The sequence below is a fragment of the Micromonospora sp. WMMA1949 genome, from assembly GCF_027460145.1.
GTDB lineage: Bacteria > Actinomycetota > Actinomycetes > Mycobacteriales > Micromonosporaceae > Micromonospora.
Window position 1 is genome coordinate 801,630 of the sequence record NZ_JAPZBG010000001.1, and the last position, 57,671, is coordinate 859,300.

Consider the following 57,671-nt stretch of genomic DNA (forward strand, 5'->3'; position numbering starts at 1 on the left):
GCGCCGACGGGCTCGTGCTCCTGCTCGGCGACCAACCAGGCGTACGGGCCGGCGACGTACGCCGGGTCGCGGCGGCGGCCACCCCACTCGCGGTGTGCCGGTACGCCGACGGCCTGGGGCACCCGTTCTGGTTCGCCCGCGACGTCCTGCCGGAGCTGCGTGTCCTGCACGGCGACAAGGCGGTGTGGAAGCTGCTGCACTCCGGCCGGTACCCGGTCACGGAGATAGCCGTGGACGGGCCGGTGCCGATCGACGTGGACACCCGCGCGGACTACCGGCGGCTGCTCTCGGGCGAGGCGCGGTGAAGGACCCCCTGGCCGTCCGGCGCCGGCTCGACGCCGTCGACTACCTCGCCGACGACGGCATGGCGATGGCCGTCTTCCTCGCGCTGCGACTGGGCAAGCCGCTGCTGCTCGAGGGCGAGCCCGGCGTCGGCAAGACCGCCGCGGCGAAGGCGCTGGCGCGGGCGCTGGACACGACGCTGATCCGGCTGCAGTGCTACGAGGGTCTGACCCCCGGCGAGGCGCTGTACGAATGGAACTACCAGCGGCAGTTGCTCGCCATCCGGCTGGCCGAGGCCCGGGGCGCCTCGCTCACCGACGCCGACCTGTTCGCCGCGGAGTTCCTGCAGGAGCGGCCGATCCTGCGGGCGGTACGCCACCCGGGACCGGTGCCGCCGGTGCTGCTGATCGACGAGATCGACCGGGCCGACGACGAGTTCGAGGCGCTGCTGTTCGAGTTCCTCGGCGAGTCCGGGATCACGATCCCCGAGCTGGGCACGTTCACCGCGACCACGCCGCCGGTAGTGGTGCTGACCTCCAACCGCAGCCGCGACCTGCACGACGCGCTGCGCCGCCGCTGCCTGTACCACTGGATCGAGTTCCCGGAGCCGGGCCGCGCCACCGAGATCGTCCGACGGGCCGTGCCGGGCGCGACGGAGCGGCTGATCCGCACGGCGACCGCCTTCGTCGGCGACGTACGCGCCCTCGGCCTGGACAAGGCGCCCGGCATGGCCGAGGCCATCGACTGGGTCGCCGCGCTCTCCGTGCTCGGCGCCGCCGACCTCGCCGCTGACGACGTCGTCCGGACCATCGGCACCATCGCCAAGACCCCCGACGACCGCGCCGCCGTCGCCGCCGCGCTCGGCGCACACCAGGAGAGGCCGGCATGAAGATCACCAACGAGTTCACCGTCGACGTCCCGATCGCGCAGGCCTGGACGGTCCTGACGGACCTGGAGGGCATCGCGCCGTGCCTGCCGGGCGCCCAGCTGACCGGCGTCGACGGCGACCTCCACCAGGGCACGGTGAAGGTCAAGGTCGGGCCGGTCGTCTCCGAGTTCGCCGGCACCGCACGCTTCGTCGAGAAGGACGAGGAGCGGTACCGGGGGGTGATCGAGGCGAAGGGCCGCGACCGGCGGTCGGCGGCCAACGCGTCCGCTCTGGTCACCGCCGAACTGCGGCCGGACGATCAGCGCACAGTCGTCAGCGTGGACACCGATCTGAAGATCTCGGGGCGGCTGGCCCAGTTCGGCAGCGGCATGATCAAGGAGGTGTCCGGCAAGCTGCTCGCCCAGTTCGTCGCCAACCTGGAGGCGAAGCTGGCGGCCGAGGAGACCGCTGAGAGCACCCCGCCTCCGGCCAGCGCGCCGGACGCATCCGAGCCCGCGCCGGCCGTCGCCCCGACGCCCGAGCGCGCCACGTCCGCCGCGACCGAGCCCGACGCCTCCACGGCCAGGCCCCGTACCCTCGCGGCCGACGCGGACGCCGCCTCGCCCGCCGCATCCCGGTCCGCCACCGCGGCCGGCACCCCCGTGGCGACGTCGGCGTCCACCGGTCGACCGTCGACCGGGGCCGCCGCCGAGCCGGAGACGCTGGACCTGCTCGACATCGCCGGTGGTGCCGTCGTCAAGCGCCTCGTGCCGGTGCTCGTCGGGATCGTCGTCATCGGCGCGGTGATCGCCTGGCGGGTCGCACGCCGGTGAGCGCCGGTCTGCTGCGCGGCGTCGACCGCGCGGCGTTCGCGACGGCCTTCGCCGGCCGGTTGCGGCGGGCCGGCGTGCACGCCGGGCTCACCGAGGCCGGTGACTTCGTCCGGGCGCTCGCCGTGTGGACGCCCGGGGACACGGGTGCGCTCTACTGGGCCGCCCGGATCAGCTTCGTGCGGCGGCACGCCGACCTCGCCGCCTTCGACCGTGTCTTCGCCGCTGTCTTCGTCGACGCGCCACCGCTACCGCTCACCCGGTCCGCGGCTCCGCCGGGGACCCGGGACGACGTGCACCTGCCGGTGCCCGCGGACACCGACGCCACCGGCGACGGCGGCGGCCTGCCGTGGGCGACGTTGCCGGCGCCCGTCGCCGAGGCGGAGCCCTCCGACACCGGGGTGCGGCTGCCCGAGCGGCGACCCAGCGCCCTCGCCGGGCTCGCCGACCGGCCGTTCGAGGACCTCGACGGCGCCCAACTCGAACTGCTCGGCGAGGCCCTGCGCGAGGCCGTCGCCCGCTGGCCGTCCCGGCGCACCAGGCGGCACGCCGTAGGCCCGGCCGGGCGGCGGGTCGCGCTGCGCCCGACGATCGCCCGGGCCCGTCGCACCGCCTGGGAGCCCGTCGAGGTCGTCCGCGAGCGACCGGTACGCCGACCGCGCCGGGTGGTGCTGCTGTGCGACCTCAGCGAGTCGATGCGGGCCCAGGCCCACGCCTACCTGCACCTGCTGCGGGCCTTCGCGGTGGTCACCGACGCGGAGGTGTTCGCCTTCGCCACGACGCTCACCCGGCTCACCGTCGCGCTGCGCCACACGTCGGCGTCCGCGGCGATCGCGCACGCCAGCGCCGCCGTGACCGACCGGTTCGGGGGTACGCGCATCGCGACGAACCTGCGGGCGCTGCTCGCCTCCCCGCACGGCGACGCGGTTCGCGGTGCCGTGGTGCTGATCGGCTCGGACGGCTGGGACAGCGACCCGCCGGACGAACTCGCCGCCGTGATGGCGCGGCTGAGCCGCCGTGCCCACCGGATCGTCTGGCTGAACCCGCGCGCCGGTGCCCCCGGCTTCGCTCCCCTGGTGGCGGGCATGGCCGCGGCCCTGCCCTACTGTGACCGGCTGCTGCCGGCCGCGACGTTCCGGGACCTGCTGGACGCCGCCGATCAGCTCCAGAGCGTCACGTGCACCGAGGGCCGGAAACGGTTCACCGCGACGCCCACGCCGCGCATCATCGCCTGAATCGCCCGGGGCGTCGACGCGAAGCGGCACAGCTCGGCCGCCACGGAAGGTGTGCCGGGGGTGACGAGCACCAGCGAATGCCATACCGCCTCGGCCGTGGCGTGCGGCCCGGACAACGCCACCAGTTGGCCGCCGCGAAGGTCCCGCGCCACGGTGAACGACAGCGCCGGGGCGACCCCCCGGCCACGCTGCGCCTCACCCAGGGCCGCCGCGTGGCTCTGGAAGATCTGCTGCCGCTCCTCGGGCACCCCGAGCCGGCGCAGCAACGCCGGAACGGCGCCCACGGTGTTGGTGCCCGACGGGCCGAGCAGCCAGGTCTGGTCGCGCAACTGCCCCGGTGACGCCGACACACCGGCCAGCGGATGATCGGGGCCGACGACAGTCACGAGCCGGTAGTTCATCATCGGCCGGCCGGAGATCGCCGGATCAGCGGCCGGCGGCAGCGGTCCCATCGCGACGTCCGCGGCCCGGGTCAGCAGCAGCGACTCGAAGGAGCCGGGGTCGCAGACGCTCAGCTCGACGTCGAGATCGGCCGCGCGCCTGGCGAACAGCTCGATCAGTCTCGGCGCGGCGAACTCGGCGAACTCGCTGGACGCGGCGACCCGCAGCAGCCGGCGGCCGTGTGCCGCCGAACTGACCTCCAGGACCGTACGGTCCTGCAGGCCCAGCATCTCGGCCGCGCGACTGGCGAGCCGCAGCCCGCCGGGGGTGAAGGCCAGTCCCTCCGCCGTCCGCGTGAACAACTGATCGCCGAACTCTCTGCGCAACTGGCCGATGAGCAGCGAGACCGCCGGCTCGGAGACCTCCAGTTGCGCGGCGGCCTGCTTGACCGATCCCAGCCGGACGACAGCGACGTAGGCCCGTAGCTGCGTCGGAGTCATCGGCGTCGACCGCCCTTCTGCTGCGCCATGGGCTGCTGCCGGACAGCCCGCGGGTACTCCGATCATTCCTCGCCGGTTGCCCCGCCGCCAGGGGCGGTGCATCATGCAGCGACGTGCCCGGTACACCCGGTGAGCGCCTTGACGATGTTCCGTTCGGCGAGGTCCAGCATCCATTTCCGATCCGGGAAGTCGGTGTCCGCGATCCGCAGTGGCCCTTCGATCAGGGACAGCGTCTGCGCGTACCGGTAGAGCTCCAGCCGGTGGGAATCCAGGTCGACCGGACGCAGCGCCGGGTAGGCGTCACCGAAACGCATCCGCAGCCAGGCATGGTCCCACTCGACGTCGAAGTACGTCAGCCCCTCGAAATCGATCATGACGGCCTCACCGGCGGGTGTGACGAGCACGTGATCCGGCCCGAGTTCACCGTGTACCAGCCCGTACTCCTCGCGCGGGGTGACCGCGCTCCTGAGACGGCGTACGTGGGCGGTGATCCGGTGATGGGCATCGGCCAGCCGGGCGTCGCGGGCCGCTGCCGCGTCGAGGTGGCCGAGCGCGCGGTCGACGATCACGTCTTCCGTGCGCCGCGCCTGGGATGCCTCACCTCGGGCGACGGCCGCGACCTTTCCGTAGTGCGGACCGAAGGTGGTGTGCATGCGGCGCAGGGCGTCACCGAGCGCGGACAGCGGCGCTGCGGCGGTGGCCGGATCGTGTTCCAGCAACGCCTCCAGCCGCAGTGCGCCGGCATCCTCGACAAGCGCGATGTCGGCGTCGAGGTGCCGGCCGTCCCGGTCGATCATCATCAGATGCGGGACACGCACTCCTGCTTCGGTGAGCACCGCGTGGCCGGCGGCGAAGAGATCCGCGCCGGACGCGTCAGTGAACGGATCGTCCGGGACGGCCGGGGACGGCGGCCAGTAGTTCTCGCCCGCGGCCCACACGTACAGCATCACGGTCGTCCGGTCGTTCAGCCGGAGCCGGTAGACGCCCTTCTTGGTGCCGCCGGTCAGCCGGTCCAGGGCAGCGAGCCGCCGGTCGGAGCCGAACTGGTCCGACACGAGGTCGTGCAGGTCATCCGGCTGCAGGAAGGTCCGCGTCATGGCCGCCTCTCGTCAGACCGAGGCAGTCAGGCTGCCAGGCCTTGCAGCGGCACACAACCGAGTTGACGGCCGGTCGGTACTCGATTCTCCGCCGGGCGGTCCGGCCGTGACCGGACCGCCCGCCCGCCGTCAGGCGCGGGTGCGCTGCCGCTGCCGCGTCGACACGATCGCGACGACAGCCATGAGGACCGCGACGACCAGCGACGGCAGGGCGTCCGGCCGGCGCAGCAGTTCCCCCGTCATCCCGGAGTTGTCCAGCTGGTGCAGCGTGCCCAGCAGCAGGGTGGGGACGACCGCGATCAGCAGCCGCTGGTCGGCCGTCGCCACCCACAGGAAGGCGGCCACCCCGGCGACCACCATGGCGGCGGCGGCGATCCGCGGGCCCGTGTCGACCATGCGGAGGCCGCCCGCCGGGATCAGGTGCAGGGCGAGGATGCCGGCGGTGACCAGGACGGCGTTGGCCCGGGGTGCCGGCGGCACGTCCGCCGGGCGCCGCAGGCCCAGCACGATCAGCGGCGCGGCGACAACCGGCGCCCACCACTGCGGCAGGCCGTTGAGGAACAGGTACTGGGAGATCATGGTCGGCACCACCGCCGCGGCCACCGCCAGGACGGCAGCGGTACGGGCACGGCCCGCGACGAGCGCCACCAGCGCCGCGATCAGCACCACCTCGTGGACGCCCTGATTCCGCAGGACGGTCAGCGGGTCCGAGAGCCCGCCGTACCGGAGGGCCTCGAGGATGTCGTCCAGGCCGATGAGCACACCCAGTGCCAGCACCGCGACGGCACCGAGGTGGACGCCCTGCCAGAGCAGCACGGCGGTGGGCCGGGGCGCGGTGCTGCCGCCGTACACCCTCAGGCCGCCCCGGACGAGCGAGGCCGCCTCCCGGACGCTGGGCCAGCGACGGATGGTGGGCTCGTCGCCGATCAGCGTGTCGAGCAGTTCGTCGGCGCGTTCGCGGCGGTAGCCGGCCGGGTAGGCCCGCAGCAGCATCCGGTAGCGCTTCTCCAGGACATCGGAATTCATGCGGGTCTGATCCTCACGGTGGAAGGTGGGCGGGCACTTGCCTGCGATGCGACCCGGCGTGGCAGGCGGTCCATGACCACCCGGGCGGCCTGGGCGAGCCGGTCGGCCTCTTCGGTGAGTACGCGGCAGCCCTCGTCGGTGAGCCGGTAGTAGCGACGGGCACGCCCGTTGACGATCTCCTCACCGTCCGCGGTGACGAGGCCCTCGCCGAGCAGCCGGTCGATCACCGAGTACAGCGATCCGGCGGCGAGGGTCACCCGCCCGTCGGACAGCTCGGTCACCCGCTTGATCACGGCGTAACCGTGGAGCGGACCGCCGAGCAGGGCGGCGAGGACGAAGTACGACGGTTCCCGTAGCGCGGGACGCGAAGTCGATCCCATGCCGCCGAATATACAACCAACTTGAGTATCCGTCCAAGATGACTGTTCACAGTGGCGCTTGCCCAAATCATCTTAATGATTAAGGTAATTGGATGGGCATATCGACTGGCTTCTCCGTGGCGATCTCCGGCGCCGGGCTCTCCGGCCTCTGCCTCGCCCAGTACCTGACGCGCGCCGGCATCGACGTACACGTCTACGAGCGGGACCCCGGCCCCTTCGTCCGGCGGCAGGGCTACCGGATCATCCTCGACCGGTACGGGCTGGCGGCACTGCGCGAGAGCCTGCCCCGACCGCTGTACCGCCTGGCGCTGGCCACCGGCGACGAGCCCGGCGGGCACCTGCGCTTCACCGACAGACGGCTGCGGGACGCCTTCACGATCACCTTCAAGGACGACCCGCACGAGACCCGTCAGGTGGACCGGCTGACGCTGCGGTCGATCCTCCAGTCCGGGCTGGACGGGCGCATCCACTACGGCAAGGCCGCCGTCGCGGTGGACAGCGGCGGCCCGGCCGGGCTGCGGCTGCGGTTCTCCGACGGCAGCGCCGCCGCAGCGACAGTCGTGGTGGGCGCCGACGGCGTCGGCTCGGCGCTACGCGCACAGCTCATGCCGGACGCCGACCCGGCGGACACCCCGATGGCGGGCATCTACGGCCGGTCGCCGCTGCAGCGTGACGGCGTGAGCGTCATCCCCGACGCGCTGCGTACCAGCGGGGTCCTTGCCATCGCCGACCGGCCCGGCAGCGCCTTCTTCTTCACCTCCATGCGGTTCGGCGAGAGCCCACGGGAGGCGTTCACCCGCCTGGCCCCGGGCAGCTACGCCCCCACCGGCGACGACTACGTCATGTGGGCGCTGCTGCTCCGCCGGGACGAGGTGCCCGACCGCGTCCGCGGGGACCTGCGGGCGCTGTGGCACCTGGCGGCCCGGATGAGCATCGACTTCCACCCGCTCGTCCGGCGGCTGGTCGACACGGCCGAGCTGGACGCCACGGTGCTCAACCTGTTCGCCACCGGCCGGCGACCGCGCCGGTGGGCGGTGCCGCGGGCGACGATGATGGGCGACGCCGTACACGTCATGCCACCGTTCGGCGCGCACGGCGGCAACACGGCGCTGCGCGACGCCGCCCTGCTCGGCCACAAGCTGGTCGAGGCTCGGACGAAGGGCACGCCGGTGGAGGAGGCGATCGCCGCATACCAGGACGAGATGGTGCCGTACGCCTTCCGCGCCGTCGACACCGCCGGCCGGCTGATGCACCGGCTCACCGGCGGCGCCGCCGCACCGCACTGGGTGCTGACCCGCGTGCTACCTCGGCTGCACCGGGTCACCGTGCCGGAGGCATGATTGCCCCCATGTCCGACGATCCGGCCCGCGCCTCCGCGATCGCCGACCTCATGCGCGCCGGGCGGGAGACGTCGCGGCTGTCCATGGTGTTCCGGTACGCCGTCGCGGAGCGGCTGGGCCTCGCCGTGAGCGACCTGGAATGCCTGGACCACCTGGCGGACGTCGGCTCCGCCACCGCGGGGCAGATCGCCGAGCGGACCAACCTCACCACCGGTGCGGTCACCAGCATGCTCCGCCGGCTCCAGCAGGCGGGATACGTGACGACCGAACGCGATCCCGCGGACCGGCGGCGGGTCGTCGTCACGATACGCCCGGAGCGGATCGCCGACCTGGAGCGGCCGTACGAGCGTTTCGCCGAGCGGGCGGAACGGCTCGTCGAGGGCTACAGCGCCGAGGAGGTCCGGCTGCTGGTCCGGCACCACGGCCGCCTGCAGGCGATGTACCTCGCCGAGTTGGACTCCCTCCGCCACGACGACACCGGAGCGAGCCGTCCCTGAGCCGCGGGACTCCGGAGCCGGCGCGTACGCCGTAGCGTCGAGGCCATGAGAACGATGCTGGTGTCGCTCGCCGTGGCCGTGCTGGTGGCGCTCGCGCTCGTCGTCTTCGTCGCCCGGCGCGACCGGGCGCGGAGCCCGTCGGACGAGGACTCGGCCGCGGTCCGCCGGGCCGGCGCGGACCAGCACCGGCACGATGCGCAGCGTCAGGCCGCGTCGGGCATCGCCGAGCGGCACCGCAACCCGCCGAGCACATAGGGCGGTTGCGCGTACACCGGTTCGCGGGCCGGCTTTATCGGTGGCCCCGCAGCGCCCCACCGCGCATGATCACCCGGTGATCGCACCCGACACGGTTCTCTCCGACCTCCGCGAGGCGTGGCGCCGCACGCTGGCCGACCGGCTGCTGGGCCTGTACCTGCACGGCTCGTTCGTGGCAGGCGACTTCGACGTGAACCGCAGCGACCTCGACCTGCTCGCGGTCCTCACCGACGACCCGGACGAGAAGCTCCTCGACGTACTCGCCGACCTGCACTCCGGCCTCGACCGGCGGCACCCGCGGTGGGCCGGCCGGATCGAGGTGGAATACGTGTCACTGGACGCGGTGCGCGCCGTTCCCGGCCGGAACCACCTGATCGCCCGGATCAGTCCCGGAGAGTCGTTGCACCTGCTGCCCGCCACCACCCACCGCGTCGTGACCTGGGCCGCCGTGCACGACTACGGCCGTCCGCTGCTGGGACCGCCGGCCGACGAGCTGCTGCCCGCCGCCGACCCCGGCCTGGTCCGCGCGGCCCTGCTGGACCACGTCCGCGACTGGCCGGCCTGGATCCTCGAGATGACCCCACCCGGAGCCCAGTCGTACGCGGTGCTCACGCTCTGCCGGGCCTACCAACGGCTGCACAACGGCCGGCAACTGTCCAAGCGGCAGGCCGCCGAGCAGACCATCGCCGCCCTCCCGCGACGGGCGGACCTCATCGTCTGGGCACGGGACTGGTGGTACGACTCCGGCCACGACAGCGATCCCGGCCGGTTCGACGAGGTCCAGGCGTTCGTGCACGAGGTCAGCGACGCCATCCTGGCCGAGGAGCGCGGCACGGAAGCAGGCTCCCCACGATGACGGTCGAGACGGTGAGCTCGGCGATGGCTGTTCTGCCGCGGAGCATGACCGAGGCGTCGTGGACCGTCGAGTAGACCTTCACCGAGATCCGCTTGAACTACGACCTCTTCGTGCCGGACGCCGACGGCGTGCGCTGCCGGTTCGACGGCACCGACGACGAGGTGCTGGTCTGGGGCAGCCGGCTGCTGTTCGACCCGTACGACGGGGTGGACCGCCACCCCTCGGCGGACACCTGCAGTTCGACGCCCTGACGATCAGACTGCCGCACGTCCCGGTGGAGGTCCCGGACGACCCGTCTGAGATCCGCCTCTACGTGCGGCTGACGCTTCGCGCAGACGGCTTCACGCTGACCGCCGGCATCGACGTCGACCTTGTCCGGCGGTTGTTCGACCATCCGGCCGGCGGGCACACCGTCATGCGGATCATCGAGGAACTCAGCACGGTGCACGAGACAGTGGCCGCCGCCCGCCGCGCCGTCGACGATCACCACTCGCTGTTCGACGACATCGGCTTTCCCCGCCGATCGCGGACGGTTGCATCGGATCCTGTTCGCCCCTCGTAGCGGTCGAGCAGGATCGGTACTCCCGTATGCACCCACCATGGCACGTGAACGGCACCGGCTGACATACCATGGCCCGGGTCGAACTCGGGGACGTACACCACGGCTGCGGGGTCGTGCCACGATGCTGATTCGCGGTTGTCGAAGCGCTCGCCGACCACCTCCTCGATGGCATCCGTGACGAGCGTCCTCAACTCGAACCAGTCGCCCGGCAGCGGCGTGTCTGCGAAACGCGCGCGAAGTTCCCGCCACAGGTAGGCATCACCGCGCAGGGAGTACTGAGTCGGCTCGCGCTCGAACAGCGCGCCGACGGTGTCGGCGCCGACGAGTGGCGGAAGTCGAAGCAGGAGCGAAGCTCGGATCTGCCTGTATACGGCATCGTCCGACGCGACGAGCCGCACCTCGGCGACGCGAGGCCGAGCAGTGGCGAGGGTTTCGATCGCCACTGCGATGGCATCGGCACGAGGCCAGCCGTGCCTGCCCGCACCGAGCAACGGAAACGCCACGCTGCGCGCATCAACCTCATCAGCGACCTCCAACACCCGCCTGTAGCACGCTGCCAAGAGGGATGGGTCGCGTTGACCGGCGCTGTAGTTCGGACCGACCGTGTGGATGACCACCCGGGCGGGCAGATCCCCTGCCGTCGTCCAGCCGGCCTCGCCGAGGGCGATGCCGTTCGGGAACCGGAGGACGCATTCGCGCAGGATCGTCGGCCCTCCGCGGCGATGGATGGCACCGTTCACGCCGCCACTCACACGCATGGCGCTGTTCGCCGAGCTGACGACGGCGTCCACCGCCTGCGTCGTGATGTCTCCGAGGACGGCAGTGACGGCCGGCACTGTGCCATTGTGTCAGAACGACCGCTTGCCGTGCGCCCGCTCCTGCCGAGCAGAAGCGTCGACGTCTCCGATCAGTGGGTTCCGATGGCGGCACCACCGAGGACGTCACGGGAGGTTGTCGGTCGCCCGAGGGGGAGGATCAGGACTTCCGCCACATCTGTTCGAAATCGGTGAAGGCGAGCTGTTGCTGATGGTTCACGACGTTGTCTCTCACGTTGAGGATCAGGCAACGCTCGGTACCGTTGTTGCGTGGCCCACGTAGGCCGCGGCCAATCATCTGTTGGTACACGTTCGGGCTGTAAGTCGGTCGGGCCACGACAACGACGCGGGTCGCCGGCGCGTCGAACCCTTGGTGCAGTACGCCGTAATTGGTGAGGACTCTGATCCTGCCCCTGCCGAACTGTTCGATGACCTGTTGTCGCCGCTTCGTCGGAGTCTCCGAGTCCACTGAGGCGGAGCGCACACCCTTGTCGTTGAGAACGGCGGCCAGGAACCGTGCGTGGTTGACAGAGGTGGCGAAGACGAGTACCGGCCATTCCCGATCGAGGCCGAGCAGGGCGTTGATCAGGGTCCGGTTCCGTGAGTGGTCTTCGGCGAGACGCCGTTCGGCGTCGGGTGGGAGGGTGCCTCGGCCCATGGACATCATGCCGAGTTCCTGAGACGTCAGCTCGAGCTCACCACCTTCGAGGACACCGTGGTCCGTGCGGGCGAGGATGCCCATGTCCTGCAGCCTGCCGTAGGGGTTCTCGCCCAGCGCTCCCTCGTCGAGACGGTTGCTGCCGTAACGAGTGATCAGTCGTTTCGTCTCGTCGGTGCTCTTGCCGCGGAACGGGGTGGCGGTCAGCCCGATCAGCGGCCGTGACAGACGGTGGTGGGTGATGCCCATCCGTTCGAGCAGCGCGGTGTAGCCCTTGGTGGTCGATCCGTGGGCCTCGTCGACGATCACCAGCAACGGCGCGCGCAACCACTGGTACGCGGGCTGGTGCAGCCGGGCGGTCAGCTGGTCGTCGGTGGCGACAACCAGGTGCGGGTTGCCGGTGATCTGGGTCGCGTCGCGACTGTTCCAGAAACGGCTGATGCTGAGACGGGTGCCGCCGAGACCGCTCTTCTCCCAGACGTACTTCCAGCTCTGGACGGCCTGCTCGCACAGCTCGGTCGACTGGGCGATCCACAGGATCGGCCGGCCCGGACCGTCGGCACCGAACGTCTTGAGGTAGCGGATGACCGCCTCGGCAGCAACACGCGTCTTGCCGGCACCGGTGGGGAGGCTGAGCATGCCGCGCATCGGTTGCTTCTGCATCAGCAGTTGCAACATTCGGGAGGCGAGTACCTCCTGGTAGTCGTGCAGCGGGTAGTACGGAGTCGGTCCCTCGGCGGTCTCCAGCGGCGGAGGGGTCTCCTCCTTCGTACCCGCGTATCGGTCGTCGAACCCGAGGTCGGCGACCTTCTGTCGGGATCTGGTGTCTCCCGTGAACGGCAGGTTGAGACTCTCGTCGATCAGCTTCAGGTCGCCCCGGTGGTGGCGCAGAATGGCGTCACCGTGGGCGTGCAACGCGAGTTCGGCGACACGTAGATCCTCGATCACTCCGCCCCTCTGCGCCTTCTCCCAGGCGAGCAGGCCCTCCGGGAGCCCTCGTCGCAGCCGTTCGGCGCCGACGAGCAGCAGGATCTTCTCGATGTCGTCGTCCGTTGCGCGGACCCGCTTGAGAATGTCCTGGTTCCTGGCCTCCTCCCGCATGTCGAGGATCGTCTGCACCTCGGCGGGCGACAGTCGCAGGTCGAGCTCCTTCGAGACCGCCTGCAGGATCTGCCGCTCGTCGGCGGGGTGGCGCACGTACACCACCCGCTCCCGGTTCGCCGACTCGAGCGGGGTCGTCCGCATACCGGCGGGAGTGCGCTTCACCTCGTCGAGTTCGCCGCACACCACGTAGGACCAGCCGTTGGCGAGCCGGCTCCGCAGAACGGCCAGGTGCGAAAACTCGGTGACGACGGGGACCGGTTCGGTCTCCTCGGCGGTGCGGATCTCCATACTGACGGCGTCGGCATACCGCAGCATCCCCCACGTATCGACCATGTTCTCCACGTCGGCGACAGTGGGTGCCAGCAGTGCGGGGACCCTTTCCATGACGAGGGTGTCGTACTCGACGCGGTCCGCGGTGACGCAGATGTGGTCGTCCGGACGGGTGCCCCAGGTGTCCCCGATGCGGCACCGCGTCCCGCCTCCGGGCCATTCGACGCCCGAGCGCAGGACGAGTGCATAAGCCTTGCCGGGTACCGCGTCCTCCTGGGAGTTTTCGACCGTCTGCACCACGTAGCGCCACAGCGGGGCCGGGATCCGATCGACGGTGGACGGCAGCCCGAGCACGTCGGCGACGTTGCTGTCGACGCTCGCCACGGGCAACACGTCGGCGTAGTCCTGCATACCTGGATTGACCGTCATGGGTACGGGCAGCAATCCCTGACTGCTGTCGATCCTGCCGTGCCGGCGGACCATCCACACCAGCGGAGACGGGATGTGAAGCGTGCTGCTGTGGGCCCGAGCGGTCCAGTCGCGCACCAGTCGCCCAGCGGGCAGATGTGTGACGAACAGTGCCTTGCCTTCGTCGCTGAGTTCGGCGAGAACGCCGAGCGGGCCGGGCGGGGTGGTCCCGTCGACCTCGAGCGCCGACATCTTCCGCAGTCGAATGTGCTTGTCGAGGCTGTCGTTCAGACGCTTGAGCGCGAACTCGCGGTATTCCCCGAACCAGTCCTCCTCGCGCGGGTCGACGCTCATGTCGGGTACGTCGGACATCCCGAGTGCCGTCAGAGTCGGCCGGTCGAGGCCGTGGACGCGCAGGTCGACGGCCAGATCCCGGTCACGGCTGCCGTCAACGGGAACCACCCGCCCGGGCAGCAGGCACTCCGCCAAGGGTCGGAACCGGCCCGCGACGGTGCGCACCCGGAACGTGTGCAGGGGGTCGGGCAGGGCCTTGCGGACCGCGTCGGCCGCATCCTCGGGCGTCACCCGGCGAACGAGGGCCCACAACGCCTCCCAGTCCTTCTCGCCGTATCCGTCGACGCCGCGGTCCAGAACCGCCCTGAGCTTGCCCAGCGGCGTCGCCTCTCGGACCCCCAATTCGTTGAGGTCACTGCGCAGACCGATCTCGTCGGTGACGACCGCATCGACGTAGACCAGGTCGTCGGCGAGTTCGTCGAGGCCGCTGCGCTGATACAGGCCGGGGTGGTCGACGGAGACCATGCCGTGGGACTCGGTCAGCACGATCCGGGCCGCTCGCGCGTCCGCGGCGTGCTCGGAGTTCTCACGGTGCAATCCGGCAAGGATGCGGATCGCGCAGATGGACGCCTCTGCGGTGCCGTCGCGTACCAACGACTGCAGCCACCGCACGATCGACGCCTCGCTCAGGTCGGCGTTGTCGAAGATCAGGCGCGCTCGGGCGCGGCGATCGCGCTGCTCGATCGACGGGTGGGTCCAGTCCGTCGGACGACCGGTGCAACCGACCCACAGCTGCATCAGGGCAGCGGGGATGTTCTCCGGAGGCATGGAGAGCTCGTTGGGCCTGCGCAGCACACCCGTCTGGTCGGGCAGCGACGGGCGCACCGCGGTCGTCTTCCAGACCTGCCTGGTCAGCCGGTCGTCGGCCCACTGCGGCGCCTCCCTACCCCGTCCGGGCAGCAGAGTCAGGTAGGAACCAGGATCGGCGACATCGACGAGTTCCGGCAGGGACTCGACGACGAGAAGCGCCGCCTGCACGATCAGCTCCTCGTTGAACGGATTGTTGTCGTACAGGTTCTGCCGGTCCTCGCTGGTCTTCCACGGAGCGTTGAGCAGGCCGCGCAGCGTGGTTGCGTAATTGGTGGGGAAGAACGCCCAGAACGTGCCCCGCTCACCGCGCCCCTTGTCCTCCGGCACCGCCCACGACACATCGATCTGCGGACGGTCGTGCAGTTCACCGGCGCCCTGCTGGGCGGTCGCGGACGGATGAAACGTGCGGGTGAACACCCGCCAGCGAGTGGTCTCGTCCCTTCCCGTGGTGGCACTGCTCTGGAGGGTGAAGCGGCTGCCGTCGCTGCGCACGAAGAGTTCCCGGACCATCGGGATGCGATTGCCGGAGCGGTCCTCGAGAATCAACGACCGGACGTGCGGTGAGAACAGTTGGAACTCGGCAGGGAAGCTACGAAGGTCGAGGCTGAGCCGGGCAGCCTTGCCGGGAAGCAGCGGTAGCCGTACGACGGTGGCGGCCCACTCGAGCAGCTCGGCGAGGATCGGATCGGACTCGGCCTCCCGAGCCGTGTCCAGGACTCTGCCCATTCGCAGGATGGGAATGTCGACGGCGCCGGGGACCACGGCCCGGATGGCCTGTTCAGCCCAAGCCCGGTCGAAGCCGAAAGAACCGGTGGTACTGAAGAACTGAGGGGTGTCGCTGACGCTGAGCACGGACTTGACACCCACACCGAAGCGGCCGATCTGCCCACCTCGTTTGCGGGAGACGCCCATGCGCAGAATCGTGTCCGCCCCCGCGGGGGTCATCGGGTTACCGCCGTTGGCGCAGTAGAGGTAGTAGTCGGTGAGAATCACCCGGATCTCACCGTCCGACATCCCTCGCATTTCGTCGGCGCCGTTCTGGACGAGCTCGTAGAGCTGACGGTCACCGTATCCGCCCTGGGTGATGCGTCGCTCGCCGTTGGCGTGCTCCTGAACCATCCCGGGGTCGATCTCGTAGTGCCGGAGCGCGACGGCGGTGAGCGCTTCGACGGCCTCACGGACGGACGCGTATGGCGATGGAGTGGAAGAACTCATCAGATCCCGCCTCGAGCCGAACAGAGCGAACACGCAAAGCAGGAACGGCAGCAGAAGCCAGGCTCGTACTTCGGACTACGATCTTGAAAGCTTCGCAGCCTCGAATGCCCGCTTCGACCGGATGTTCGTGCTCAAACGCCCGCCCACGGTAGCACCGCTGTTAACATCGTCAACACCGTTGAACGTCCGCAGTTTCGTCAACAATCTCGGCCGATGACGAACGATACGGCGGCTCACCAGTGTCCCCGTGGACGAGCGGGCCGGCCCCTCAGTGGTGCCGAGCAACCGTCGGTCGGATGCAGGACACCACTCAGGCCGGGGAACGCCACAGATACTCGAAATCACGGAAGGCGAGTTCAGCGCCGAAGTGGGCGATGTTGTCGGCCACGTCCAGCACCAGACACTCCTGCGTGCCGTGGTTCCTAGGACCACGCAGACCTCGCCCGATCATCTGCTGATACACGTTCGGGCTGAAGGTCGGCCGGGCCACCACGATGGCCCTCGTCGCCGGCGCATCGAAGCCCTGGGTGAGCACGTTGTAGTTGGTCAGCACCCTGATCTCCCTGTCTCGGAAGCGACGGATCGTCTGCCGGCGCAGACCGTCCTCCGTCGACCCGCTGACCGCCGCCGAACTCACCCCACGCCGATTGAGGAGGGCGGCGAGAACGTGAGCGTGCTCGACAGAGGTTGCGAACACCAGGATCGGCCACTGCTGCGGCAGTGCAGTGATCTCCTTGACCAGCATCGTGGTGCGCTCCTGGTCCGCCGCCAGGCGGTTCTCGGCACTGGTGGGCAGCCAGGGATGGGTCGCCGCGTCGGCGCGCTCACGCTCCGACAGCTCGATGGTCGCCCCGTTCAGCTCACGATGACGTACCTGGGCCAGCACACCCATCTCCTGCAGGCTTCGGTACGGTCGCGGTCCCAGCACCTCCCGCCCGTCGACGTCGAAGTCGAGCCGATTGGTATTGTAGCGGCGGGTCAGACGCTCCGTCTCCCGCTCGTTGGCGCCGACGAACGGGGTCGCGGTCAGCCCGATCAACGGACATCTCGTGCGATGCGGCGTGATTCCGAGCGAGGCCAGAACCGATGTGTACCTCGGACTCAGGGAGGTGTGCGCCTCGTCGATCACCACGCACTGGGCATCCCGTAGCCACTCGTAGTCGGGTGCATCGAGGACCAGGGCGAGCTTCGCGTCGGTGGCGACCACCAGGTGAAAACCGTCCGTGACCGGATCGGCCGCATTTCCCGACCAGAGCCTGCTGACGGTAAGGCGTGCGGCGCCGCCGAGACTCCGCCAGGCAGTCTGCCAGCTGTACACCGCCTGTTCGCACAACTCCTCCGACTGGGCGATCCACAGAATCGGTCGCGACCGCGCCAACGCCTCCTCACGCATGGATTCGATGAGAGCCTGAACCGCGGTACGCGTCTTGCCGGCACCGGTCGGCAGACACAGCATTCCGCGCTGGGGCGGCCGCGACTCGGCGACCGAGCGGACCCTCCGTACCATGATCTCCTGATACTCGTGCAACGGCGGGAACGAGGCCGGGCCCTCGACGACGACCCTGGCGTCCAAGGAGGGCTGCCGCTCGCCCGCGTACGTCACAGGAAAGCCCAAGTCGGTCACGAGTCGCCGCGCCCGATGGCCGCCTGCCCATTGCTCCGGTACGTCCAGGCCCGAGCGGTCGAGGTCGCTGCGGTACTCCCGCAACACCGTGGAACCGAAGACGTTCAGGGCGAGCTCGGCGACGGTGCGGTCGTCGAGCGGCCCCTCGGATGCGGCCACGGATTCCAGGACCGGTTGCGGAATCCTGGTCCGCAGAACGTCGGCGCCGAGCAGGACGAGCAGTCGGGCAGCATCATCGGGCTGGTCACGCACGGCGACGAGGCGCGCGTCCAGCCGCACCTGGTCGTTGTGAATCAAGATCTGCTCGATCTGCTGATCGCTGACCTGCAGTCCGAAGCCGCCCCGGAGCCGACGCAGCAGTGTCGTGTCGTCGTAGGGCTCCAGGCAGTAGACGACGTCATCCGACCTCAGTATCGGTGCCGGTCGTGCCCGCCGCCCGTTCGGCCCGCTGACGAGTTCCTCCAACTCGCTGCACGCGACCACCTGCACGCCCTGCACGGGACGGCCGGGAAGGAAGCGCAGCCGTGGGAACAGGTCCTCGAGCGGCACAGGCTCACGCACGGGAACCGCCCGCACCTCGTTGCCGAGCACGTCGTCGAGGAGCGACAAACCCCACGCGGCCCTCAACCCGTCGACCGCCCCCGCCGGTACCGGCAGCATCGGGACGTCGTGGTCGCGAAGTCGCCGCCGTTGCCCCGCGTCGACGGCCATGGTGATCTCGCCAGGTGCCGCCCAGGTCCGCTCGGCACCGGCCAGGCAACGGATCCGGGGCGGCGCAGCCGGCAGATACGAGCAGGCCAACCCGTAGATCTCCCCCACCTGCTCGATCTGCAGGTGCTCCTCGGCATGGGCGACCAGGCGTCGCCATCGATCCACGCCGATCTCATCGATGCGCTGCGGTAGGCCCAGAGCTGTCGCCAACTCGGCGCCGACATCGGCCGCCGGCAGCACTCCCGTCGGAAGTGCCAGCGCGGGACCGACACTGTCCTCGACCGGTAGGACACCCCACGAGGTCTGCAGATGTCCGTAGCGCCGAGCCGCCCAGACCAGCGGCGACGGCACTTCGACCCGGAGGCCGGCGCGGGTGGCGGCACTCACGTGCCACGTGGTGACGACACCGGCGGCCGGCACATGCTGCAAGAACCGCGCCGCCTCCGACGGGCCGAGCGTACGCAGCAGTCCGAGAGGGCCCGCAGGCGCTATGCCTGCGACCTTGATCCCGCGCTCGGCCGGCCTGCTCGCCTCCGGAGGCAGTGACCCGTAGAAGCGGGAGATCATTTCGCGGCGGTACTCGTCGAGCCTGCTGTCCCCGCCCGGATCGTCTGACACCCTCGGCACGTCACTGAGGCCCAGCAGCGTCAACAACGCCACATCGTCGCGGTGGACGTCGACGTCGACGGCGACCGCCGAGCCGGGCCGCACCACGCGACCGGGCATCAGACAGTCCCGCAGCCCCACGAACGAACCCGATCCGACCCGGACCCGCACCCGGTCGGCGAACTGCTGCTCCTCGATCATCGCTGCGGCGACGGAGGGGGCCAGGCGTCGGGTCAGGGACCAGAACGTCTCCCACGACTCGTCGTCGGCGATCGGCATGTCGCCGTGCAACAGAGACAGCAGTCGCCCGGCTGCGTCGGCCTCGCGGATTCCGAGATCGGTCAGGGCCTCGTCGAGTTCAGGGTCCTCGTCGAGGCGCCGGTCGATGTAGGTCAGCCCGTCGGCTTCGGGCTCCCCCGGTGTGCGGCGGAAGACCTGATCCGACAGTGTCACGACCCGACCGTCGGCGACGAGCACGATCCGCGCGCCCCGGGCCACATCCAGCAGAGGATGGCCGCGTTCGTTGATTCGCGCGACGATGCGCAGCGCAACCGCCGACCCGGCCGGGGAGCCGGGCACCGCCACGGCCTGCAACCACTGCAGCAGCGAGGCCGGCCCTCTAGCGGCACCGAGGAGGATCTGCTCCGCCCGTGACCGCCGCACGGTCTCCTCGATCGAGTGATGGCACCAGTCGTCGGGACGTCCGGTCACTCCCCGCCACAGCGACAACCACTCCGGATCGAGCCGGGCCGGATGCAGCCGCAGCTCCACGGGGGCGCGCAGACGACCGTTCTGGTCCGGCAGGCTCGGCCGACCGGCGGCGAGCCGGTACACCTCCGTACTTAATGCTTTGTCCGCCCAGTTACGGGCTTCGCGCCCCCGAGCGGTGATGTACAGCAGGTGGCGGGACGGGTCCTCCTCGATGCTCAGCTCCGGCAACGAGTCGACGATCAGCTCCGCTGCGGCCGTCATCAGCTCTTCGTTGAACAGATTGTCCTTGAGCAGGTTCTGCCTGTCCTCGTTGGTCTTCCACGGAACGTTCAGGATGCCGCTGAGCGTGGTCTCGTACGTCGTCGGGAAGAAGGCCCAGAATCTCCCGATGCCCTGGCCACCGCCGGAGACCGGGACGGCCCAAGAGACCGGGATCTCGTCACGGTCGTGGAACTCGCCTGCCTCGCGGCGCGCCTGCTCGCTGGGGCGGTGGATCCGGTCGAAGACCTTCCACACGGTGAAGCGCTCTGCGCCGCCGGACTGCTCGACGACGACGCGGTCGGTGCCGTCCGCGTGGACGGTGACGGTCTTCCGCCGTGGGACGACCCCGGTCCGGTCGTCGAGCTCCAAGCGACCGATGTGCGGGGAGAAGATCACGAAATCGCTGGGGAACTCATTCAGGTCTCGGGTGAGTCGGTCCAGGTGTCCATCGAGCAGGGGCAGCCGGATCACGGTCATGGCCCAGGACATCAACTCGTCGAGCACCGGGTCGCAGGCGCGGGCTGCGTCCGTATCCAGCACCTGCGCCACCCGCAGCACCGGCGTAGGTCCCGTGGTGCCCGTGCGATCGCGGATGGTCGCCTCGGCGTGCCGTCGGTCCCACCCGAAGGATCCGCTGCGGCTGAAGAAGTCCGGGCTGTCGCTGATCGACAACACGGACTTGAAGCCGAGCCCGAACCGGCCGATCTCCGTCCCTCGCTTACGGGACATGTGGGACGCCAGAATGGTCTCCGCGCCGTCCTGGGTGATCGCTGTCCCACGATTCGCGCAGTACAAGGCGTCGGGAGTCAGCACGACGTGGATTCCACCGCCGGGTTCGCGTTGCAACTCGTCGGCGCCGTTCTGGATCAGCTCGTACAGCTGACGGCGGCCGTAACCGCCCTGGGTGATCGACCGCTCGATGTTGGCGTGTTCCTCGATCAGTCCGGGGTGGGCCGTGTAGGCCCGGAGGCACTGGTCCGTCAGCTCCGTAACCCGTCGAGCGACCGCGCCGTCGGGCCCCTCCCAGCGCGGCTCCGCCGCCACCGTCTCAGTCCTCCAGCCGGGCGAGCCGGTAGAAACCCGGGGGGATCCCCGGGTCGTCCTCGTGGCTGTGGATCAGCCAGCCCTCGTCGATCAGCGTCTGCAGGTCGGTGCGCCAACCGGCCGATCTGGCGACCCGCTCCAGCCGGGCCGCGGCGACCGGCCAAGGCGCGACGTGGAACAGGTACTCGATGAGACGGTCCTTGGGGTTGCCACCCTTGATCTGCGCGATCAGTGCGTCGTCGTCGACGACCGATCGATCGAGGCGGTCGGCTCTGAGCCGGTACGAACGCCCCGGCCCGCTGCCGAGGGCCTCGATGTCCCAGCCGAGATCGCGCAGTTCGCGGATGCGACGCGTCCACTCCTCGATCCCGGAGACACCCTCGAGTTCCCCCGCGGTGACCGCCTGGCCGACCCGTTGCCGCAGGTACGCCAGAACTGCCGTACGCGCCCCGCCCAGCAACTCCTGGCGTACCCCGGCCAAGGCGTCACGTTCCCCGGCGATCAGGCGCCCGATGTCGGCGGAGGTCGTCAACCAGCCGGTGGCCGTCTGCTCGTCGCGCCGAGCCCGGTGGACCAGGCCGAGCGCCTCGGTCAGCCGGCGTTCCAACAGGTCCAGGTGATCGGCGACGTTTGTCCTCGGCACGGCGGCCTTCCTCGACACAGACTCCCCTTTCCCTCAGCGTCAGAGGCCGCTGAAGAACCCGTCGCCAGGATGCGTCGGCCAGCCGATCAGCAGGCCCCGGTCCAACAGGGTGTTGTTGTGCTCACAGCTGGTCTCGGGCATCAGGCTGCACACGTGGCAGGCGGCAAGGTTCAGGCTGTCCGCCCCGCCGGTCTCCGACTCCATGCACAGCGGGTCCGCCGAGCACCACTCGGCCCGTCGCAGCGCCGAGCGCAGCGTGCGCGTCAGGCGGTCCGGATCCGCCTGACGCACGATGCCGCCGAGGCTGCCGGCGGAGTCGCTCGTGGCCGTGTAGATGAGCAGACCGGCCATCTCACCGTCGGTGTAGAGCCGCTCGCGCATCGCCGACGCCGAATATCCGGAGTCCAGGCTCCACTCGTTGATCAGCACATGCGCCAAGGTGTGCAGCAGGATCGCGCGGGCCGTGAGCCGTGAAGGCGGGGCGGGCCGACCGGCGGCCTCGGCGCGCCGTCGCAGCAGGGCGTCGTGGTTGGCCATGAGCAGCCCGGCGCGGTCGATGACGGCCTTGCGCTGTTCCCATTCCCGGAGCATCTGCTCGCTGATCCGGAGGAAGACACCCTCACCGATGACCTCCATCGCCGGCAGCCAATCCGGGTCGCCCAGGGTCAGTGCCGCGTGTCGGGTTGCCGTGTCCGCCGCGCTCGGCGGCTCGACCCGGGTGAACGACTGCAGGACGCGCACCTCGCGCAGCCGGGTCACCTTCATCACCTGCCCGATCTGCGGCATCGGTGGAACTCCCGCGGCCGGCTGGCATTCGAAGTCCTCGTACTCCTCGTCACCGCTGGTGCCGGAGCACAGCTGCTCGTACTCCTCGGCACGCAGCTCGGCGTCCAGGTCACCCGGCTCCGCTGTGGTCCCCTCCTCTTCGAAGCGAGCCCGTTTCCGTACGGCGGCGACGACCTGCTCGGTGGTGATGCCCTTCCTCAGGAGCCCGGCGGCCTCGGCCTGTTGGGCGATTACCTCGTCGGTGGACGTGCGCCACATGGTGTAGTAGCGGTCGATGGCCGTCTGCACTTTGTCCGACCACGGTGGAATCGCCAACGAGGAGCGCACCATGCCGAACCAGGCCGCCGAGGAGCCTCGCTGGAGGGTCCGTGGGGGACGAGCGCAGTCGACCTTGGCCGCATCGCGCAGCCACGGACGCGCACCGGTGCAGCGGATCCCCAGCCTGCGCAATTCGCTGCGCCGGAACGCGCCCTCCATCGACGCCTTGCGGCCGCATCCGCACTCGATCTGAATGGACCGCAGACTCGCCGTGCGTCCCGTGGTGACCATCTTGAGGTCCTGCATGCACGACACCACGCCGTCCGGGGTGCCGCGGTGCGCCCATTTCCGGTACGGGAAGTCCTCCAGGTGCCCGTCGTCGCAGGCGAGCACGAAGCGGCTCGGGATGAGCGAGCCGCCGCAGGCGCACTTCGAGCCGCGCCCACCGAAGCGCCCGTACGGCTGCAGCAGATGGCAGCTCATACAGGTGTACATCTCGGGGAACCGCTTGAGGCCCGCACCGTGGTAGTCGCTCTCCGCAGGCGGCAGGTAGAGCTTGTCGACACGCAGTGCGCGCTGCAGCCGCGGCTCGCTCGTCTCCTCCCGGTCGTTGATCCGCCAACTGTCCAGGCCGAGCACGATGTACGAGGCATCGTCGATCGCGATCATCGATCCGACGCCGTACGTGGTGATCATCTGAGCCCGGCGAGCCTTGCCGATCGGCGGCTTCCTGGCCGGCGCGCTCCGTGTCGGCCGCTGCGGCCTGCGTCCCGGCATCCTCATCGCCCCTCTCGTGGGAACAGGCTGGTCTCCACGTCGACGTCGCGGAGACTGTTCATCGTCGGGAAAGAGAGCGGCAGGTCGTCGTCCTCGAAGGTGCACAGCAGCGCGGAGTGCTCCGCTCGCGCTCTGGGGTCGGAAGGGCCCCTGCCGACCCGGTACTTCAAGCCGTTGTTCCAGTCGGCCAGGTCGGCCCACCGCTGGATGATCTCATCGAGATGTTCGGCCGTTGCCTGCACTTCGTCGGGGGCCACCCGACGCACCCGCTCCAGGATCCGGTCGGCCAGGTCCCTCAGGTCTGCCTCGAACATGTCCACGTTTCCTGCGGCGTCGTTGTCGCGGGCGTCGGTGACCGTCATGCGTACGGCGCTGATCAGCGCCGCGTGCAGTGCCCGGTCGCGGGCACGGGCGGAGAACGGCGTGACGCTCGTCGACTCCACCTGTCGGTACAGCGCCGAATGGTACGCGCGGAAGTTCTCGTAGTGCGATCGGTCGCGCGAACGCGCCGCGTTGTAGAGCATCACCACGGTCCCGGGGTGCTTGCGTCCGACCCGACTGGTCGCCTGGATGTATTCGGCGGTAGTCTGCGGCTGGCCGGTGACGGCCATGAGGCCGAGCCGGTCGACGTCGACCCCAACCGAGATCATGTTCGTTGCCAGCACGACGTCGAGTGCATCCGGCTGCCCGTACGGCACGTCGAGCTGGCGCAGCAGCAGCGGGATCTCGCTGGCGTTGGCCCGGCTGGTCAACTCGCCGGTCTCGACATCGCGCGGCTCACCCCCGCCCTCCTCGGCCAGACGCTGCAACCGCAGCACCACGTCGTCGTTGACCTGAAGTTCCGCCGCCGCCAGCAGACGCAGACTGTTGAAATAGCCGATCAGCGTGCAGTAGGCGTCCCGGACCGCGTCCTTGGCATCGATCTCCACGGCATGGTGCAGCAGGGCGGCGTACGCCCGTACCAGCAGCGTCGCCTGGCTGGTTCCCGGGGCGAACAGGCCGACGTAGCGGCGCGTCGGCTTTCGGTCCGCCGGCGCCTGCACGGCGAACCACGAGTCACGGGCGTCGAGCCCGGACGGCGGGAACTGGTGCACGTCCCGGTCGAACAGCGCCCTGCCCTGCTCCCTTGCCCGCCGGATCGTCGCCGTCGAGGCGACCACCTTCGGCCGGTCACAGGCGATGTCGATGGCGGACTCGTACAGCCCCACCAGGGTGCCCAGCGGACCCGAGATCAGGTGCAGCTCGTCCTGGATGATCAGCTCCGGAGGCGGCGTGCCCGCGGGCGCTTCGGTCCGGTTGAACAGTGCCGCCGGTTCCGGCTTCCACGCCATCTGCGCGAATTTGTCGACCGTGGCGATGACGAGCGTCGGACGGTACGCGTACACCGCCTCGTCGACCAGGTGCACGGGCAGGCCGTCGCGGAACTCGCACTCGTCGTCGCCGCACGCGACGACCATCCTGGTCCCGTGCCGATCGACTCGATAGCGAACGGCATCGATCGAGATCCCGCACCAGGGACAGCGCCGCAACTGTACGGGATTCTCCTCGCGCAGGGTGTCCCCATTGCGCAACTTACGCAACGCCGTCTCGGCGTCTTTGAGGTAGTTCGGGGTGGCACTGGAGCCCACCCACATGCCGATGGACACCTCCTCGGTGCCCAGATCCGGCTCGTCCTGTCTGATCCGCTCCATCGCACAGATCAGCGTCGCGGCGCGCTCGAACTGCTGAAGGGTGAGCAGCCGCAGCGTGTAGCGCATCAGGACGGTCACTCCCGCCCCTACGCCGCCTCGGCGCAGGCGGCGCAGAAAGACGGTGAATGCGACCAATCCCAGATACGCCTCGGTCTTGCCACCGCCGGTCGGGAACCACAGCAGGTCGGCGACCTGCCGGTCCTCGTGGTCGGGATCGGCGATCCCTCGCAGGCACAGCAGGATGAAGCCGAGTTGGAACGGATACCACCGCCCGGCCTCCAGGTCCAGGCGCGCGGTGCGGTCGCGCATGCGCAGCGTACGCGCGCGTTGCAGCGCCATGGCCCGGTTGGCCAGTTGGAAGGCTCGGAGCACCTGGGCGTCCCCGGCGAGCAGGTCGACGCCCGCCACCATCCGGTCGTGGGCCGTACGGCACAGCCGTGCCTGTTCGACAGCGACGTCGGCATAGGCGGTGTCGGCCAGCGCCGCTGCCCTGGCCTCGAGTTCACCGACCCACTCCCCGTATCCGGACAGCAACGCCCGCAGCCTGCCGACGACGTCGTCGCGACCCCCGGTGGCCAGCGCGTACATGCCGAGCCCGGAAGCATCGATGCGGCTGTTCGACTCCGACAGCAGCACGTCGAACGACGGCACGAACGACGAGCGCACCTCAGCCACCCGCCGGGGGCGATCGGAGGCGTCCGGCTCGGCCGGATCGCTCCATTCGGCCGCGCAGCCGTGGCCGGTGGCGAACGACGGTGCGTGCCGATAGAGCAGTTCGGCCAGCAGCGTCTCCTGGTCGTCGCCCAGGGCCGGGGCCGTCTGTTGGACGATCGCCGGTGCGGCGCCCTGCGACGCCACCGTCAACGCGCACTGGAAAAAGCAGTACGGATCCCGCATCGGCCCCGCGGCGACGTGGACGTCGACGAGGGTGACGGTGACCGTCACGAAGCCTCGCCTGTCCGCCGGCCGCACCAGGGTTCGCACCTCGAGGCCGGGCACCGCCTGCACCCTGTCGGCACCGGTCCGGGTCAGGTCCAGCGCGATCGGTGGCACCGACACATTGCGCCGACGCCACCGCACTGTCGACTCCTCGGTGGAGCGGGCCACCTGCGCCTGCGCCTCGGCCGGGCGTCCCTCCGCATCGATCGGTTCATACACGCCGGCTGCGACCCGCACCTCCAGCGACCCGCCACGCGGATCCGCCACGAACGTCAGTCCCATCGAGGAAGGGCTCTGCACGTTGGCCATCGACACCCCGGTGTCGGGTCGCTCGTCGGTGTCCAGTCGGGCGGAGGCCAGGTCCACATCCGACTCCGCTGCGTCCTCGACCCGCAGTTCGCCGTCGCGCTGCGGGAAGAGGACCCCGGTCAGGTAGCTGGTGACGGGTGGATCGGTCAGGATCTCCTCGTCGCCGCCGGCGGGCCCGAGCAGGTCCAGCTCGAGTCGCCCCGTCAGCTCGTCGCGGAACCCGTAGTGTTCGTCGAAACCGCTCACCGGCGACTCACCCTTCTGCCTTCTCGTAGTGGAAACGGCTCAGGCCGCTGATCCTCGGCGCCAACCAGATCCCGTGGTCGCCCAGGCCCGCACGTGCGCCCTCCGCGGTGCTTCCGGCGGCCACCTCGACCGCCTCGACGTGGCAGTCGGTGATCGTCGCCGGCCAGGCCCGACGGTCCCCGGCCTTGCGGCCGCCCAGATGCCTGCCCATCGCCTCACGGAACGCCTTCGACACGACTGCGATGAGCCTGCCCTGGTGTTCCACGCCGTACAGCGGCGCCGGGCAGTCGTCGACGTCACGGGCCAGCACCGACATCCGCACCTCGTCGCCCGACCGGACCACCTCGGCGAGGTAGCGCTGCACAGCGCCGGGGTCGTCGCTGAAGCCGTGCGCCCCTGCCGGGAACTCGTGGTCGATGTCGTGCCCTTCCACGGCCATCCCCAGCCAGGGGCGGCGGCCGCTGCCGAATCTGGCCAGCCCCCACCGCCCGGACTCCCCGGACTTCCGCCGGTAAACGGGTGCGCGGTTCGGCAACGCCGTGAGCCGGAACAGGTCCTCACGTGATCGGGTCATGGCCATGTACGTCAGCCGGGCCTGCTCCAGCGGATCCTCGTCGTCCCGGGTGTCGCTGTCGAGCAGGAACACGCGGTCGAACTCCAGCCCTTTCGCCCGGTGCAGCGAGGAGACCGTCACCGCCGCCGGCGGTGTGGGCAGTCGCAGGCGACCGAGACCGCGGACGGCGATCAAGGCACGCAACCGAACGAGATCGATACGGTCGCGGCCGCGCGCGAGCACCTGCAGCGCCTGCCAGGTCGCCTCCGCCGTATCGGCGTCCAGGCCGCAGGCGGCGAGGAAATCGTCACGACTGACACTGAGGGCGGATTTGCCGCGGAACAGCTCCAGGAGCCAACGAGGGTTGAGGTCGTCGCCCGATCGCCGCTGCAGCTGATGCCCGATGCCGGCGGCGTGCAGGACGGCCGAGACCTCGAGTGCCTGACCGTTGTCGCGGCACAGCACCGCACAGTTCCCGTCCAGGTACGAGAAGCCGGTGACGACGTCCTGCAGGGCCCCGGCCGTGGGAACGTCCAGCAGCTCACGCCGGACGGACGAAGCGATCCGTCCGGGATCGACGAGCCCGGTCGGTGAACGCAGTGCCTCACCGCATGCGAGAAGTCCCGCCGGGCGCGGGGTGACTGCCCGGAAGTCGCGGGTGAGCGACAGCTCGACCAGGTCCTCACCGTAGTGGTCCCGGAGCCAGGAGAAGACGTCGCCGACGTCGTGCGCGTCGCGACGTTGGAAGTCGTAGACGGCCTGAGCCGGGTCACCGACGGCGGTGAACCCCGTGTCCAGGGTCTCGAGCAGCGCCTGAACGAGTCGCCGACGGTCACCCACCAGGTCCTGGACCTCGTCGAGCATCACGTGCCGCAGGCCGTCGAGGAACTCCTCGGCGTCCCCGGCGAGGATCGCCTCGGTCGCCGTGCGGATCCGCTCGTCGAAGCCGAGCAGGTGCCAGTCGCCCGGGTAGGTCTGGGTCAACAGCTCCAACGCCCAGGCGTCGAAGGTACGAGGACTGACGAACCGGCCCGCGCCGGTGGATCGGCTCGACCGCCGCTCCAGCTCGTGTACCGCTGCGCGGGAGAACGACAACACCAAGACCTCATCGGCGTCGAGGCCCTGCTCCGACAGCCGGTCCAGACGTCGCACGAGCGTGAACGTCTTGCCGGTACCCGCAGGGGCGATCACCAGCGTGCGGGCGTCCCACGGCTGTTCGACGACACGCCGCTGCTCGACGGTTGTTCGGTCCTCACCGATTCGCCCGGCGCTCATCTGATGGCCCACGCGATCTCCGAGTCCGCCCACACCAGTCCCCCCACCGAGTCTCACATCTCCGTCCGGGCCAGGCCTCGGCCGTACCGGCCGGTGCACATTCTGATTCGGCCGCCCACCTCGCCGTCAGACCGGCCCCGCCGTCCTTCGGACGGGCACACTCGGCTCCACCGACCGGTGAGTTCCAGCGCGTGTGCCGCCGGCAGCTCGAACGCTCGGCGGGCTCGTCCTCCGTCCCGGCATGGCCGCCACACTAAGCGGACCTGTGAACGAAGTCAACAGACATATTTTGGCTCGATGATGTAAACACCAGTAAGGTGTCGGGGATGGTTCACGAGGAGCGCGACACCATGCCCCACCGGGCGAGGGCGAGGGCGAGGGCTCGATATCGTCTCACCGCGACGACCGGCTCGAAGGACCGGGAAACCGACCCCCTCGGGGCACACGCTGCAACCGACCGTCGCGGGGCGATGTCGCCGTGGAAGACGGATACGGGAGACTGCACGGCGGACACCTCACCGTGCGGCGAAGTCGTGAATGCCCGGTGAGAGGGATGGTCGACCGGGGGGCGAGGAACCGAGTGCGAGCGCTGACGACGCGGGATCCGCGCTGGATCGGCCGCAACCGCCGATACGAGATCCTCGCCGAACTGGGCGCCGGCGGCATGGGAAAGGTGTATCTGGGCCGCTCGCGCACCGCTGAGCTGGTCGCCGTCAAAGTCATCCAGCCGCACCTGCTCGACGACGACACCGTTCTACGCCGCTTCCGCGCCGAGATCTCACACCTACGCCGCGCCCAGGGCCTACGCGTCGCGCACTACCGTGGTTGCGAGCTGAACCGGGACGACCCGTGGCTGGCGGTCGAGTACGTCGACGGCTCGACCCTGCGCCGATACGTCACCGACAACGGGGTCCTCGACGGCGCCACAACGGCCGCCCTCGGCGCGATGCTGGCCGAGGGCCTGGAGACGATCCACAGTGCCGGACTGCTGCATCGTGACCTCAAACCGAGCAACGTCATGCTGGGCTCGGACAGCCCTCGGATCATCGACCTCGGCCTCGCCGTCCTGCGCGAACACCGCGATCGTCTGACGCAGCTCGGCCACGTGGTCGGCACCGTCGCCTACATGGCTCCGGAACAGGCGGCCGGAGGGACCGAGTTGACCGAAGCCGTCGATGTCTACGCCCTCGGCGCCACCCTGCTGTACGCGTGCACCCGACATCACCCGTACCCGCAGGCCACACCCATCGTGCTCGCCGGATGGATCACCGACCCCGAACACGCGCCGGACCTGAACGGGGTGCCCCGTGACCTCCGTCCGCTGCTGACCGCCATGTTGGCGCATCGTCCCGACTGCCGCCCCACCGTCGCCGACCTCATCACGGAGTTCTCCCGCATCGTCGAGGCTCAGCCGGGCGGATTCGTCGCCGTACGTCGTCGCCTGCTCGACCACACCCCGCCCGAGCCGCTTCCCGAACCGCTTCGGTCCGTCGCTGACGTCGATGACACCGACCCGTGGCCGGACGGTCCCACCGAACTGGTCACCACCGGCAGACCCGTCCGAGCATCTCGCACGGTCGGGCACCCCGTACCGCCCATGCCGTCGAAGGAGCAGCCCATGACCGGAGGGGGACGACTGCGCGTACTGCAGAGCGCCGAGAAGGAGATCCTCAAACTCTCCCGGGCCGACGTCGGCGCGGTCTACGAGTTCCAGCACAAGTTCCGGTCCAACCCTGACAATCCGGGACTACGGCTCAAGCAGCTCAAGGGCGGCGACCGGTTGTGGTCGGCGCGGGTCAACGCCGATCTGCGCGCGATCCTGCTGCACATCACCGAACGCGAATATCTGTTGGTCGACGTCAAACACCGCGGCGAGGTCTACGAAGGGCTGGACCGTTACGCCTACCGCGTCAACCGGGTCACCGGGGCGCTGGAGGTGGTCGACCTCGAACCCGTGCCCGACACCGTGCTCGTCGGCGTTCTGCCCCCCGAGGTGCCGCCTCTGTTCGCCCGCCATCCGGATACCGTCCTGCTGGAACTCGGCGTCGCCGAACCGCTGCTGCCACGCATCCGCGCCCTGCGCACCGAGGACGAACTGCTCGAACTCGTCGAGATCGCACCTCAACTGACTGCGGACGTGCTTCTCTCGCTCTACGACGGCACGCCGGTCGAGGACGTGCGCCGGTTGATCACCGAACCTGTGCGCGTCACCGAACAGGTCGACCCCGACGACCTCGCCGCCGCACTGGTGCGTCCCGCGACGCAGGTCACCTCCGACGACAAGGCATTGCAGGTCGTTCTGTCGGAGTCGTTCGAGTCCTGGCAGGTGTTCCTGCATCCGACCCAACGCAGGCTGGTCGAGCGGGCGACCAGCGGCCCCACCCGCGTCAGCGGTGGGCCCGGCACAGGCAAGACCATCGTGGCTCTGCACCGCGTGGCGCACCTGGCCTCCGGCCTCGAACCCGGCGCCCGAATCCTGCTCACCACGTTCAGCCGAAACCTCGCCGGCGATCTCCGCAACCGTCTCGCGTCGCTCGCCGGTGTGGAGGCGCTGCAGCACGTCGACGTGATCAACATTGACCGACTCACGAGACGGATCGCGACCGATTCGCCGGCCGACGCCGGTCGCACTCTCGTCGACGAGCACCGCATCATCGACTACTGGCGGGCCTTCCTCGGGCGAGAGGATCCGGGATGGGCGCCGGAGTTCCTCTCCGCCGAGTGGACCCAGGTGGTGCTCGGGCAGATGCTCGAAAGCGGAGACGAGTACGCCGTCGCACGCCGGCCGGGGCGCGGGCGCCCGCTGAGCCGTCCGGACCGGGCCAGGATCTGGGAGCTGTGTCGACGTTTCGAGCAGTGGACCGCCGAACAGGGTGTCTGGACCCATGCCCAGATCGCCGTCCACGCCGCACGGGCCGAAGAGGCACGCCTGCGACGCCACGGCGCGACCGCCCGCTACCGTCACGTCGTCGTCGACGAGGCCCAAGACCTCAGCACCGCGCACTGGCGTCTGCTGCGGTCCCTGGTACCGGCCGGACCCGACGACCTGTTCGTCGTGGGTGACACCCACCAACGCATCTACGACAACCGCGTGAGTCTTTCGCGGTTGGGAATCGACATCCGCGGCCGCTCGCACCGGCTCACCCTCAACTACCGCACGACTCGCCAGATCCTCGCCACCGCTCTCGAGCTGATGAGCGGCGAGCGATATGACGACATGAACGGCTCGACCGACACGCTCGAGGGGTACCGGTCCCTGCTCAGTGGGGGACATCCGACGCTGCGTCGTGCCGGCGACTGGACGCAGGAGATGGACCTCGTTCGGCGACAGCTCAGGGCATGGGGCGACGAGTCAGACGGTTCCGTCGCGATCTGCGTACCCACGCACGACCTGGCGGTCGATCTGGCCGCTCGCCTGACCACCGACGGTGTCGACGTCGTCGAGGTCGGCCCGGACGGCCCGCACCGCCCCGGTGGCGTGCACCTGGGCACCATGCACCGGTTCAAAGGCCTGGAGTATCGCCGGATGATCATCGCGGGTGTCCGTGAGGGCCTTGTCCCGCATCAGCGCATCAACGGCTTCCGGGAGTCCGACCCCACCCGCTACCGGCGGGAACGGCAGCGTTACCGTTCACTGCTCTTCGTGGCCGCCACCCGCGCTCGTGACGATCTGGTGATCTCGTGGCACGGCATCCCCAGCCCCTTCCTCACCCATCATCAGGCCACCGGCGCATGAGCGTCACCGCCCGCGGTGCGAGGACACCCTCCCGGACGATCGCGCAGCGCTACGAGCTGTCGGGCCCACCGGTGCGGGGCAGCATGGGCGAACTCTACCCCGCCTACGACCTGTCCCTCGATCGCGAGGTCGCGGTCAAGCTCATGCGCGACGACCTGACCGACGACGATCAGCGCACCGAACTCGTACGCCGCTTCCGCCGCGAGGCACGGCTGTTGGCCAGGATGCGGCATCCCGGAACGCCCGCGGTTTTCGACACAGGGGACGACGACGGCCGGCCGTTCCTCGTCATGGAGTGGGTGGACGGCGCGACGCTGCGCAATCTGATCGACGAGGTGCAGCCAGTCCCGCGCGAGTGGACGTTGTACGTCGTCGCACAGATCTCTGCCGTGCTGGCCCGGGCGCACGAGCTGTCGCTCGTGCACCGCGACCTGAAGCCGGACAACGTGCTGCTGTGCGCCGACGGCACGGTGAAGGTCGTGGACTTCGGGTTGGCAATCGTCGTCGACAGCAGCTCGACTCACCTGACTCCGCCCGGAGTCGTCACGGGGGACTGGCGCTATCGGGCACCCGAATGCGACTTGGGCGTGGCGTCACCGCGCACGGACCTCTACGCCCTCGGCCGTATCCTCGAGGAACTGCTCGAGGACGGCTCCACGGACGGTCCCCTCCGGGAACTGGCCGCCGAACTCACTCACGACCTTCCTCAGCGGCGACCCAGAGGCGCAACCGATGTCCTCGCTCGTCTGACCCCCCTGCTACGCCGCCCGTCGCCCCTACCGGGCTTCGTCGCGGCAACGACGCCCGCGGGCTACGTCGAAGCCACCGGTTGCTTGACCCGGTCCACCCCGTCGACCCGAGTCGCATCCACCGACTGGACCCCGACGAGGGTTCGACACATACGCGCCGCGGCGGCGGAACACGCCGAGCAGGGCCGTCCCGCCCGAGCGGCCGATCTGCTGCGCACCGTACTCGACGATCCGGACGTCCCGAGAGACGCCCTCATCGACATCCGCCGTGATCTCGCGATCCTGCTCATCGAGGCCGGTGAGATGGATGACGCCCTGCGTGCCTGCGCCGACGCGCTCACCGCCATGACCGGTCGACTGTCTGTGGATCACCCCGCCGTCGTCTCACTACGTCTGGCACTGGCTCGGCTCCACGCACGCGCCGGTGACGTCACGACGGCCGCCGACATGTACGTCGCGATCTCGAGAGACCTCGGAGGGCGGATGTCGACGCGTACCGAACGGGCGACCGCCACCCGCGAGCTCGCGATGACGCAGGCGGGCGCGGGGGATCGGGCCGCGGCCGAAGCGATCCTGACGGAGCTGCTCGCGGACCTTCGCGATGTGGCACACGTCGACCACAAGGAGATCGAGGCCGCCGTCGACGCCTTGATGCTCGTACGTGCGCCCCGGCGCCCGCCGCCCGGGCGTGGCGCGAGCGACTGACGGTACCGAGGCGGAGACGCTGCGAGGCGAGGGCGGGAGGTACGGCCCACTCAGAGCGGCCGGAGCCTACCCGAGGCGAGGGCGTCCGCTGTGAGCCGTGTGATGTCTGCGCCCAGCGCCGCCGCGTCACGGATCGTCTCGGTCAACTCGTGCAGCCGCCGGAAGACTTCGCCCTGTCGCCGCTGCTCGATCACCGCCGTCCTCGGCAGTTGCACCCGACGCACGTCGAAGCGCGACGTACCCAGTAGGCCGGCGGCCAGTCTCTGGTTCACCGTGGTGCACAGATTGCCTACGAGGAACCAGGAATCCAGTAGCTGTGGGTCCGGTCGTAGCAGCCAGAGGTGCCTGCCGAGCAGCAGATCCGACTCGGTGTTCACCCGGGCAACGATTCGTCGTTCGCTGACGGACACCACTACGTCCCCCGGCTGCAGGGCGATCCGCGGGTTGAGGCGATCGTCGGCCGTTCCCGAGGCGGGCCGACCGTCCGTCACGTCGTGGACCGTGAGGGTCAGTCCCCCTACCTTCTCCCCTTCCCCACCACGAACGGGTCCAAGGATCTGCAGCGATCCGCTTCGGAGCAGGTCGCCTACCGTGATCGATGAGACGACGGTCTCTCCGGAGCCGTTCTCCAGACCGGGGAGCAGTCCGGGCATCCGGGCGGCCGACTCCGCCAGGCGGCGACCGGCATCGATCAGTCGCGGTCCCGCGTCGGTGACATCGGCGTCGGCGAGGTGATGCCGTCCGGGTGACAGGTCGACCTCCTCGTCGAGCAGGTCCAGCACGGGAACCGTGTGCGCTTCGACGAGATCCGTGTGGTCTCCGGAACCCAGGAACGCCGCGACGAGGTCAGCGACACTCCGATAGGCCGCCTCGAGATCGCATTCGGTGGTGTCGAGCAGCAATACCTCCGTGGCGCCGCGGCTCGCCTTCTGCAGGACCCACAGGTGCAGCGGCACCGCGTGCGGTGGGGCGGCACCGGGCGGCAGCGCGACCACCGCACGCAGAGCCCCGCGGCGCAACATGTTCGCCCGGATACGACGGCCGGCGCGACGCGCCGCGACCGACGGCGGCATGAGCAGGACAGCGCGTCCGCCGGGTCTCAGATGAGCGATCGCGTGCTGCGCCCAGGCCAATTCCGGTTCGGTGCGCGGCGGCGGCCCGAACTCCCACGGAGCGTTGCTCAGTTCCTCGTGTCCCCAGTTGGTCTGCCCGAACGGCAGGTTCGACACGACGGCGTCCACGGCGGCGTCGGGGAAGGCGTCCGTACGCAGGGAATCACCCGTGCGCACCTGGCCATCTATGCCGTTGATTGCAAGCCACAGGTCGGCGAGCCGCGTCAGTCTGGGGTCGTCGTCCTGTCCGTACAGGTTCGCGGCTCCCGCCCGGGCTGCGGCACGCAGCACTCCCCCAGCGCCGCAGGCCGGATCGAGGACGGACGCACCGGCGGCGCCGGCCAGCTCGACCATCAGATCGGCGAGATCGTCAGGAGTGATCACGGAACGTTGTGCGGGCAGGGCGGCGTAGCGACGCCACAACTCGTCGAACGTCGCGACGGGTCCGCGAACCTCGACGAGGTCGTCGAGCTCGGGTCGCAGGAGGTCGAACGGCAAGGCCCGCTGGCCGAGCAGGTGCTCACCTGCTGCGGCCAGTGCCTCGGCGGGTTCGCCGGAGGCGGCCAGCAGGTTGCGCCACAACCGGTCCTCGTCGGCGACCGAGGGTGCCTTGCCCTGGTCGGCGAGCCACTGTTCGACCTCTTCGAGGTCGAACAGTGGGGACGCAGTGGTCCCACCCACCGGTGCGGGAAAGTCGTCGTACCGCTTGCGCCAGTTGCTGACCGCCGCCCGCCCCACGCCGGCGAGCCGCGCGATGTCCGCTGCGGTGACCCTCGCTCTTCGATGCACGCCAGGAGTTTACATGGCCCTCAAGGCACTCGACTGTTTACACAGATGTCGCAGATCGAGGCTATTTCCCACGTTGCATCGACTCACCAGCGGTGAACATGGTCGCTGGAGCCACAAGACGTGCCGAGCGCCCGATGCCTGCCCGACACACCGCAATGCCGGCTCGGGGCCGGTGTCGCGACCTGCGTCGGCCCGCACAGGTCCACGGACGCCGATCGATGACGCCCACGAGCCTTCGGACATGCGTTCTACCTCACCAGCGCGGCTCGCATGTCACAGACGTGACGACAACTATCATGTCGCACGTGAGTGATCGCTTGAGCTTGATCGACCTCTTCGCCGGGTGCGGCGGAATGACCGTCGGCTTCCACAACGAGGGCTTCCGTCCGATTCTCTCGGTGGAGTGGGATCGTGCGGCGGCCTCCACCTATGCCGCGAACTTCGGTGAGGGACACACCCGGTGGGAGGACATCGAGAAGATCACGGACGACGAGATCCCCGACGCCGACGTCATCATTGGCGGGCCCCCCTGCCAGGGCTTCTCCAACCTCGGCACCAAGTCGGTGGAGGACCCCCGTAACAAGCTGTGGAAGCAGTATCTACGCTTCGTCGTCAAGGCCAACCCGCAGGTCTTCGTGATCGAGAACGTCGAACGGTTCTCACGCACGAACGAGTTCCAGCTGTTGATGGAAGAGGCCGACCACGGCATCCTCAAGGGCTACGTACTCACCGCGGGTGTCCTACTGGCGGCCGACTACGGCGTCTCGCAACGCCGGCCCAGAACGATCGTGATCGGATCCCGGATCGGCAAGATCCCACTACCCGCCGCGACGCATGCGAAGACCCCCTCCGGAGAACTGAGGCCGTGGCGGACGGTACGTGACGCCATCGGATGGGTCGATGAGCATGTGACGACCACCGAGCTTCCGGCGCGGGATACGACATTCTTCGGGCAGACCATCCGAGGCGACTTCTCCGGATACGACATCCACTTCGGACGCCAGCCGACGCCGATGTCGCTCGCGCGCTACGACCACATCCCCCCCGGCGGCGGCCGGTTCGACCTGCCCGATCATCTGCTGTCACGGTGCTGGCGGGAGAAGAAGACCGGCACGACCGACGTGATGGGCCGGATGCGGTGGGACGCGCCGTCGCTGACCATCCGTACCGAGTTCTTCAAGCCGGAGAAGGGCCAGTATCTGCACCCGCAATGGGAGCGGACCAGCCCGGATAGACGCGTGAACCGGGTCATCACCCACTACGAGGCCTCGCTGCTGCAGGACTTCCCGAAGGACTACAAGTGGTGTGGATCCAAGACGGAGATCGCCAAGCAGATCGGTAACGCCGTCCCGTCCGGTCTGGCCGCGGCCATCGCGCGACACCTCAAGGACTACCTCAATTGACCGGAGACTCCGCCAGCCGCTTCGGCACCGGGTGTTTGACCGGCTGTTCACCGCTCTGACACCCTGCCCATGTGTCGATCGTCCAGGGCGAGCTGTTCGAAGACGATGAAGTATGGGCAGCACTTCCGCGCACACTGCAGGTTCAGCGCTCCAGGGTCCTGCCGATCCGACCCTTGACCTCGGGCAGGCCACGGATGACGACCGGACCGTCGTCGTTCCGCACCGACGCCCGACCCCCCTCGCCGGCCGAGGACCCTGACATCTGGGCGGTCCAGTCGGTGCTCCGATCGATCGACCCCGACGGCGTCCGCACGGGCTATGCCATCCGGGAGGCGCTCGACCAGATCTACGACGGCCAGCGAACCGGACGGTGGGACTACACGCAACTCCTGAAGACGGAGAAGACGCACGTCGGCACTCTCGTCGAGATCTGGCTGCAGCGAGAGTTCCGGTTCGACGACGGGCAGGACCTCGACTACCGGATCGCCGGCGTCGAGGTGGACTGCAAGTGGTCACTGAACCTGTACGACTGGGAGATCCCTCCGGAGATGTACAGCCGGGGGGACAAAGTCGCGCTACTGGTCTGGGCCAACGAGTACACCGCCCGCTGGGCGTCAGGCCTGATCCGCATCAGTGAGGATGTGCTTCGACCGCTGGGCAGGCAGCGCGACGGCAAGCGCCGATTGAACGTTCGAGGCCGAGACCGCATCCTCTGGATCCACGCCGGCGCGGATCTGGTCAAGAACACCCTGCTGCACATCACCGATCCGAGGAAGCTCGAACTCATCGCCTACGCCACACATGGTCAGACGGCGGTCACGAACCTCTTCAGAGAAATGACCGGTGAGCTGATCAACCGAGCGACGGTACTCACCGCCGCGCAGCAGGTCGACAGCGCCAAGCGAGTCCGAGATGCCCGCCGCATACTCCGGCCCGAAGGCATCGTGATATTCGGTCACTATCAGCCGCACCCACGGATGGCTGCGCAACTCCACCTCCCGGTGCCCACGCTGGGCAGGTTCGTCAGCACCCGACTACACCCCTGGCAGCCCGGCGACGAGGAACCACACACCGAGATCGAGGGCTCACTGTGGCGCCGCGCGCGGCCGAAGGACCCGATCGTGCCGGCTCCTGTGCTGCCCAGCCAGGGGGGCGCCGACGGATGAGCTCTCCCTGGTGACACAGGCCGTCAGAGGCCAATGGCAGTGACACCTCGCCTACTCCTTTAGGCCGATGTTGTCGATCGGCGAAGCGCCGAGCAGCCGCCGGACCGGCCACACCGTGCTCACCAACGCCAGCAGCGTCGTACCGCCGAGCACCGCCGCCCACCCGAGCGGCGGCACGTACGGGATCGGGCTGCCGGTCAGTCCGTTGACGATCGCGCTCAGGGTCAGCACCGCGATCGTCGCGCCGATCAGCACCGCGGTGCCGAGCAGCCCGGCCTGTTCGGCCTGGACCATCCCCCGGATCTGACGGCGGGTGACCCCGACCAACTGCAGCAACGCCAGCTCGCGGCGGCGGGCCAGTGCCGCCATCACCATCGTGGTGGCTGCCGCCAGCGCCGCGTACCCGACCATCACGCCGATCAGCAGCCGGTTCAGCCAGGCACCGAGCGCCAGATCGGTGCCGAGCAGGCGCGTACGGGTCGCGGCGTCGAGAATCTCGGTGCCGGGCCGTGCCGCAGCCCACGTGGCCAGCGCGGTGCCGGCGTCCGGGCCGCCGCGGACCAGCACCTCGTCGACGGTGCTTGCCGCCGTGTGCCCGGCGACCGTCTCGGCGGCCACTGTGACGTCGCCGAAGCCGAGGCCACGGTCGTAGATGGCGATGACCTTCAACGTGACCGGGGTGCCGTCGCCCAGCCAGAGTTTTGCCTTGTCGCCGACGTCCCAGCCGGACGAGGACGCCTGCATCGTGGACAGGGCGACGGTACCGGCGCCCAGGTCGGCCAGGGTGCCCTTGCGCACGGCGAGGTCCATCGTCGACGTGACGTCCGCCGGGTCGACCGACTGCGCGCCGACCGGCTCGATGCCGCCGAGCGCCCGCACCACGACCTGGGTACGGCGTACCCCGGTGGCCGCCTGCACCCCGGCCAGCTCGCGGATCTCCCGCGCCGCGCCCCCCGAAAGTCCGCCCGGAGCGACGACCACCCGCTCGGCGAGGGTTCCGGCGCTGCTCTGCGTGGCGGTCTGCCGCTCCAGGTTGTCCTGCAGGAACCAGACCGAGCCGCCGAATCCCACGGACAGCACGAGGGCGGTCAGGACGGTCGCCATGCCCTGCGCGTTGGCCCGCAGGTTGGCCCCGGCCAGGTAGCCGCCGGTCCGCCAGATCCGCGGCAGCACCGGGGTGAGCAGGCGTGCCGCGTACGCGTTGATGGTGGGTGCGAGCAGTGCCACCGCGATGACGAACAGGTAGAGCATGCCGACCGCGCCGGCCAACGCCCCGGCCGACCCGGCGCCGAGCGTGAACGCCCCGGCGCTGCCGGCCGCCATCAGCGTCAGCAGGCCGGCGATCGGCCGTACCGGGCCGCCGCGGCGAGGTTCGACGGCGATCTCGCCGAGCGCCTCGATCGGCTTGATGGCGGTGACCCGGCGTGCGGCGATCAGCGCGGCGACCACCGCGACGAGGAGCGCCGTACCGATGGCGGCCGGCACCGCGAACAGCCCGCCCGCCATCGGGAAGCCGGCCGGCACGAACCCCCGCCCGACCAGCTCGCCGTGCACCCAGCGGGCCGCCAGCAGACCGGCCGGGCCGCCGATCGCGGAGCCGGCCAGGGCGAGCAGCGCGGCCTCGGCGACCAGCATGCGGCGCACCTGCCCCGGCGTGGCGGCGACCGCGCGCAGCAACGCCAGGTCACGGCGGCGGTGCCGGACGGACAGCCCGATGGTGCCGGCCACCACGAACACGATCAGCAGGACGACGTACCCGCCGAAGGCTGCCCCGGCCCCGACCAGCAGGCTCTGGGCGGCCAGGTGGTCCGACTGCTCGGCGTTTCCGCGGTCCTTCCCGGCGTACGCCGTGGCGCCGGCCGCCGACGCGATCTCGCGCACCGCGCCGACGTCGACGCCAGGTGCCATCCGTACGCCGATCGCGTCCACCCGGCCCGGGTGCGCGGACAGGCGGGCGGCCTGCGCGTCGGTGAAGAACACCGCCGCCGAGCCGGTCTCGGTGGTCCCGCTCACCCGGTACGACCGGCCGACCCCACCGACGACCAGGTCGATGCGGCCGCCGGGCGCCACGCCGAGCCGGGTGTCGACCACCACCTCGTCGTCGGCCTGCGGTGCGGCGCCGGCGGCGAGGGGACGACCGGTGAAGACGTACGTGTCCCAGCCGTGTCCCACGGCGGCGGGTGAGCCGATCAGCACCCGGTCGTCGCCGGTGACCGCCGTGACACCCGGCACCCGGCGGATCCGGTCCACCAGGCCGGCGTCCACAGTGCCGCCCTCGGGCAGCGCCACAGTGCTCGTGGTGGTGTCGCCGTCGAACTCCCGGAACGTGTGGCTGATCGTGCGGTTGGCGACGACCACGTCGGCGCTCGCCCACAGCCGCGGCTCCGGGCGGAACCGCAGTCCGGACTCGACGAGCGTGCCCATCGCCACCAGGATCAGCACGCCGACGATCAGGGCCACCAGGGTCGCGGCGGCGGGACCGGTGCGGTGCCGCAGCAGGCGGGCGGCGAGACCGGTCATCGGAGGACCCGCCCGTCCAGCGAAGCCAGGCGCTCGGCGATACGGACGGCGCCGAGCTGCGGGAGGTCGGCGACAATCGCACCGTCGGCCAGCACGAGCACCCGATCCGCGTACGACGCGGCGATCGGATCGTGGGTCACCATCACCACCGTCTGCCCGTGCTCGTCCACGACCGCGCGCAACAGAGTGAGCACCTCCGCCGCGGTCCGCGAGTCGAGGGCACCGGTGGGCTCGTCCGAGAAGATCACCTCGGGGCGGGTGGCCAGCGCACGGGCGATCGCCACCCGCTGCTGCTGACCGCCGGACAGCGCCGCCGGCCGGTGGTGCAGCCGGCCGGCGAGGCCGACCCGCTCGACGACGTGGGCCAGCCAGGCCCGGTCCGGGCGGACGCCGGCCAGGCGCAGGGGAAGTCCGATGTTCTCCTCGACGGTGAGCGCGCCGATCAGGTTGAACGCCTGGAAGACGAACCCGATCCGGGTACGCCGCAGCTCGGTCAGGCGCGTCTCGGACAGCCCGGACAGGTCGGTGCCGCCGAGGACCACCCGGCCGTTCGTGGGGCGGTCGAGCCCGGCCGCGATCTGCAACAGCGTGCTCTTGCCGGAACCCGAGGGCCCCATCACCGCGGTGAAGGTCCCCCTGTCGAAGCTGACGTCGACGCCCGCGAGCGCGGTCACCTGGTTGCGGCCGGTGCCGTATACGCGGGTGAGTTGTTCGACGCGTACCGCCGGCTCGACGATCTGTCCCATTCTGGTGGCCTCTCTCCGTGTCATCGGCAGGAACTGCGCGCACCAGAAACGCTATTGAGCTGGGGGAACAGCGACCATCCAGCGGGCTGCCCAGTCCGGGTACAGCAGGCACCACCTACGACCCGTACCTCAGCGGGCCGGCGCCGGAAGGTGGAGTCGGCCGTCGTGGACTTCGGCGACCTGGTCGACGGCGGTGAGGTGGGTGCGGTCGTGGGTGACCAGGACGGTGGCGGTGGCCTGCTGGTGGGTGAGGCGGGTGATCAGGTCGATGACGGCGGCGCCGCGTTCGTGGTCGAGCGCGCTGGTGGGTTCGTCGACGAGCAGGACGGTGGGGTCGTTCATCAGGGCGCGGGCGATGTTGACGCGCTGACGCTGGCCGCCGGAGAGCTGGTGCGGCCGGCGGTCGGCCTGGCCGGCGAGGCCGACCGCGTCGAGGAGTTCCACGGCGCGGGTACGGGCTCTGGCCGGCGGGCGGCCGTCGATCTGGGCCATGACCTGGAGCTGCTCGGCAGCGGTGAGGGAGGGCAGCAGGTTGGGCTGCTGGAAGACGATGCCGATCTTGTGGCGGCGCAGGTCGGCGAGTTCGCTCCGCATCAATCCGGTGGTGGGGGTGCCGTCGATGGTGACGGTGCCGGAGTCGGGCGTGATGAGGGTCGCGGCGACCGCGAGGAGGCTCGACTTGCCGGAGCCGGAGGGACCGATCACGGCGGTCAGGCTGCCCTTGGGTACGTCCAGGGTGACGCGGTCGAGGGCGGTCAGGCGGCCCTCGCCGTCGGGGTAGGTGAGGGTGATGTCGGTCAGGTTCAGGCTCATCGGGCGCTCCCCAGGGCGGTCAGCGGGTCGACGGAGGTGATGCGGCGGATGGCCAGAGCGGCTCCGAGGGCGCCGAGGACGACGATCACGGCCGCGGGAAGGAGGACGGTCACCGGGGTGAGGAGGAACGGCACGGCGGACCCGGCGACGAGGGCGCCGAGCGCGGCGGCGATGCCGGTGCCGAGCAGGGTGCCGCCGACGAGCAGGACGACGGCCTGTCCGAGGGCGTCCTTGAGGAGGTTGGCGGTGGGGGCGCCGAGTGCCTTGAGCACTGCGACGTCGCCGCTGCGCTGGATGGTCCAGACGGTGAAGAAGGCCCCGATGACGAGGGCGGAGATAACGAACAGGAAGCCGCGCATCAGCTGCAGGGAGCCGTTCTCGGAGGTGTAGGAACCGATCGCGGACAGCGAGTCGGAGACGGAGACCGTCCTGGTGCCCGCCTGCCGGTCGGTGGCTCCCGGATCGGCCTCCGAGGTGGTGGTCAGGGCGACGACGGTGGCCGTCCGGCTGCCGTCACCGGTGCCGGTCGGAGGCGCGCCCTTCTGCCACACGCCCAGGCTGATCCACACCACGGGGGTGTGGCTGAAGGAGGCGTCGCCCCGTACGGCCGCCACTGTCAGTCGCTGCCCGGCGAGGGTGACGGAGTCGCCGGCCTGCACCCCGAGGTCGTCGGCGGCCTTGGTGGACAGCACCGCCGAGCGGTCGTCGATCCGGCCGCTGTCGGGAGCCAGGCGGGAGCCGGGCTGGACGCCGAAGGCGGAGACGCCGACGCTCCTGTTTCCGGCGGTGGCCCGCGTCGTGGTGATGCCCAGTGGCTCGGCGCCGATGACTCCGGGGGCCTCGGCCCACTGCTGCCACTGCTTCTCCGTGACCGTGGAGTTGGAGTACGACACGTCCTGGCCCTCGCCGGGCGCCTGGAAGGCGATCCTGTCGGCGGGCAGGCCGGTGATGGCGGAGATGTTCTGCTGGCCCAGTCCGGCCGTCAACCCGGACAGCAGCCCGACCAGCAGGGTGATCAACACGATGACGGTCCCCATCAGGGCGAAGCGCCCCTTGGCGAACTTCAGGTCTCTCCAGGCGACGAACACGGCCTCGGCCTGTCCTTTCCGGCGGTGGAAGCGGTACGACTCCACCATCACCGCCGGCGCCCGTGCCCGCGTCTGGCGCAGGGCGGCACTTCGCGGGCCGAAAGGCGGCGCCCGGGTTCCAACTTTCGATAGAGGCCCCCGGGCCGCCGGCCTCGGTAACGTGGGACGCACTGTGAGCACCGCTGCCCCTGCCCTGACCCCGACCACCCGAGCCCTGGCCTGGTCCCTGCACCTGCTGATCATCGGCCTGCTCGTCCTGGCCGCGGGCCGGGCGGTGGCCGACGACCGACCGCACGCCGGATCGATCGTCGCGGTGGCGGTGGCGTGCGGCCTGGCGTACGCCACCGGGCCGCTCCTCCCCCGCATCCGGCGCTCTCGGCGGGCCGCCGCGTGGTGGCTGGTCGCCGTCGGCGCCGTGTGGCTGGTGTTGCTGGGTCTGTCCCCCGACGCGATCTGGGTGGCCTTCCCGCTGTACTTCCTCCAGCTCCACCTGCTGCCGCGCCGCGCCGGCCTGGCCGCCGTGATCGCCACCGCCGTGGCGGCCGTCGCCGGGTTCGTCGCCCACACCGGCTCCTTCACCCCGGCCACGGTGATCGGTCCCGCGCTCGGCGCCGCCGTCGCCGTCGGGGTGGTGTGGGGATACCAGGCCCTGTATCGGGAGAGCGAACAGCGAAGGCAGCTGATCGAGGAACTCACCGCCACCCGGGCCGATCTGGCCCGGGCGGAGCACACCGCCGGCGTACTCGCCGAGCGCGAGCGTCTGGCTCGCGAGATCCACGACACCCTCGCCCAGGGCCTGTCCAGCATCCAGCTGCTGTTGCGCGCCGCCGAGCGCGCCCTGCCCGGCCGGCCCGATGCCGCCTCCGGTCACGTCGACGCGGCCCGTCAGGTCGCCGTGGACAACCTCGCCGAGGCCCGCCGCTTCGTCGCCGCACTCACCCCGCCCACCCTGGAAGGCACCACCCTGGCCGGCGCCCTGGAACGCCTGTGCACCACCACCAGCGCCCGCCACCGCATCACCGCCCGCTTCCACCTCGTCGGCGACCCCGTGTCGCTGCCGACCGCCCATGAGGTGGCTCTCCTGCGTATCGCCCAGTCCACAGTCGCGAACACTGTCCGCCACGCCCAGGCCACGACGGCCGAGATCGCCCTCAGGTATCTCGGTGACCGCATCGCCCTGCACGTCGCCGACGACGGGCGCGGCTTCGACCCGGAACAGCTGCCCGCCCCTGATATCGACGGCGGCGGCTTCGGCCTGGCGGCCATGCGCGCCCGCATGGCCGCCCTCGGCGGCACCCTGACCGTCGCATCCGCGCCCGGCCAGGGCACCGCCGTGACCGCCGAGCTTCCCCTCACGCCGCCCACCAGGACCGAGCCCGAGGGCCGCCCGTGACCGACGACGTTCCCATCCGCCTCCTCCTGGCCGACGACCACCCGGTCGTACGGGCCGGACTGCGCGCCGTGCTGGAAACCGAACCCGACCTGGTCGTCGTGGCCGAAGCCGCCACCGCCGAGGAGGCCGTCACCCGCGCCGCCGCGGGCGACATCGACGTCGTGCTGATGGACCTGCAGTTCGGGAAGGGCATGGGCGGTGCCGAAGCCACCGCCCGGATCACCGCCCGTCCGGAAGCGCCGCGCGTGCTGATCGTCACCACGTACGACTCCGACGCCGACACCCTGCCCGCCATCGAGGCCGGCGCCACCGGCTACCTCCTCAAGGACGCCCCACCCGAGGATCTCGCCGCCGCCGTCCGCACCGCCGCCGCCGGACGCACCGCGCTGGCGCCCACCGTCGCGAACCGGCTGATGAACCGCCTGCGTACGCCGCGCACCACCCTGACCCGACGCGAGACCGAGGTCATCGCCCTGGTCGCCGACGGTCTGTCGAACCACAGCATCGGCACCCGCCTCCACCTGACCGAAGGCACCGTCAAGTCCCACCTGGCCCGCATCTACGCCAAGCTCGGCGTCGAGTCGCGTACCGCCGCCGTCGCCACCGCCACCGAACTCGGCCTCATCCGCCGCTGACCCCGTCAGGTGCGGGTCGTCACGGGCGGGTACCGGCCTGTCCGGCGAGAGGGGTATGACCCGCGTGCTGGCCCGCGCCGGCGTGACCCTGACCGGGCCGACGAGGTGCTCGGCCTGATCCGGGCATGGCACCCGGCTGCCGTCGGCCATCGAAGCCGTCTTGCCAGCGGCTGACAGGACGCTACGTCGTGAAGTAGGCGGCGCTCTCCGCGTCGGCCGGGTAGTAGGACTCGATCGCGATCTCGTCGATCGTGATGTCCATCGGGGTGCCGAACGTGGTGATGGTCGAGAACAGCCGCAGCTCCCGTCCGCCGACACGAAGGATCATCGGTATCACGACGTCCGTTTCGATCCGCTGACCGGGCGTATCCTCCGGTTCGGGCGCCAGCAGCTCTTCGTAGAGTGCGGTGAGCTCAGGGTCGGGGGCGGTGGCGAGCTGGCGTGAGATCCGGCTGCGGAACACCGCGCGCACGTCGGCCAGATTGACGACCAAGCGCCCGAACCCGCGCGGGTCCAGTCCCAGGCGTACCAGGTTGACCGGGGGCCGCAGCAGATCCGGAGCCACCTGCGCGAAGAACGGATCGACGGCGCGGTTGGTCATCACGATGTTCCACCGGCGATCGAAGACCACCGCCGGGTAGGGCTCGTGGGCGCGGAGCACCCTCCGGACGGCGTCGTGGACGGCTGACAGCGCGTTGTGGTCGAGCGACCGCTCGGCGTACCGGGGTGCGAAGCCCCCGGCGAGCAGCAGCCGGTTGCGTTCACGCAGCGGCACGTGGAGCTGATCCGCGAGTCGAAGGATCATGTCGGGGCTCGGCTTGGACTTACCGGTCTCGACCAGGCTGACGTGACGAGCCGAGACGTCCGCAGCTATCGCGAGATCCAGTTGGCTGAGTCCCCGGCGCTGCCGCCACTGCCGCAGGAGTTCCCCGACCGTGTGCACGCTGATGGAGCGTACTCATCGTGGCGCCGGACGCCATGAAATCCGAGTTCATCGACAACCGGAGCGGTCACGCCAACACTGCATCCATGACCACGGCGAACAAGCGCATCGTCCAACGGGCGCTGGCAGGACTGATCGAGACGGGCGACGTCGATGCGCTCGCCCGGTTCCTGAGTGACGACTTCGTCCACCACAGGCCGGGTTCAACCACATCGACAAAGGTGGAGTGGCTCGCCGCCGTTCGCGCCGCGCTGGTACCGCTCGCCGGCATGCAGGTCGAGATCCATCAGGTGCTGGCCGACGGCGATCACGTCGTGATGTACTCGCGGCGCTGGCTTCCCGGCGAAGGACCGGAGATCGCGGTCGTCGACATCTGGCGGATCGACGACGGGCTGATCGCCGAGGCGTGGGAGATCATCGAGCCAATGGCCCAGGTGACCGCCAACCTCGCGTGGTGGACGCCTGCTCAGCACTGACCATGCGTGAGCCACCTGCGGTGCCGGATCGTGGCAAGCGGTTGGCAGCCTCACCGGGATTGAACGATCTGGATCGGGTTGCCGTCGGGGTCGGCGGTCCACGCGATCAGTAGCCGGTCGAGCCATACGTGTGGAGGTGCGAGAGCGGGTGCTCCGCCTGCGACCAGGCCCTCGTAGGCCGCTGTGGTGTCATCGGTCCAGAGGACGATCGCGACGCGCTGGCCTTCGGCGACCGGGTCCAAGCCGTGGTCCTCGCGGGTGGAGGCCACCGAGGCGATCCCGATCTTGTATCCGTCGAGGACGAGATCGATGTGAATCGGTTCGCCGTCGGTCGGTACCCGGAAGGTCTCCCGGAATCCCAGCCGGGTGTAGAAGGCGGCCGCCCGAGCGGGGTCGTCGCTGAAGAGAATCACCTGGGGACTGCGTAAGGTCCACATGCCGCGAGCCTATTGGGCGACGTACGCGGGACGCGCTTCGTCCATGACCGTGTCCGCACGGGCTGCTGGTCGCTGGTGGGATGGATCCCCTGCGTCGCCTGTCTGGGCTGCGGGGCCGTGGTCGCCTGGCGGGCCGACGACTGCGGGGTGGCGCAGGAACTGCGCTTCCATCCAGCGATGGTTGTCCGCGAGTTGTGTGACGACGGCCCAGGCCGGGGCGTCGACCCTTTCGCGCTGATCGCCGACTGGGACCGCCCCGCGCCCGACACCAGACGACACCGCTGGATGCCCGAGCCGACCCGCCCTCGTCCCGAACTCGTCGCCACCCGCTGGGGCGGCCGAGGCGTGCGGGACGCTCTCTTCCGGGACGATCCGCCGGCCTGACCCGGCCGCGCCTGACCACCTCTGCCGCCCCTCAGGCGTCGGCGAGCAGCCGGTTGGCCAGGGCCCGTACCTCGTCCTTGAGTTCGTCCGGCCGGTCGATCGTGAACGGCCAGCCGAGCCCGGCGAGCATCTGCGCCGCACCGTCGAGCCGTTCGGCTCGGGCGGTGAGGCGCACTCCGCCTGGAACCTCGGTGAGCGTGCCGACCGACTGCGGAATCCGTCGCTGCGCCTGCGCCAGGCTGGTGTGCAGCACCACGGAGATGTCGTGCGCGTACGGCACTGCTGCCAGCCCGGTGAGGACCTGCGTGGTGGGATCGAAGCCGGCCGGGATGTCGAACCTGCCCGGCATGGGGTGGGCTGTTCCGATTCGGTCGAGCCGGAATGTCCGTACGGCCCGGCGGTTGTGGTCGTGGCCGGTGACGTACCACCGGCCGGCGTGGAAGACCAGCCCGTACGGGTCGAGCCGGCGCTCGCCGGACCGGCCGCGCCAGGTGGTGTAGGTGATGTGCACGGGTTGCTGATGTCGGGCCGCGTCCGCGAGCACCAGCAGCACCTCGATGCCGGGCGGGGCGGTCGTGCGGACCCGTGCGGTGAAGTCCACGGTCTCCAGCAGCGAATCGATCCGCCGGGCGAGAACGGCCGGCAGCACCCGGCGGATCTTCGCGGTCGCGCTCTCGGCGGCCGCGCCTTCGGCGGTCACGAGCCCGGCCCGGCCGGCGGCCACGAGCCCGAGCATGACGGCGACCGCCTCCTCGTCGGTGAGCATGAGTGGCGGCAGCTTGTACCCGGGCGCGAGCCGGTATCCGCCGTAGCGACCGCGCCGGGCTTCGACCGGGATGCCCAGGTCGGCGAGGTGCGCGGCGTATCGGCGGACCGTGCGCTCGTCGACGCCCAGCCGACCGGCCAGGTCGGCGACGGTGAAGTCGCCGCCGGCTTGGAGGATCTCCAGCAACGCCAGTACGCGCACGGTCGGCCGGGTCACAAATCCCTACTTCCAATCCGGGCGGAACCTGTCCGGTATTGATCGTAGCGTGTCGTGCATGACGACCTTCGTACTGGTTCCCGGGTTCTGGCTCGGCGCATGGGCCTGGCGCCCCGTCACCGCCGCCCTGCGCGGGCACGGCCACGAGGTGTACCCGCTGAGCCTGACCGGCCTGGGCGAGCGCGCCCACCTGGCCCGCCCGGACACCGACCTCGACGTCCACGTCACCGACGTGGTCAACCTGCTTCGCTACGAGGACCTGCACGACGTGGTTCTCGTCGGGCACAGCTACGCCGGCGCGGTCGTGACGACAGCCGTTGCCGACCGCATGGCCGACCGCGTCGCCCAACTGGTCTTCGTCGACACCGGCCCGCTGCCCGACGGGGCGGCGAACGAGGACTTCAGCCCACCGCAGGAGCGTGAACGCAACGCATCAGTGGTCGCCGAGCACGGCGATGGCTGGCGGCTGCCGCCCCCGCCGTGGGGCCTGCTGGCGGCAGGAGCAGCAGGCGTGGACGAATCGGTCGTCGCGTTGCTCGATGAGCGGTCGGTGGCCCAACCATGGGCGACTGCCACCGCCCCGGTGCGGCTCACCGGGGCGTGGGAGAAGCTGCCCCGCCTCGGCGTGCTGTCGAGCTTCACCGCCGAGCAGGCACGCGAGATGGCCGCCACCATGCCGCTGTGCCGGCACATGGCCGGCGATTCGTGGCGGTACGAGGAACTGCCGACATGGCACTGGCCGATGCTCAGCCGGCCGGCCGAGCTGGCCCGGATCCTGCACGAAGCCAGGCCGACGGCATAGCCCGCGATGCCCGGGCGACCGTACCCAGGTCACCCGGGCACCGAAATGGGGGAACCATCGGGCAGGTCCAGGTCCCTTAATGGGGTATGGGCTTGCTTCGCAGGGCGGAACCCGCCGGCTACGAGGACTTCGTCGCCGGCCGGTACCGCGAGATCGTTCGGTTCGGCGTGCTGCTGACCGGTGACGGCCGGCTGGGCGAGGACCTCGCCCAGGAGGGTCTGATCGCGGCCTACCGGTCGTGGCACCGGTTGGGCGTGCCGGAGGGGCGACCGGAGGCGTACGTCCGGCAGGTGATGGTCCGTGCCGCGATGCGGGCAAGGCGCCGGCGCTGGCGCGACGAGGTACCGACCGGGGAGCTGCCGGACGCGTCCCGTGGTGGGTTCGCGGGTCAGAGCTGCCCGCAGGCGATCTCGACCGGCGGCGGTCGCGTCCGGGTCCCGGCCGGGCTGGGCAAGGAACTGCTCGACCTCATCGTGGCGAGCGACCGCGCCGCGGCCGAGCGGGCCCACAAGGATTGACCGAACCACACCCGCCTGCGGCGTGGTTCCGGCCCGCACCGTCGCCATGGCGACGAGCAGGAGAACGACGAGTACGGCGGCGAGCGCCGGGCCCACCGCGACTGCACCTTGATCCATGGGAGCATTCGCCCAGCCGGCACCTGCTCAGATGTTGGAGCCGTCCGGCGGCACCCCGGGCGGTGGCTGCGGGGATCCGCCCTCGCCGGCAGCCGGCGGACAGGACATGCCCAGGGTGTAGGCCGTCATGGACAACGAGCCGTAGGCGTAGCCGTCGACGAGGACCTCGGTGTCGGGGTTGTCCGTGGCGGCGGCCAGACCGGCGAGATACAACGCGGGGATGAAGTGATCCGGTGTCGGTACCGCACGGCGGTAGTCCCCGTGCGCGTCGAGGGTCGCGTACTCGCCCGGGTCGGTCAGCATCCGGGCCTTGGCGTCCTCGTCGAAGCGTCGCGCCCAGTCGAAGCCGTCGTCGGCCAGCGCCCAGTCCATGCCGCGCAGGTTGTGCACGACGTTGCCGCTCGCCACGATCAGCACACCGCGCCGACGCAGTGGAGCGAGCCGGGCGCCGAGTTGAAGGTGGTAGTCCATCGGCTTGTCGGCGTTGATGCTGAGCTGGACGACGGGAATCGTCGCGTCCGGAAAGGCGTGCAGCAGCACCGACCAGGTGCCATGGTCGATGCCCCAGCTGTCGACGTCCGCCCCGACCCAGGTCGGATGGACGACGTCACTGACCTCCTCAGCCAGCTCGGGCAGCCCCGGCGCCGGGTACTGCACCTCGAACAGCTCCTGCGGAAACCCGTAGAAGTCGTGAATGGTCCGCGGCCGGGGCATCGCGGTGACGGCCGTGGCGTTGATGTACCAATGGGCGCTGACGACCAGGATCGCGCGGGGGCGCGGCACCGCGGCGCCGAAGGCTTTCCACGCGGAGGTGTACCGGTTGACCTCGAGGGCGTTCATCGGGTTGCCGTGGCCCAGGAACGCCGCGGGCATCAAGACATCCAAGTCCGGATGTACGTCTGAAGGCACGTGAACTTCCCTCCCTGGAGGACCCGTTCGTACGGCACGGCCTGCCGGACCTGAATGTCACGATAGTGCCGCCCGGCAGCGGTTCCGGCCTGAATCACGCTCCTCGGCGGATCGGAGATCGGGTCTCCCGGGCGTCAATGCCGATCGAGTCGCAGACGATCACCCTGCCCGCCTCCTGGGTCGGTCCGGCGCGGGCCGCCCGGGGTGGATGTGAGGGAAGGTGGTCCTGACCATCACCGGTTCACGCTGGAGACAGGCGAACTGGCATTGGAATTCTGACCCGGTCCACCAACCAGATGGCGGCCGCCGGGGCGGCGAACACGGTGGCGAACACAGCGGCCGTGGCCGCGCCGACGCCAATCCAGGCGATGGTGGAAAGCCCTTGCACGTAGCCGATCTCTTCGGAGGAGATGCCGATGGCGGGCGCCATCAGGAACGCCGTCCCAAGCGCTGCGGCGATCCAGCGCCACCACCGCGTCGTGATCGCGGCCGTCAGCGCAGCCGGTGCCACAGCGGCGACGTAGATGACCGCGATGAAAAACGTCCCCGTCCAACTGAACCTGGGCTCACCGTCGGCCGCGAGCGTCATGAGTCGCATGAACAGTCGCGACAACGCACCCAGAACGAGACCGGAAACGAGCGCACCGGCAACCGCACTGGCCAGAACCTTGATCGCACGCATGAAGCCGGAGGATAGGCCGCTGAACGGGCTGCAACCAGAGCATGGTCAACTTCCCGACCGGTGACCCGTGTCCCGGTCGGTGGACACCGGGCCCCACCGATCCCGCCAGGTCATCAGGCCCTTCGGGACATGCACCGAAGGTGATCACGGGGAACTGATGCGGGGCGCCGCTTCCTCGCCTAGGCTGCGTCACATGCATCGATCGTGGTCGATGACATTTGTCGGTGGCCGGGGCCGGTCCGGGCAACCACGGTCTTCACCTTCACTGATACCGATTGGAGTACCCGATGACCTGGCGCCCTACCATCGCCGCACTCACCGGCCTGTGCCTGGCGCTCACCACCGCAGCAGGCCCCGCCGGTGCCGCACTCCCGGCATCTCGGGACGCCCCTCATGTGAACGCTCACACCTTCACCGGCCCACCCGGCGCGCCCCCCGGGGTCTGCCCGGAGGGCGCCGCGTACGGCCCGCCGCTGCCTGCCGGCTCCGTGTCCGCGACGAAGATCCGGAGCGGGTTCTCGTTCCTCGAAGGACCGGTGTGGATCGCCGACGGCGGCTACCTGCTGATGTCCGACATGGCCGCGGGCACCGGGCCGAACAACGTGCAGCCCTCCACGATCCGCCGGTTCACCCCGCCCGCGACCTTCGACACCTTCATCGCCGACGCCGGAAGCAACGGCCTGGCACTCAGCCCCGACGCCCAGCAGATCATCGCCGCCACCCACGACCAGCGGAACGTCTCCGCATACCGGCTGAGCGACCGGGCCCGCAGCACCGTCGCCGCCGACCACCAGGGCCGGGCGTTCAACTCACCCAACGACGTCACGGTCCGGTCCGACGGCGTCGTCTACTTCACCGACCCCAACTTCCAGCGCGGCAACCGACCCGACCAGATGAGCGGACGTACCAGTGTCTTCCGCGTCTCCGGCGGCCAGGTGTCGCTGGTGGACGACCGGCTGCGGCAACCCAACGGCATCGCGCTCTCCCCGGACGGCAGCACGCTCTACGTGGGCGCCTACTCCGAGAACAAGATCTACAAGTACGTCGTCCAGCCCGACGGCAGCACGGGCGCCCGCAGCGTCTTCGTGAACTACCTCGGCGGTCCCGACGGGGTCACCGTCGACTGCGCCGGCAACGTGTACTGGGCCTCCGGCTCGGACGGCCTGATCCACGTCTACTCGCCCGCCGGCGCGCAGCTCGGCACGATCCGCTCCGGCGGCGCCGGCACCACCAACGTGGCGTTCGGCGGACCCGACCGGCAGACCCTCTACATCACCTCCGGCCGAACGAACGACTCGGGCCTGTACAGCGTGCGGCTCAACGTCCCCGGCTACCCGTACTGACCAAGAACCCCGGGAAGGAAAACACCCGTGCGGACCAATCCTCACCACTTCCGACACCGCGTCCCGCTCGCCCTGCTGGTCTGCGCCGGCGTCATCGTGACCGGCGTACCCGCCAACGCCGAGCCGGCCGCACCGGCGACCGGGAGCCGGCAAGTGGCCCAGCTCGCCGCCGACACCAGCCCGCCCACCCGGCCGACCGGCCTGCGCCGCACCCGGCTGACCTGCCAGTCCGTCACGCTCGCCTGGTACGCCTCCCGGGACAACGTCGGCGTCGCCTTCTACGACATCTACCACGACGGCCAGCTCGTCACCTCGGTCTCGGGACGGACGCTGACCGCCACGCTCAGCGTCGTGCAGGGTGTCACCTGGGGCTGGTACGTCAATGCCCGCGACGCCGCCGGCAATGTCTCGCAGGCCAGCTCCACGCTCTCGGTCACCCCGCCGTTCTGCCAGCAGGACACGTCGCCGCCCAGCACGCCGACCGACCTGGCCGCGACGGTGAACGGCACGGCCGTGACCCTCACCTGGTCGGCCTCCACCGACAACGTCGCGGTCACCGGCTACACGATCCTGCGCAACGGTACGGCGGTCGGCTCCACCACCGGCACCGCCAGCAACCCGCCGGCGACCACGTTCACCGACACCGGGCTGACGCCCGACACCGACTACCGGTACACGGTGACCGCCCGCGACGCCCAGGGCAACGTCTCGGGGGCGAGCGTCGCGGTCACCGCGCACACCGGCTCGGGCTGCACGAACCCGGTCTGCGGCGCCACGACGGTCACCACCGAGAAGGACCTGCCCTGGGGCCTGGTGCAACTGCCCGACGGCACTGTCCTCTACGGCCGGCGCGACCTGTTCGACATCGTCGCCATGAACCCGGACGGCACCAACAAACGCAGCATCGGCACCGTGCCGAACGTGGCAGGCACCAGCGGCGAGGGCGGCGTGCTCGGGCTGGCCGTCTCGGCCACCTTCACCACCGACCGCTGGCTGTACATCTACCACACCACCACGACCGACAACCGGATCGTGCGCATCCGCTACGACGGCACGCTGCAAACCGACACCAGGCAGGTGCTCGTCACCGGAATCCCGCGCAACAAGTACCACAACGGCGGCCGGCTGCGTTTCGGCCCCGACGGCAAGCTCTACGCCGCCACCGGCGACGGACAGGACCCGGACGTGGCCCAGGACACCAGCAACCTGGGCGGCAAGGTGCTGCGGCTCAACCCCGACGGCACCGTGCCGGCGGACAACCCCTTCGGCAACTACGTGTGGAGCTACGGCCACCGCAACCCGCAGGGACTCGCCTTCGACTCCCAGGGCCGGCTCTTCGAGCAGGAGTTCGGCAACAACGTCATGGACGAGACCAACATCATCGTCAAGGGCGGCAACTACGGCTGGCCCGCCTGCGAGGGCACCTCCGGCGACTGCGCCAACCCGAACTTCCGGGCCCCGATCCGCACGTACCCGGTGGCCGAGGCCTCGTGCAGCGGCATCGCGATCGTCCGGGACGTGCTCTACATCGCCTGCCTGCGCGGCAACCGGATGTACCGTGCGGAGATCAGCGGCAACACGCTCACCAACGTCCAGCAGTACTTCGTCGGGACGTACTTCCGGCTGCGTACCGTCGAACCGACCCTCGACGGCAACCTGTGGCTGACCACGAGCACCGGCGGGGACAAGGACAGCACCCCGAACAACAGCAACGAGAAGATCCTCAAGGTGACCCTCGGCGGGGCGGCGTCCGGCCCCACGAGCTGAGGGCGGGCCGGGGATCCGGCACCGCCAACCGTCGGAGGGTGCCCGCGTCGCGCGGGCACCCTCCGAGCGGTCCGGGCCGATACTGCAACGGACCGCCGCCGGAGTGTCGACGAGGCGGCAGGTCAGGTGACGCCGATGTTCAGGTAGAAGTGGCCGAGCTTGAGCGACAGAGAGGCGCCTCCGAAGTGGTGAATGACCAGGGCCAACAGGATTACGATCAAGATGCAGACGACGAGCCAGATCAGGGACCACACGAACCTTGGGATCCCGTAGCGACCGACGCGAGCCATTAGGCTCGCCCCCTCGGCGTTGGCGCTGCAGCAGGCGCCGCCACGCATGGCCTTGTCGGCTGTTGATAACTGCGCCCGACGCTAGCGGACGTCTCCATACCCCCTCCTTCATCGAGGTGTCCGCGAAACTTCCCTACCGAGGCTCGCGTCAAACTGGGGGCGGAGCAGCTGACCATCGGCCCGGCCGGGACCTGCCAGATCCGGTACCCGGCTGGCAGCCGCCGACCGCACACCCCTGGCTTGGCATCCCGCGCGTGGGCGAGGTCTCACGCCGAACGGGCGGCGCTACGCCTGAGGGGTCCAAGCCTGATACGGCCAGGTGCCGGCGGCACGAGCCCGGTCCACCAGCTCGGGCGCTCGGGTGGTGACCTCGATGGCGAGCTGTCCTGCATACCCGGCCATCGCTTCCGGGTACGTCCGCAAGGCAACCAGCAGTCGCCCAACTGCGCTGAGACGTTCGACGGCGATTCGCCAGTCCTGACGGTCGACGGCGAGGGCGGCGGTGAGCAGCAGTGTGTTCGCATACTCCCAGGCTGCGCGCTGGTCCAGCACGGCCAGCTCATGACGGATAGCGTAGGCATGTTCGGCCAAGGGCGCCGCGGTCGCTGTCTGCTGGCGTTCGAGCATCGCGGCGGCGAGATTGTGCAGGGCCGTGCCGAGGATTCGACGCAACCTTGGGTAGGCCGCGTCCGCGTCCGCGCAGCGGTCGATGACCTCGGACAGCAGCATGATCTGGTCTTCGTCACGTCCGGTGGCTTCCGCGACCACGGCGGCGTCGACCATGTGAGTGACCGCGTCGGCCAGCGCCTCCCGCTCGGTGGCGGTCCCGCGTAGCAGGCCCTCGTGCCGCCGGACGGCAACGACCACGGACAGCCAGGCAAGGTCCCAGGCGTCGTCGCAGTGGCCGATCCGGTGCCGGAGCATCGCCCGCTGGTAGAGGGCCGCGGACCAGAGGCGCCGGACGTCCGGCCGGGCCGGGTCCGACGTCGCCCCGTCGTACAGGCTCAACTCGTCGGCGAGCTCGGCGAGGACGCGGTCGGCCTCAATGATCTGATCCGCGTCGGCCAGAGAGATCCCTTGATCGAGCCGGGAGGCACAATCGGCGATCACCGACGGGTCAGCGGGCGGGCGGTTGCCGGGTGCACGGCCGGTCACCCGCGACTCCGCCGCCAGCCGAGCTGCGAACCCGCCGGCGGTAACGCCGGATGGTGCGGGCTGGGCCAGCAGGTCCAGGTAGGAGCGGCGGATCCGCCATGCGCCCGAGTCGGGCACCACGAGGTTTGCCGGCGCGGCTTGTCGCAGCTGCGCCAGCGACGCCTCGATCCGCTCTAGTCGCTTCTGCGCTCCGGAACCCTGGAACATCTGTTCCACTGAGTACTGTTCGGTCAGCGCCACCCGCATCAGGTCCGGCCGCCCCAGACTGCTGGCGACCCGCGCGAAGATTCCAAGGGCATCCGCCAGGTCGATCACGGCGGCCGCCTCGCCCGTGTCGCGGGCGAGCCCACGCTGCAGGTCGACCATCTCTGCGGCCAACGGTCCCAGGACGGAGGGGTCCGTCCCGAGTCTCAGGGTGACCAGCCCAGTCAGTGCCGCGGTCCGAGCGCGGCGGGCGTCGAGGCCGTCGGCGGGCCGGGGCGCGACCAACCGCCACACCCGTTCGACGACATCGCGCCCGCGATCGACGAGCCCGATGCCGGCCAGGATCTGGCCCGCCTGCACGGTGCGGACCACGGCATCGGCATGCCAGTCCGGATCGGAGAGCAGATCGCCGGCGAGCGCGATGACCTCCTCGGCCTGTTCCCGCAGATCAGTGACGTCCCCGCCATCGGCGAGCCGCTCCTGAGAGAGGTTCAGAGTGGCGCGTCCGAGAGCATGCAGCAGACGCCCCGGATCGCCCAGACCACGGGCAGCGGCAACCGCCCGCTCAACGGCCGCCCGGGTGTCCGGGCCGAGACCGGCCCGCGCGGTGATCTCGTCGGCGGCGCTGAGCAGGCGGTCGACCTCGGCAGGTTCGCTCATCACACCTCCAGTTCTGGACGACGAGTTGCCGTGACCAGCTGCGTGCCCGCACTGAGCACCGCGAGCAGCAGTCGACCGATCATGAAACCCGAGGCGCCGCCCGCCCCGGCGAGGCACGCCCCGTGCAACAGCCGCGAGCCAGCACGTCGCGATCCGCTCTCATCCACCAGTGACGTGACACGCCGTGAGGGCATGTCGCACTTCTACCAGGAGCCAGAGGAAAGAAGAAGAAGGTCGATACGGTCTCGCGGATGCCATGAAGTTCTGCGAAGACGCAGATATAACGACATTCGACGCAACCGGCTGCTCGCGGTCACTGCTGCCGGAGCATCTGCAACCGACCCCGCAGACGGGGCGTGCATCGAGCGTCACAGCGGGGCCTGGGCGAGGTCTCGGCGGGCTCGAACGGCCCGGGGCCAGGTCCATGCGGCGCGCAGGATGAAGGCCAGGAGCAGCAGCTCGAGCCCGATGGAGAAACCGTAGAAGTAGACGTAGCTCCAGGACTCGCCGTCCGCGTTGTACACCGTGACGGGGATGTAGAGCGTTGCCACGACGAGGTTGGTGGCGCGGTTGACGCGGGCGGGGAGTGTCATGGAGAGCAGGATCATGAGGATCGGGACGCCCATGAGTGTGAGCGCGAGGGCGACGAAGGTCGGGCCGGTGTCGAACTCGTGCACCGTGCCGGCAAGGATGTCGTCGATGAAGCCGGGCTTGTACAGGGCGAGGTAGTCGACGTAGATGTAGAGGAACATGAAGCTGGCCCAGGCCGCGGCGAGCTTCGCCTGGACCGGGATGCGCGCTTCCTGGAGCGCACCGGCTCGTCTGTCGGTTCTGGTCATCACGTCTCCTGTTTGCTGGCGGCAGCCGGGTCGGCTCACTCGATGTCTCCACCATGACCAGCGCCGGCGGGCGCCACATCCGCTTGCGGGCTCGGGCTGTCCTGGCCCCGGGCCCGGGAAACTCGCCGTAC

General features: G+C 70.1%; 45 protein-coding genes (1 of these 45 only partly in view). 21 read left to right on the forward strand and 24 right to left on the reverse strand.

Features of this window, described 5'->3' with window-relative positions:
• The 4 genes in view from O7607_RS03515 to O7607_RS03530 are tightly spaced (each overlapping or abutting the next) and all read left to right on the forward strand, a layout consistent with a single transcriptional unit that may run on beyond the window.
• Positions 1-305, forward strand: partial view of a nucleotidyltransferase family protein gene (locus tag O7607_RS03515; protein ID WP_269700943.1) — the 3' portion only. The gene continues 268 nt to the left of window position 1, outside the view; only the last 305 of its 573 coding nucleotides appear in the window; the start codon falls outside the window, past its left edge; its stop codon occupies positions 303-305.
• A complete protein-coding gene (locus O7607_RS03520; RefSeq protein WP_269700945.1) occupies positions 302-1,171 on the forward strand; it encodes an AAA family ATPase in 870 nt (289 codons plus the stop codon). Before O7607_RS03515 ends, O7607_RS03520 begins: the two co-directional genes overlap by 4 nt.
• Positions 1,168-1,983: an SRPBCC family protein gene (locus O7607_RS03525; RefSeq protein WP_269700947.1), complete on the forward strand. Its 816-nt coding sequence runs from the start codon at positions 1,168-1,170 to the stop codon at positions 1,981-1,983. Before O7607_RS03520 ends, O7607_RS03525 begins: the two co-directional genes overlap by 4 nt.
• Positions 1,980-3,215: a vWA domain-containing protein gene (locus tag O7607_RS03530; protein ID WP_269700948.1), complete on the forward strand. Its 1,236-nt coding sequence runs from the start codon at positions 1,980-1,982 to the stop codon at positions 3,213-3,215. Before O7607_RS03525 ends, O7607_RS03530 begins: the two co-directional genes overlap by 4 nt.
• On the opposite strand, the gene O7607_RS03535 is transcribed toward O7607_RS03530, so the two are convergent.
• The 4 genes from O7607_RS03535 to O7607_RS03550 all read right to left on the reverse strand — a co-directional run bounded on the left by O7607_RS03535 (position 3,140) and on the right by O7607_RS03550 (position 6,599).
• Positions 3,140-4,096, reverse strand: coding sequence for a LysR family transcriptional regulator (locus tag O7607_RS03535; RefSeq protein WP_269700950.1), 957 nt, complete (start codon positions 4,094-4,096; stop codon positions 3,140-3,142). The genes O7607_RS03530 and O7607_RS03535 overlap by 76 nt on opposite strands.
• 101 nt (positions 4,097-4,197) lie before the next feature.
• A complete protein-coding gene (locus O7607_RS03540; RefSeq protein ID WP_269700952.1) occupies positions 4,198-5,193 on the reverse strand; it encodes a phosphotransferase family protein in 996 nt (331 codons plus the stop codon).
• Positions 5,194-5,322: 129 nt separating this feature from the next.
• Entirely contained in the window at positions 5,323-6,219 is an 897-nt protein-coding gene (locus O7607_RS03545) for a hypothetical protein (RefSeq protein WP_269700953.1), read from the reverse strand.
• Positions 6,216-6,599, reverse strand: coding sequence for a PadR family transcriptional regulator (locus O7607_RS03550; protein WP_269700955.1), 384 nt, complete (start codon positions 6,597-6,599; stop codon positions 6,216-6,218). Before O7607_RS03550 ends, O7607_RS03545 begins: the two co-directional genes overlap by 4 nt.
• 92 nt (positions 6,600-6,691) lie before the next feature.
• Between O7607_RS03550 and O7607_RS03555 the strand changes: the two genes are divergently transcribed.
• The 5 genes from O7607_RS03555 to O7607_RS03575 all read left to right on the forward strand — a co-directional run bounded on the left by O7607_RS03555 (position 6,692) and on the right by O7607_RS03575 (position 9,798).
• Positions 6,692-7,939: an FAD-dependent oxidoreductase gene (locus tag O7607_RS03555; protein ID WP_269700956.1), complete on the forward strand. Its 1,248-nt coding sequence runs from the start codon at positions 6,692-6,694 to the stop codon at positions 7,937-7,939.
• Positions 7,940-7,947: 8 nt separating this feature from the next.
• Positions 7,948-8,436, forward strand: coding sequence for a MarR family winged helix-turn-helix transcriptional regulator (locus tag O7607_RS03560; protein WP_269700957.1), 489 nt, complete (start codon positions 7,948-7,950; stop codon positions 8,434-8,436).
• Between the two features lie 45 nt (positions 8,437-8,481).
• Positions 8,482-8,691, forward strand: coding sequence for a hypothetical protein (locus tag O7607_RS03565; RefSeq protein WP_269700958.1), 210 nt, complete (start codon positions 8,482-8,484; stop codon positions 8,689-8,691).
• A 76-nt stretch (positions 8,692-8,767) separates the two neighbouring features.
• Positions 8,768-9,547, forward strand: a complete 780-nt coding sequence (locus tag O7607_RS03570) for an aminoglycoside adenylyltransferase domain-containing protein (protein ID WP_269700959.1) — start codon at positions 8,768-8,770, stop codon at positions 9,545-9,547.
• A gap of 92 nt (positions 9,548-9,639) precedes the next feature.
• Positions 9,640-9,798: a hypothetical protein gene (locus O7607_RS03575; RefSeq protein ID WP_269700961.1), complete on the forward strand. Its 159-nt coding sequence runs from the start codon at positions 9,640-9,642 to the stop codon at positions 9,796-9,798.
• 232 nt (positions 9,799-10,030) lie between these two features.
• Here O7607_RS03575 and O7607_RS03580 read toward each other — a convergent pair whose 3' ends face one another.
• From O7607_RS03580 to O7607_RS03610, 7 genes are all read right to left on the reverse strand, one after another.
• Positions 10,031-10,945: a macro domain-containing protein gene (locus tag O7607_RS03580; protein ID WP_269700963.1), complete on the reverse strand. Its 915-nt coding sequence runs from the start codon at positions 10,943-10,945 to the stop codon at positions 10,031-10,033.
• A gap of 139 nt (positions 10,946-11,084) precedes the next feature.
• Positions 11,085-15,776: a DEAD/DEAH box helicase gene (locus O7607_RS03585; protein ID WP_269700964.1), complete on the reverse strand. Its 4,692-nt coding sequence runs from the start codon at positions 15,774-15,776 to the stop codon at positions 11,085-11,087.
• Positions 15,777-16,053: 277 nt separating this feature from the next.
• A complete protein-coding gene (locus O7607_RS03590) occupies positions 16,054-20,700 on the reverse strand; it encodes a sacsin N-terminal ATP-binding-like domain-containing protein (RefSeq protein WP_269700965.1) in 4,647 nt (1,548 codons plus the stop codon).
• Positions 20,701-20,704: 4 nt separating this feature from the next.
• The gene (locus O7607_RS03595) at positions 20,705-21,343 is read right to left on the reverse strand and encodes a hypothetical protein (protein ID WP_269700966.1); all 639 of its coding nucleotides are present in this window, start codon (positions 21,341-21,343) and stop codon (positions 20,705-20,707) included.
• 39 nt (positions 21,344-21,382) lie between these two features.
• Positions 21,383-23,170, reverse strand: a complete 1,788-nt coding sequence (locus O7607_RS03600; protein WP_332367325.1) for a DUF1998 domain-containing protein — start codon at positions 23,168-23,170, stop codon at positions 21,383-21,385.
• Complete coding sequence (locus O7607_RS03605) at positions 23,167-26,349, reverse strand: helicase-related protein (protein WP_269700968.1); 3,183 nt, start codon at positions 26,347-26,349, stop codon at positions 23,167-23,169. Before O7607_RS03605 ends, O7607_RS03600 begins: the two co-directional genes overlap by 4 nt.
• A 7-nt stretch (positions 26,350-26,356) precedes the next feature.
• Positions 26,357-28,177 carry a UvrD-helicase domain-containing protein gene (locus O7607_RS03610; protein ID WP_269700969.1) on the reverse strand — a complete coding sequence of 607 codons (1,821 nt, stop codon included), beginning with the start codon at positions 28,175-28,177 and terminating at the stop codon, positions 26,357-26,359.
• A gap of 580 nt (positions 28,178-28,757) precedes the next feature.
• On the opposite strand from O7607_RS03610, the gene O7607_RS03615 reads away from it, so the two are divergent.
• Positions 28,758-31,913, forward strand: coding sequence for a protein kinase domain-containing protein (locus tag O7607_RS03615; protein WP_269700970.1), 3,156 nt, complete (start codon positions 28,758-28,760; stop codon positions 31,911-31,913).
• Positions 31,910-33,367 (forward strand): serine/threonine-protein kinase, encoded by a 1,458-nt coding sequence (locus O7607_RS03620; RefSeq protein ID WP_269700971.1) that lies wholly within the window; start codon positions 31,910-31,912, stop codon positions 33,365-33,367. The genes O7607_RS03615 and O7607_RS03620 overlap by 4 nt, the downstream gene beginning before the upstream one ends.
• 50 nt (positions 33,368-33,417) lie before the next feature.
• Here O7607_RS03620 and O7607_RS03625 read toward each other — a convergent pair whose 3' ends face one another.
• Positions 33,418-35,268: an N-6 DNA methylase gene (locus tag O7607_RS03625; protein ID WP_269700972.1), complete on the reverse strand. Its 1,851-nt coding sequence runs from the start codon at positions 35,266-35,268 to the stop codon at positions 33,418-33,420.
• A gap of 296 nt (positions 35,269-35,564) precedes the next feature.
• Here O7607_RS03625 and O7607_RS03630 point away from each other — a divergent pair, with 296 nt between their 5' ends.
• Together O7607_RS03630 and O7607_RS03635 are read left to right on the forward strand one after the other, a co-directional pair.
• On the forward strand, positions 35,565-36,671 hold the full coding sequence (locus O7607_RS03630) for a DNA cytosine methyltransferase (RefSeq protein WP_269700973.1): 1,107 nt from the start codon (positions 35,565-35,567) through the stop codon (positions 36,669-36,671).
• A gap of 71 nt (positions 36,672-36,742) precedes the next feature.
• On the forward strand, positions 36,743-37,837 hold the full coding sequence (locus O7607_RS03635) for a NaeI family type II restriction endonuclease (protein WP_269700974.1): 1,095 nt from the start codon (positions 36,743-36,745) through the stop codon (positions 37,835-37,837).
• A 51-nt stretch (positions 37,838-37,888) separates the two neighbouring features.
• Here O7607_RS03635 and O7607_RS03640 read toward each other — a convergent pair whose 3' ends face one another.
• The 4 genes from O7607_RS03640 to O7607_RS03655 form a co-directional block, all read right to left on the reverse strand.
• Positions 37,889-40,357 carry an ABC transporter permease gene (locus O7607_RS03640; RefSeq protein WP_269700975.1) on the reverse strand — a complete coding sequence of 823 codons (2,469 nt, stop codon included), beginning with the start codon at positions 40,355-40,357 and terminating at the stop codon, positions 37,889-37,891.
• The gene (locus tag O7607_RS03645) at positions 40,354-41,103 is read right to left on the reverse strand and encodes an ABC transporter ATP-binding protein (RefSeq protein WP_269700976.1); all 750 of its coding nucleotides are present in this window, start codon (positions 41,101-41,103) and stop codon (positions 40,354-40,356) included. Before O7607_RS03645 ends, O7607_RS03640 begins: the two co-directional genes overlap by 4 nt.
• A 129-nt stretch (positions 41,104-41,232) precedes the next feature.
• Positions 41,233-41,916 carry an ABC transporter ATP-binding protein gene (locus O7607_RS03650; RefSeq protein WP_269700977.1) on the reverse strand — a complete coding sequence of 228 codons (684 nt, stop codon included), beginning with the start codon at positions 41,914-41,916 and terminating at the stop codon, positions 41,233-41,235.
• Positions 41,913-43,052: an ABC transporter permease gene (locus tag O7607_RS03655; RefSeq protein ID WP_269700978.1), complete on the reverse strand. Its 1,140-nt coding sequence runs from the start codon at positions 43,050-43,052 to the stop codon at positions 41,913-41,915. The genes O7607_RS03650 and O7607_RS03655 overlap by 4 nt, the downstream gene beginning before the upstream one ends.
• 124 nt (positions 43,053-43,176) lie before the next feature.
• Here O7607_RS03655 and O7607_RS03660 point away from each other — a divergent pair, with 124 nt between their 5' ends.
• The gene (locus O7607_RS03660; protein ID WP_269700979.1) at positions 43,177-44,397 is read left to right on the forward strand and encodes a sensor histidine kinase; all 1,221 of its coding nucleotides are present in this window, start codon (positions 43,177-43,179) and stop codon (positions 44,395-44,397) included.
• Positions 44,394-45,032 (forward strand): response regulator, encoded by a 639-nt coding sequence (locus O7607_RS03665; protein WP_269700980.1) that lies wholly within the window; start codon positions 44,394-44,396, stop codon positions 45,030-45,032. The genes O7607_RS03660 and O7607_RS03665 overlap by 4 nt, the downstream gene beginning before the upstream one ends.
• 181 nt (positions 45,033-45,213) lie before the next feature.
• Here the strand turns inward: O7607_RS03665 and O7607_RS03670 are convergent, their stop codons facing one another.
• Complete coding sequence (locus O7607_RS03670) at positions 45,214-45,981, reverse strand: helix-turn-helix domain-containing protein (RefSeq protein ID WP_442929516.1); 768 nt, start codon at positions 45,979-45,981, stop codon at positions 45,214-45,216.
• A gap of 14 nt (positions 45,982-45,995) precedes the next feature.
• On the opposite strand from O7607_RS03670, the gene O7607_RS03675 reads away from it, so the two are divergent.
• Complete coding sequence (locus O7607_RS03675) at positions 45,996-46,451, forward strand: nuclear transport factor 2 family protein (protein WP_269700982.1); 456 nt, start codon at positions 45,996-45,998, stop codon at positions 46,449-46,451.
• A gap of 50 nt (positions 46,452-46,501) precedes the next feature.
• Here the strand turns inward: O7607_RS03675 and O7607_RS03680 are convergent, their stop codons facing one another.
• Complete coding sequence (locus O7607_RS03680) at positions 46,502-46,888, reverse strand: VOC family protein (protein ID WP_269700983.1); 387 nt, start codon at positions 46,886-46,888, stop codon at positions 46,502-46,504.
• Between the two features lie 75 nt (positions 46,889-46,963).
• Here O7607_RS03680 and O7607_RS03685 point away from each other — a divergent pair, with 75 nt between their 5' ends.
• Positions 46,964-47,272 carry a hypothetical protein gene (locus tag O7607_RS03685; RefSeq protein ID WP_269700984.1) on the forward strand — a complete coding sequence of 103 codons (309 nt, stop codon included), beginning with the start codon at positions 46,964-46,966 and terminating at the stop codon, positions 47,270-47,272.
• Positions 47,273-47,303: 31 nt separating this feature from the next.
• On the opposite strand, the gene O7607_RS03690 is transcribed toward O7607_RS03685, so the two are convergent.
• On the reverse strand, positions 47,304-48,254 hold the full coding sequence (locus tag O7607_RS03690; protein ID WP_269700986.1) for a helix-turn-helix transcriptional regulator: 951 nt from the start codon (positions 48,252-48,254) through the stop codon (positions 47,304-47,306).
• Positions 48,255-48,312: 58 nt separating this feature from the next.
• Between O7607_RS03690 and O7607_RS03695 the strand changes: the two genes are divergently transcribed.
• On the forward strand, positions 48,313-49,056 hold the full coding sequence (locus O7607_RS03695) for an alpha/beta fold hydrolase (protein WP_269700987.1): 744 nt from the start codon (positions 48,313-48,315) through the stop codon (positions 49,054-49,056).
• A gap of 92 nt (positions 49,057-49,148) precedes the next feature.
• Entirely contained in the window at positions 49,149-49,574 is a 426-nt protein-coding gene (locus O7607_RS03700; RefSeq protein WP_269700989.1) for a sigma factor, read from the forward strand.
• 144 nt (positions 49,575-49,718) lie between these two features.
• Here the strand turns inward: O7607_RS03700 and ygiD are convergent, their stop codons facing one another.
• A complete protein-coding gene (gene ygiD, locus O7607_RS03705; RefSeq protein ID WP_269700990.1) occupies positions 49,719-50,564 on the reverse strand; it encodes a 4,5-DOPA dioxygenase extradiol in 846 nt (281 codons plus the stop codon).
• Between the two features lie 277 nt (positions 50,565-50,841).
• Positions 50,842-51,282: a hypothetical protein gene (locus O7607_RS03710; protein ID WP_269700992.1), complete on the reverse strand. Its 441-nt coding sequence runs from the start codon at positions 51,280-51,282 to the stop codon at positions 50,842-50,844.
• A 287-nt stretch (positions 51,283-51,569) separates the two neighbouring features.
• Here O7607_RS03710 and O7607_RS03715 point away from each other — a divergent pair, with 287 nt between their 5' ends.
• Both O7607_RS03715 and O7607_RS03720 read left to right on the forward strand, forming a co-directional pair.
• Positions 51,570-52,625 (forward strand): SMP-30/gluconolactonase/LRE family protein, encoded by a 1,056-nt coding sequence (locus tag O7607_RS03715; protein WP_269700994.1) that lies wholly within the window; start codon positions 51,570-51,572, stop codon positions 52,623-52,625.
• A gap of 27 nt (positions 52,626-52,652) precedes the next feature.
• A complete protein-coding gene (locus tag O7607_RS03720; RefSeq protein ID WP_269700995.1) occupies positions 52,653-54,392 on the forward strand; it encodes a PQQ-dependent sugar dehydrogenase in 1,740 nt (579 codons plus the stop codon).
• A gap of 122 nt (positions 54,393-54,514) precedes the next feature.
• Here O7607_RS03720 and O7607_RS03725 read toward each other — a convergent pair whose 3' ends face one another.
• The 3 genes from O7607_RS03725 to O7607_RS03735 form a co-directional block, all read right to left on the reverse strand.
• Complete coding sequence (locus tag O7607_RS03725; RefSeq protein ID WP_269700997.1) at positions 54,515-54,646, reverse strand: hypothetical protein; 132 nt, start codon at positions 54,644-54,646, stop codon at positions 54,515-54,517.
• Between the two features lie 321 nt (positions 54,647-54,967).
• On the reverse strand, positions 54,968-56,701 hold the full coding sequence (locus O7607_RS03730; RefSeq protein WP_269700998.1) for a hypothetical protein: 1,734 nt from the start codon (positions 56,699-56,701) through the stop codon (positions 54,968-54,970).
• Positions 56,702-57,069: 368 nt separating this feature from the next.
• Positions 57,070-57,540, reverse strand: a complete 471-nt coding sequence (locus tag O7607_RS03735; RefSeq protein ID WP_269701000.1) for a DUF6326 family protein — start codon at positions 57,538-57,540, stop codon at positions 57,070-57,072.
• Between the last annotated feature and the right edge of the window lie 131 nt (positions 57,541-57,671).

What these genes read in the sequence shown, in the direction of transcription:
- O7607_RS03535 (WP_269700950.1), bottom strand. Translation starts at nt 4,096, where the DNA reads ATGACTCCGACGCAGCTACGGGCCTACGTCGCTGTCGTCCGGCTGGGA.
- O7607_RS03560 (WP_269700957.1), top strand. Translation starts at nt 7,948, where the DNA reads ATGTCCGACGATCCGGCCCGCGCCTCCGCGATCGCCGACCTCATGCGC.
- O7607_RS03655 (WP_269700978.1), bottom strand. Translation starts at nt 43,052, where the DNA reads ATGGTGGAGTCGTACCGCTTCCACCGCCGGAAAGGACAGGCCGAGGCC.
- O7607_RS03620 (WP_269700971.1), top strand. Translation starts at nt 31,910, where the DNA reads ATGAGCGTCACCGCCCGCGGTGCGAGGACACCCTCCCGGACGATCGCG.
- O7607_RS03640 (WP_269700975.1), bottom strand. Translation starts at nt 40,357, where the DNA reads ATGACCGGTCTCGCCGCCCGCCTGCTGCGGCACCGCACCGGTCCCGCC.
- O7607_RS03695 (WP_269700987.1), top strand. Translation starts at nt 48,313, where the DNA reads ATGACGACCTTCGTACTGGTTCCCGGGTTCTGGCTCGGCGCATGGGCC.
- O7607_RS03565 (WP_269700958.1), top strand. Translation starts at nt 8,482, where the DNA reads ATGAGAACGATGCTGGTGTCGCTCGCCGTGGCCGTGCTGGTGGCGCTC.
- O7607_RS03600 (WP_332367325.1), bottom strand. Translation starts at nt 23,170, where the DNA reads ATGAGGATGCCGGGACGCAGGCCGCAGCGGCCGACACGGAGCGCGCCG.
- O7607_RS03650 (WP_269700977.1), bottom strand. Translation starts at nt 41,916, where the DNA reads ATGAGCCTGAACCTGACCGACATCACCCTCACCTACCCCGACGGCGAG.
- O7607_RS03610 (WP_269700969.1), bottom strand. Translation starts at nt 28,177, where the DNA reads ATGAGCGCCGGGCGAATCGGTGAGGACCGAACAACCGTCGAGCAGCGG.
- O7607_RS03550 (WP_269700955.1), bottom strand. Translation starts at nt 6,599, where the DNA reads ATGGGATCGACTTCGCGTCCCGCGCTACGGGAACCGTCGTACTTCGTC.
- O7607_RS03630 (WP_269700973.1), top strand. Translation starts at nt 35,565, where the DNA reads ATGTCGCACGTGAGTGATCGCTTGAGCTTGATCGACCTCTTCGCCGGG.
- O7607_RS03555 (WP_269700956.1), top strand. Translation starts at nt 6,692, where the DNA reads ATGGGCATATCGACTGGCTTCTCCGTGGCGATCTCCGGCGCCGGGCTC.
- O7607_RS03540 (WP_269700952.1), bottom strand. Translation starts at nt 5,193, where the DNA reads ATGACGCGGACCTTCCTGCAGCCGGATGACCTGCACGACCTCGTGTCG.
- O7607_RS03710 (WP_269700992.1), bottom strand. Translation starts at nt 51,282, where the DNA reads ATGCGTGCGATCAAGGTTCTGGCCAGTGCGGTTGCCGGTGCGCTCGTT.
- O7607_RS03730 (WP_269700998.1), bottom strand. Translation starts at nt 56,701, where the DNA reads ATGAGCGAACCTGCCGAGGTCGACCGCCTGCTCAGCGCCGCCGACGAG.
- O7607_RS03715 (WP_269700994.1), top strand. Translation starts at nt 51,570, where the DNA reads ATGACCTGGCGCCCTACCATCGCCGCACTCACCGGCCTGTGCCTGGCG.
- ygiD (WP_269700990.1), bottom strand. Translation starts at nt 50,564, where the DNA reads ATGCCCGCGGCGTTCCTGGGCCACGGCAACCCGATGAACGCCCTCGAG.
- O7607_RS03645 (WP_269700976.1), bottom strand. Translation starts at nt 41,103, where the DNA reads ATGGGACAGATCGTCGAGCCGGCGGTACGCGTCGAACAACTCACCCGC.
- O7607_RS03680 (WP_269700983.1), bottom strand. Translation starts at nt 46,888, where the DNA reads ATGTGGACCTTACGCAGTCCCCAGGTGATTCTCTTCAGCGACGACCCC.
- O7607_RS03735 (WP_269701000.1), bottom strand. Translation starts at nt 57,540, where the DNA reads ATGACCAGAACCGACAGACGAGCCGGTGCGCTCCAGGAAGCGCGCATC.
- O7607_RS03525 (WP_269700947.1), top strand. Translation starts at nt 1,168, where the DNA reads ATGAAGATCACCAACGAGTTCACCGTCGACGTCCCGATCGCGCAGGCC.
- O7607_RS03545 (WP_269700953.1), bottom strand. Translation starts at nt 6,219, where the DNA reads ATGAATTCCGATGTCCTGGAGAAGCGCTACCGGATGCTGCTGCGGGCC.